The 57,671-nt window shown below is 58.9% G+C and carries 54 protein-coding genes, 1 tRNA gene and 1 pseudogene (1 of these 56 running past the window's edge); 2 read left to right on the top strand and 54 right to left on the bottom strand.

Features of this window, described 5'->3' with window-relative positions; all coding sequences use genetic code 11:
- The 15 genes and pseudogenes from BN903_RS17065 to BN903_RS01660 form a co-directional block, all read right to left on the bottom strand.
- Positions 1–810, bottom strand: a pseudogene (locus BN903_RS17065) (hypothetical protein); the annotation flags it as partial.
- Between the two features lie 96 nt (positions 811–906).
- Positions 907–1,425 (bottom strand): hypothetical protein, encoded by a 519-nt coding sequence (locus BN903_RS01600; RefSeq protein WP_048076036.1) that lies wholly within the window; start codon positions 1,423–1,425, stop codon positions 907–909.
- Positions 1,422–2,741: a DUF5305 family protein gene (locus BN903_RS01605; protein WP_154017986.1), complete on the bottom strand. Its 1,320-nt coding sequence runs from the start codon at positions 2,739–2,741 to the stop codon at positions 1,422–1,424. Before BN903_RS01605 ends, BN903_RS01600 begins: the two co-directional genes overlap by 4 nt.
- 66 nt (positions 2,742–2,807) lie before the next feature.
- A complete protein-coding gene (locus BN903_RS15140; RefSeq protein WP_052334888.1) occupies positions 2,808–3,854 on the bottom strand; it encodes a signal peptidase I in 1,047 nt (348 codons plus the stop codon).
- An 11-nt stretch (positions 3,855–3,865) separates the two neighbouring features.
- Entirely contained in the window at positions 3,866–4,525 is a 660-nt protein-coding gene (locus BN903_RS01615; protein WP_048076038.1) for a hypothetical protein, read from the bottom strand.
- Positions 4,526–4,787: 262 nt separating this feature from the next.
- The gene (locus tag BN903_RS01620; RefSeq protein ID WP_048076039.1) at positions 4,788–5,336 is read right to left on the bottom strand and encodes a hypothetical protein; all 549 of its coding nucleotides are present in this window, start codon (positions 5,334–5,336) and stop codon (positions 4,788–4,790) included.
- 219 nt (positions 5,337–5,555) lie between these two features.
- The gene (locus tag BN903_RS16265) at positions 5,556–7,463 is read right to left on the bottom strand and encodes a hypothetical protein (protein ID WP_154017987.1); all 1,908 of its coding nucleotides are present in this window, start codon (positions 7,461–7,463) and stop codon (positions 5,556–5,558) included.
- A 141-nt stretch (positions 7,464–7,604) separates the two neighbouring features.
- Positions 7,605–7,898 (bottom strand): PadR family transcriptional regulator, encoded by a 294-nt coding sequence (locus BN903_RS01630; RefSeq protein ID WP_048076041.1) that lies wholly within the window; start codon positions 7,896–7,898, stop codon positions 7,605–7,607.
- 403 nt (positions 7,899–8,301) lie between these two features.
- Positions 8,302–8,422, bottom strand: a tRNA-OTHER gene (locus BN903_RS16270).
- Positions 8,423–8,541: 119 nt separating this feature from the next.
- Entirely contained in the window at positions 8,542–9,048 is a 507-nt protein-coding gene (locus tag BN903_RS01635; RefSeq protein WP_048076042.1) for a hypothetical protein, read from the bottom strand.
- Positions 9,049–9,109: 61 nt separating this feature from the next.
- Positions 9,110–9,460, bottom strand: a complete 351-nt coding sequence (locus BN903_RS16275) for a hypothetical protein (RefSeq protein ID WP_154017988.1) — start codon at positions 9,458–9,460, stop codon at positions 9,110–9,112.
- A 66-nt stretch (positions 9,461–9,526) separates the two neighbouring features.
- Positions 9,527–9,787, bottom strand: coding sequence for a hypothetical protein (locus BN903_RS01645; RefSeq protein ID WP_048076044.1), 261 nt, complete (start codon positions 9,785–9,787; stop codon positions 9,527–9,529).
- Between the two features lie 345 nt (positions 9,788–10,132).
- Positions 10,133–11,407 carry an IS4 family transposase gene (locus BN903_RS01650; RefSeq protein ID WP_048076045.1) on the bottom strand — a complete coding sequence of 425 codons (1,275 nt, stop codon included), beginning with the start codon at positions 11,405–11,407 and terminating at the stop codon, positions 10,133–10,135.
- Positions 11,408–11,702: 295 nt separating this feature from the next.
- Positions 11,703–12,017, bottom strand: coding sequence for a hypothetical protein (locus tag BN903_RS16280; protein ID WP_154017989.1), 315 nt, complete (start codon positions 12,015–12,017; stop codon positions 11,703–11,705).
- Between the two features lie 84 nt (positions 12,018–12,101).
- Positions 12,102–12,563: a hypothetical protein gene (locus tag BN903_RS01660; protein WP_048076047.1), complete on the bottom strand. Its 462-nt coding sequence runs from the start codon at positions 12,561–12,563 to the stop codon at positions 12,102–12,104.
- A gap of 200 nt (positions 12,564–12,763) precedes the next feature.
- On the opposite strand from BN903_RS01660, the gene BN903_RS01665 reads away from it, so the two are divergent.
- Complete coding sequence (locus tag BN903_RS01665; RefSeq protein WP_154017990.1) at positions 12,764–13,165, top strand: hypothetical protein; 402 nt, start codon at positions 12,764–12,766, stop codon at positions 13,163–13,165.
- On the opposite strand, the gene BN903_RS17825 is transcribed toward BN903_RS01665, so the two are convergent.
- The 10 genes from BN903_RS17825 to BN903_RS16290 all read right to left on the bottom strand — a co-directional run bounded on the left by BN903_RS17825 (position 13,166) and on the right by BN903_RS16290 (position 19,611).
- Positions 13,166–14,941 (bottom strand): DEAD/DEAH box helicase, encoded by a 1,776-nt coding sequence (locus BN903_RS17825; protein WP_052334889.1) that lies wholly within the window; start codon positions 14,939–14,941, stop codon positions 13,166–13,168.
- A 62-nt stretch (positions 14,942–15,003) separates the two neighbouring features.
- Positions 15,004–15,501, bottom strand: a complete 498-nt coding sequence (locus tag BN903_RS01675; RefSeq protein ID WP_048076049.1) for a hypothetical protein — start codon at positions 15,499–15,501, stop codon at positions 15,004–15,006.
- A gap of 48 nt (positions 15,502–15,549) precedes the next feature.
- On the bottom strand, positions 15,550–16,458 hold the full coding sequence (locus tag BN903_RS01680) for a hypothetical protein (RefSeq protein ID WP_048076050.1): 909 nt from the start codon (positions 16,456–16,458) through the stop codon (positions 15,550–15,552).
- A gap of 175 nt (positions 16,459–16,633) precedes the next feature.
- The gene (locus BN903_RS01685) at positions 16,634–16,936 is read right to left on the bottom strand and encodes a hypothetical protein (RefSeq protein ID WP_048076051.1); all 303 of its coding nucleotides are present in this window, start codon (positions 16,934–16,936) and stop codon (positions 16,634–16,636) included.
- Complete coding sequence (locus tag BN903_RS01690) at positions 16,933–17,343, bottom strand: hypothetical protein (RefSeq protein ID WP_048076052.1); 411 nt, start codon at positions 17,341–17,343, stop codon at positions 16,933–16,935. Before BN903_RS01690 ends, BN903_RS01685 begins: the two co-directional genes overlap by 4 nt.
- Position 17,344: 1 nt before the next feature.
- Entirely contained in the window at positions 17,345–17,665 is a 321-nt protein-coding gene (locus BN903_RS01695; RefSeq protein WP_048076053.1) for a hypothetical protein, read from the bottom strand.
- Between the two features lie 100 nt (positions 17,666–17,765).
- Positions 17,766–18,335: a hypothetical protein gene (locus tag BN903_RS01700; protein WP_048076054.1), complete on the bottom strand. Its 570-nt coding sequence runs from the start codon at positions 18,333–18,335 to the stop codon at positions 17,766–17,768.
- A gap of 78 nt (positions 18,336–18,413) precedes the next feature.
- A complete protein-coding gene (locus tag BN903_RS01705; RefSeq protein WP_048076055.1) occupies positions 18,414–19,157 on the bottom strand; it encodes a hypothetical protein in 744 nt (247 codons plus the stop codon).
- A gap of 8 nt (positions 19,158–19,165) precedes the next feature.
- On the bottom strand, positions 19,166–19,462 hold the full coding sequence (locus BN903_RS01710; protein WP_048076056.1) for a hypothetical protein: 297 nt from the start codon (positions 19,460–19,462) through the stop codon (positions 19,166–19,168).
- The gene (locus BN903_RS16290; protein ID WP_154017992.1) at positions 19,459–19,611 is read right to left on the bottom strand and encodes a hypothetical protein; all 153 of its coding nucleotides are present in this window, start codon (positions 19,609–19,611) and stop codon (positions 19,459–19,461) included. The genes BN903_RS01710 and BN903_RS16290 overlap by 4 nt, the downstream gene beginning before the upstream one ends.
- Before the next feature lie 241 nt (positions 19,612–19,852).
- Here BN903_RS16290 and BN903_RS15425 point away from each other — a divergent pair, with 241 nt between their 5' ends.
- Positions 19,853–21,091, top strand: a complete 1,239-nt coding sequence (locus tag BN903_RS15425; protein ID WP_228840985.1) for a PQQ-binding-like beta-propeller repeat protein — start codon at positions 19,853–19,855, stop codon at positions 21,089–21,091.
- Between the two features lie 20 nt (positions 21,092–21,111).
- Here BN903_RS15425 and BN903_RS17070 read toward each other — a convergent pair whose 3' ends face one another.
- The 29 genes from BN903_RS17070 to BN903_RS16305 form a co-directional block, all read right to left on the bottom strand.
- Complete coding sequence (locus BN903_RS17070) at positions 21,112–21,273, bottom strand: hypothetical protein (protein ID WP_195155674.1); 162 nt, start codon at positions 21,271–21,273, stop codon at positions 21,112–21,114.
- A 607-nt stretch (positions 21,274–21,880) separates the two neighbouring features.
- Entirely contained in the window at positions 21,881–22,042 is a 162-nt protein-coding gene (locus BN903_RS16295) for a hypothetical protein (protein ID WP_154017993.1), read from the bottom strand.
- 336 nt (positions 22,043–22,378) lie between these two features.
- Positions 22,379–23,296 (bottom strand): hypothetical protein, encoded by a 918-nt coding sequence (locus tag BN903_RS01715; RefSeq protein WP_195155675.1) that lies wholly within the window; start codon positions 23,294–23,296, stop codon positions 22,379–22,381.
- A 5-nt stretch (positions 23,297–23,301) separates the two neighbouring features.
- Positions 23,302–23,787, bottom strand: coding sequence for a hypothetical protein (locus BN903_RS01720; protein WP_048076058.1), 486 nt, complete (start codon positions 23,785–23,787; stop codon positions 23,302–23,304).
- A gap of 6 nt (positions 23,788–23,793) precedes the next feature.
- A complete protein-coding gene (locus tag BN903_RS01725; protein ID WP_048076059.1) occupies positions 23,794–24,021 on the bottom strand; it encodes a hypothetical protein in 228 nt (75 codons plus the stop codon).
- Positions 24,022–24,347: 326 nt separating this feature from the next.
- On the bottom strand, positions 24,348–24,647 hold the full coding sequence (locus BN903_RS01730) for a hypothetical protein (RefSeq protein WP_048076060.1): 300 nt from the start codon (positions 24,645–24,647) through the stop codon (positions 24,348–24,350).
- Positions 24,648–24,724: 77 nt separating this feature from the next.
- Complete coding sequence (locus tag BN903_RS01735) at positions 24,725–24,982, bottom strand: hypothetical protein (RefSeq protein ID WP_048076061.1); 258 nt, start codon at positions 24,980–24,982, stop codon at positions 24,725–24,727.
- On the bottom strand, positions 24,979–25,602 hold the full coding sequence (locus tag BN903_RS01740) for a hypothetical protein (RefSeq protein ID WP_048076062.1): 624 nt from the start codon (positions 25,600–25,602) through the stop codon (positions 24,979–24,981). Before BN903_RS01740 ends, BN903_RS01735 begins: the two co-directional genes overlap by 4 nt.
- Positions 25,603–25,850: 248 nt before the next feature.
- On the bottom strand, positions 25,851–27,065 hold the full coding sequence (locus BN903_RS15145; protein ID WP_052334890.1) for a hypothetical protein: 1,215 nt from the start codon (positions 27,063–27,065) through the stop codon (positions 25,851–25,853).
- A gap of 2,229 nt (positions 27,066–29,294) precedes the next feature.
- A complete protein-coding gene (locus BN903_RS16300; RefSeq protein ID WP_154017994.1) occupies positions 29,295–29,456 on the bottom strand; it encodes a hypothetical protein in 162 nt (53 codons plus the stop codon).
- A 163-nt stretch (positions 29,457–29,619) separates the two neighbouring features.
- Complete coding sequence (locus tag BN903_RS01750) at positions 29,620–30,222, bottom strand: hypothetical protein (RefSeq protein WP_195155676.1); 603 nt, start codon at positions 30,220–30,222, stop codon at positions 29,620–29,622.
- A gap of 216 nt (positions 30,223–30,438) precedes the next feature.
- Positions 30,439–31,059, bottom strand: coding sequence for a hypothetical protein (locus BN903_RS01755; protein WP_154017995.1), 621 nt, complete (start codon positions 31,057–31,059; stop codon positions 30,439–30,441).
- Between the two features lie 248 nt (positions 31,060–31,307).
- Positions 31,308–32,288, bottom strand: a complete 981-nt coding sequence (locus BN903_RS01760; protein ID WP_048076065.1) for a hypothetical protein — start codon at positions 32,286–32,288, stop codon at positions 31,308–31,310.
- Positions 32,289–32,997: 709 nt separating this feature from the next.
- Positions 32,998–33,303: a hypothetical protein gene (locus BN903_RS01770; RefSeq protein ID WP_048076067.1), complete on the bottom strand. Its 306-nt coding sequence runs from the start codon at positions 33,301–33,303 to the stop codon at positions 32,998–33,000.
- Between the two features lie 225 nt (positions 33,304–33,528).
- Positions 33,529–34,041 carry a hypothetical protein gene (locus tag BN903_RS01775; protein WP_048076068.1) on the bottom strand — a complete coding sequence of 171 codons (513 nt, stop codon included), beginning with the start codon at positions 34,039–34,041 and terminating at the stop codon, positions 33,529–33,531.
- Positions 34,042–34,134: 93 nt separating this feature from the next.
- Positions 34,135–34,644, bottom strand: a complete 510-nt coding sequence (locus BN903_RS01780) for a hypothetical protein (protein ID WP_048076069.1) — start codon at positions 34,642–34,644, stop codon at positions 34,135–34,137.
- Positions 34,645–34,842: 198 nt separating this feature from the next.
- Positions 34,843–35,355, bottom strand: coding sequence for a hypothetical protein (locus tag BN903_RS01785; protein ID WP_048076070.1), 513 nt, complete (start codon positions 35,353–35,355; stop codon positions 34,843–34,845).
- Between the two features lie 676 nt (positions 35,356–36,031).
- Positions 36,032–36,388, bottom strand: a complete 357-nt coding sequence (locus BN903_RS01790; RefSeq protein ID WP_048076071.1) for a hypothetical protein — start codon at positions 36,386–36,388, stop codon at positions 36,032–36,034.
- 1,797 nt (positions 36,389–38,185) lie between these two features.
- Positions 38,186–41,929, bottom strand: a complete 3,744-nt coding sequence (locus BN903_RS01795; RefSeq protein WP_228840986.1) for an ATP-binding protein — start codon at positions 41,927–41,929, stop codon at positions 38,186–38,188.
- Positions 41,930–42,066: 137 nt separating this feature from the next.
- A complete protein-coding gene (locus BN903_RS01800; RefSeq protein WP_154017996.1) occupies positions 42,067–44,295 on the bottom strand; it encodes a hypothetical protein in 2,229 nt (742 codons plus the stop codon).
- Positions 44,279–44,521, bottom strand: coding sequence for a hypothetical protein (locus BN903_RS17075; protein WP_195155678.1), 243 nt, complete (start codon positions 44,519–44,521; stop codon positions 44,279–44,281). The genes BN903_RS01800 and BN903_RS17075 overlap by 17 nt, the downstream gene beginning before the upstream one ends.
- A gap of 212 nt (positions 44,522–44,733) precedes the next feature.
- Positions 44,734–45,117 (bottom strand): hypothetical protein, encoded by a 384-nt coding sequence (locus BN903_RS01810; protein ID WP_154017997.1) that lies wholly within the window; start codon positions 45,115–45,117, stop codon positions 44,734–44,736.
- A gap of 203 nt (positions 45,118–45,320) precedes the next feature.
- The gene (locus tag BN903_RS01815; RefSeq protein ID WP_154017998.1) at positions 45,321–45,743 is read right to left on the bottom strand and encodes a hypothetical protein; all 423 of its coding nucleotides are present in this window, start codon (positions 45,741–45,743) and stop codon (positions 45,321–45,323) included.
- A 181-nt stretch (positions 45,744–45,924) separates the two neighbouring features.
- Positions 45,925–48,330, bottom strand: coding sequence for a hypothetical protein (locus tag BN903_RS15150; protein WP_052334891.1), 2,406 nt, complete (start codon positions 48,328–48,330; stop codon positions 45,925–45,927).
- A 180-nt stretch (positions 48,331–48,510) separates the two neighbouring features.
- Positions 48,511–50,994, bottom strand: a complete 2,484-nt coding sequence (locus BN903_RS01825) for an ATP-dependent DNA helicase (protein ID WP_048076076.1) — start codon at positions 50,992–50,994, stop codon at positions 48,511–48,513.
- Positions 50,995–51,075: 81 nt separating this feature from the next.
- Complete coding sequence (locus BN903_RS01830) at positions 51,076–52,707, bottom strand: ATP-binding protein (RefSeq protein ID WP_052334892.1); 1,632 nt, start codon at positions 52,705–52,707, stop codon at positions 51,076–51,078.
- 280 nt (positions 52,708–52,987) lie between these two features.
- Positions 52,988–53,593: a hypothetical protein gene (locus BN903_RS01835; RefSeq protein WP_048076077.1), complete on the bottom strand. Its 606-nt coding sequence runs from the start codon at positions 53,591–53,593 to the stop codon at positions 52,988–52,990.
- A gap of 55 nt (positions 53,594–53,648) precedes the next feature.
- Positions 53,649–55,013: an ADP-ribosylglycohydrolase family protein gene (locus BN903_RS01840; protein WP_228840987.1), complete on the bottom strand. Its 1,365-nt coding sequence runs from the start codon at positions 55,011–55,013 to the stop codon at positions 53,649–53,651.
- Between the two features lie 101 nt (positions 55,014–55,114).
- Positions 55,115–57,671, bottom strand: the 3' end of a protein-coding gene (locus BN903_RS16305) for a hypothetical protein (protein WP_154017999.1). The gene runs 3,380 nt beyond the window's last position; 2,557 of the gene's 5,937 nt are visible here — the last part of the coding sequence; its start codon lies off the right edge, out of view; the stop codon is at positions 55,115–55,117.

Here is a 57,671-nt window from a genome sequence, read left to right on the forward strand (position 1 = left end):
GAGGAAGTCCGGGATGCTGTCCTCATGGAGACGCTCATGGTAACAGCACCAGCCGTCCATGCCGTTTTGGGAGAGGCCGAGTTCTTTGCCTGCGTCCGTGACGGTGATACTGTCGAAACTGTCTTGACTGGCACTGATGTCTGCGAGTGGGCTGATGTACTCCCACGATTCGCTGTCTGAGAAGCCGTGTTGGGTTTTTCCCAGGAGCGCGCCGCCTTCGTTCACAAACATGGCGATGTCGAATTGGCGATCGATGAGTGCGCGGTTCTCTGAACTCGTTAGGGCGGTGCCTCCATTGATTTGGTTATTGCTGCTCGGGATACCGATCATCGCGTAGTCGGTGAAGTCGACATTTCGGATGTTGTCGGCCCCAGAGATGAAGGTGACCTCTTCGTCGACCTGTGGGTCATTGCCCACGTCGCCCCGCCAGTATTTGACGACGTCGTCGCCGTTGTCAGCAGCTCCGAGAACGATGATCCCGTCGTTGCCGTTGGTGACGTTTTCAAGCATCGACGCGACCATCGAAGCGTGTTCCTCCGGTGGGCCGTGGTTGCTGTTGTTTGGTTCCTGCTCTGAGTCGAGTCCCATGAGAATCATCGGGCCGCCTTCCTGTTGACCGACGACGTCGAGAGTCTCGGTCTTCGTCTTGACAGGAGGGCCGATCGTCGTTGCGATTTGGTCGAAGAAGAAGAGGTATCTCGATTCCTCGATAGAGGCGTCCCATTCTTCCTGTTCTTCTCGGAAGAGCACCTCTTCGTCGCCGGTTACGGCCTTCGGGTTGCTCCTCATCCACGGTAGATCTTCCGCCATACGAATTCCGACTCAACACTCTGTTAAAGCCGTTTCTCTCGGGTGTGGTGTGTACTGAATTTGACAGAGGTGGGGCAGGTGATATCGCGTGGGAGGTCACGCGGTGGTGACGGTTGGGCCGTCGTTGGTGACTGAGAGCTTGAGATTCTTCCCGTCACCGACACCGTCTACTGTGAAGCTCGCGGTGGCGATGTCCTGAGACGCGGTTGGTTCTACGTCGACGTAGAGAGTCACCGCTTCGCCGCTGCTGAGGGTGGTTGTGGCTGTGGATCCATCGGGTGAAACGCTGGTCGCGAGCGTAGAGCGGAATGAGACGCTCTCAGCCACAGCTGGGTCGAGGGTAATGGTGTAGTCACCGGCCGTGGATTGGTGATTCGAGATCGTGGCGAACTCTTGGTTGGTCGTGTTCTCCTGGATCGAAGTCTGTGGAGAGATGCCGATGATGGCGTCTTGGCTGTCAGTTTGGACTAGGTTTACCTCCGACTGGCGGGTGATATCAGACGTTGTCATCGCTTCAGCCCCGATGAGCCCAAAGAGGAGAGCGCCGGTCAGGAGTGCGAATACGCTGATGTAGATGTGTGGGCTAGTCTTCGAGTCGGCCTGTCTCCGGTTCATTTCTTAATCCAGATCTCGTCGATGGCGTCCGCTGTGGGGTTCTTGGACTTTCCCGCTGGGATGACTGACGGGTCATCATGGCCGTTTGTGGGCGGGACTGCTTCCTCTTGAGGCACCTCGGCTGTGTCGGTGCTGCTGTCCTCCCAAATGAACACCCCGTCTTCCTCCCCGTTGTGAGCTTGGCTTCGGGACGTGGTAGATTCTAGTTCGGTGATATCGATGTTCTCTGCGACGAGAGGTGGTTCGGGGGGGCTGTAGATATACTCAGTGTCTCCGTCGACGAAGACGAACAGTTGCTGATCGTAGCAGTACACGGCACGGTCTCCCTTGTCGATCGCGAGGTTGATGATGTCTTTGAGAGACCCGACCGCGGATGTCGATCTGGCGTCCGAACTGTCGAACTTGTCGACGACCGTGATCCAGTTTTGGTTTTGGACTTCCTCGAGTCTCATTTCGAGTATCTCGGCGTCGTAATCGTCTCTGTGACGGTAGCAGTAGCCGGCACTCGCTCCGCTGATGAGAAAGAGGAAGGCCGATGTGATGTTCGTGAGACCGCCCTCAGAGTCTGTTGACTGGGAGAGCCCGCCGGTAGTGGTTGAGGTAGTGTCTGTGGAGGTCGGGATCGTGAAGACGGTATTTCCGAATACGATCTCCTGTTTGTGTTTCGCGGTGGCGGTGGCGATGACGGGCTCGTCGTCGCTGATCCGGGACTCTGAGCTCTCGTAGGAGTAGTCCGTTTCGATGATAGTGTAGACACTCAGGGACGCATCCTGCCCGAGTTCGTTGTCGTACTCCTGGATCTGTTCGTGGACATCATCGATATCGATCAGCGAGCGAATGGAGGCGGTCTCGCCTTCTTCGTAGTCATCGATGGTGGTCTCTTCAAGAGTCGAGGTCTCGGTCCAGAAGGCGGCTTCTTCGCCGTTGACCGTGGCTTCGTATTGGAGTAGCACCCGGTGTTTGGTGAGGGTCGTTTCGGTCCCAACAGCGGACGCTGTAAACCGTATGTCTCCGGCTGCGTCTATCGGATACGTGTTCGTATTGGTGAGTCGTTCTCCCTCGGTGTATGCGGAGGTGGACGTGTCGACCGTCGTCGAAACCTCCTGAGTTTGATCGACCAAGTGGTCGATTTCCGGGGGCTCTGGCTCTTCTTCAGCAAGGAGTGTTGCTGGGCTGTATGCACTGGCCGGGGTCACAAAGCCGGTGAGGACGATGAGACTTGTGAGGACGCAGATAAGGATGCTCACTGCGATGATGGCTCGTGCGTGGGCTGCGATCGCCCATTTACATTTGAGGTGATATGGATGCTCGCTCATGTCTCTAGTCGACTATCAAAGTGGTCACAGGAGCGGGTCATAAACCTGCTTGTCAGTTCTGTAGTGTCAGCGTCTGTTTTCATAGATGGTGGCCTTCTTCTGCCGGGTGATCCGGTGTGGATTGATGAATATGAAGGCGGACGCTGAGAGGATGAAAGCAATCACGCCGCTGCTTGCTAACGCTGCGAGAACTGGGTGGGTGTTCGCGAGCGTCTGTAAGGTCGATTGTGGGAGTGTGCTCGGGTACGCATAGAGGGTGATCTGAGCGATGTCCGCTGTTGGGCTTTTCCGGGGTGGGTTGCTGACGAAGACTGTTGTCTCCGGTCGTATTGGTGAGCTTTGGACTTCCTCTAGACGGAGATCGCCTTCTAAGTGAGCAGATTGGGTCATCCCGACGAGGGAGTCGCTGGTGAGAATCACCTCCTGGGTCGTTGAGTGGCCGATAGCAGCTGTTCGCTGGGTATCGTCTTCTGGGTTGACCGATTCGGATGAGATGATGGTTGCACCCTCGGTAACGGGAGTCCCCAGTATTGCGACCGGGAGTAGAAGCATCGTACAGATGGCGACGCCGATGACGATCTTCCGGTCTGATGAGCCCCGTTCAACGGGGACAGATAGGGAAGTCCGTTGGTTATCTCCGAAGATGGTGGGCGCGAAGCCGATGAGCGAAATTACAACCCACATCGAGATGACCGTGGTGGGGTTCGAGAGGATCGCACCGATGATTGGTACTGATACAGTTGTTGACCCTCCAAGCGTCATGACCGAACCGTAGATGTCGTCGTCACTAACCGGTTCGAACCCATCTTGCTGATCCGTGAGATCGTTAGCGTCGCCTTGGGTGATGTACTGACCGTCCTCGGTAGTGTCGACGATCCGGTGGAGGACGTTGCGGTTATGCTGTGACGTTTCGAACAGGATCGCATCACCGACTTCGACATCCCCGGCAGTCACAACGAGGAAGTCGTCTTGGGTGATTGTCGGGGTCATGCTGTCGCTGATGGGCGACGTGAAGACGACGGGCATGGTCCCAGCTGGGGCTACGAGGCTAAGTGTGGTTATGAGTAGGAATAGGAGCGCGAAACCGGTCAGCGCCGATTCTACACGTCCCATTGTAAGACCGTCTAGCTGAAGTCTTCGTTCGCCGATGACGAGATCTCGACGATTCCGGAGATATCCGTATCATCGGTTGACGTCTCGATGGCTAGGATCGCGTATGCGACCTGGCCGGGGTCAAGAACAACGACCTCACCAGTGTTGTCGACAGACTGGATTTCATCGCCTCCGTCGTTGCGAAGGGTTACTTCGCTGAGGGAGGGGTCTTCTTCGATGGTGTCGTCGGTTGTGAACTCAGCTTCGAACCAGAGTTCGTTTCCGTCGTCGAAGTCGATGTTTTGGAGCTCGTAGGTGTTGGTACCGTCATCAAGCGCAACAAGTTCTTCGTTGACCGGGGCGGCGTCATCGTTTGGGTCGGTATCTTCATAGACGGTGATGTCGATTCCGGTATTCCCCGGAAGGGACGCCGTGGTCTCCATGACGATCAGGTCCGAGCTGACTGCGGTGATCGCTCCAGCAGAAGACCCGAGTTCGTTCCCGTTGATGTCGAAGAGGCTCACGCCTACACCGGCGGTCTCGGGCTCGACGTAGGACGTGAGGGCGTACTCACGCTGTTCTGTGAGGTTGTTTGTCATCCGGAATGCGTACACGTTTGTTGGGTCGGTCCCATCACCGAAGACGAACGATCCGTCCGGAGTTGTGTACTTATCGTCTGTTTCGCCGGTCACAACTAATTGCGACCCGCGAATGTCGGTGCCTCCTGCTGGACCCGGCTCAAGCCGCAGGGCTGCGCTTGCGCTGTCATCCGCTTCGACACGGACATCGACAGTGCGCGTCGCCGTTGCAGACGTATACGCGACGGACCCGACGGTAACGGTTCCGAGAGCGCCTGCTGAGCCGAGTAAGAAATTTCGTCGGTTCATTTCATCCTATATTTTGTGAGGGTGTGGCGGGTGATTAGTAGTGACTCTAGACCAGTTCCGAGTTGGATTACGCGGAGGCCGAGATCGTCACGTCGCCAGTGACGTTGGAGTCGTCGGGTCCGGTATGGATCTCGATGACACCGTAGACAGTCTGGCCCGAGGTAAGGGCCATGCCCGTGAGATCGGTCTCGCCGTTGACCTGGCCGAGTTCTGCTCCCGTGTCGTCGAACAGCTTGATGACGAAGTCGACGTCGGTCGACGCGAGGTTCGCGATCGAGATGTCGAAGGTGCGCTCGGAGGTGAGCTGGTTGGTCATCGTGAAGGCGTTGTTCGTCGAGGGGCTCGAGGCGTCGCCGAAGGTGAACTCACCGTTCGGGGTGAGGAAGGCGTCGCCGCCGCCGTTGTGCTCCGAGATGCCGTTGATTGCGAGTTGTCCGTCTTCCGTGATCGTCGTGCCGTCGTTGGACTGGAACCGGAGGGCCGCGTCGGCCGAGTCGTCCGTGACAACCTGGACGTCCAGGTTGCGCTCGACGGTCGCCTGCGTGAACGCAAGCGAGCCGACTGTTCCCGCGGTGATAGCGCCGCCAGCACCAATAACGAAGTTGCGTCGGTTCATAGTTGGTTGTTTTCTCGTGGTTCTAAACCACGTACTACCCACTCCACAGACAGGGGATATAAACATTTTCCTCAAATACTGAAAATTCGACCTATGTGTCAAAGTATTGTATGGCAAAGGGCCACTTAGTTATCTAAACGTACAGTTTTGGATATTCATGGGGTGGGGCGTGAAACACGGTTAGGCCATTCCAGCCGCGATCGGAAAAGGAGTGGTAGATTAAACAGCGAGTTGTGCGATTAGGAAGACTACCAAGCAGCAAATTACAACTCCTATGACTACGGGAAGAGACGGTAAAGAGATCCCCGAGAGTAGCCCTCCGGATTTTTCGACAACAGCCTGTCCAGCGGCCGTTTTGCTTTGTTCGGTGGGTGTGTCTGCCGCATCAGTTGTGTTGCCGACGGTGACGGATCCGTTGATAGCATCATGCTGAGTGGTTGTTTCGTATGTGACTGTGCCGTTTGCTGGGGTGGTTATATTGAGTTCACTTGACACCGACCCACCAGCAGGAATAGATAGGTTCTGGGTCTTTTCAACAGTGCCATTCACTCGGTGCGTGATGTTCGCGATCCCTTGCTTATGGCCGATGTTCTCGATCACTGGTGATAGTGTGTGCTGGCTGCCTGCTTCCGAGGTCTGGTTTCTTGCTGGGGCCGGGGAGATCTGGAAGACGCTTGCTGGGAGGCTGCTGGAGTTGTAGATTTTTTCGTCGTCCTCGGTTCGCACGATGAGTGAGTGCCATGGGTGATATTCAGGGTCCGTATGGTAGCCGAAAGTGACCGTTTTCGTACTACGGTTGGCGAGTGTGACCTGTTTTTCTGCTATGGTGGTTTCTTTGCCAGTATGATTGTGGGTGGCGATCAGCTGGACAGTCTGATTCTTTTTCGTTGTGCCGAAGTTCTCGAGAGTCGCTGTGGCATTTGTTGATTCGTACTCAGTAACGTTCTCAGGAGTGACGATCTGGTTAACGCCAAGTATTGGTTTTTGGACCGGGATCTCAAACGTTATGTTGGTATTATTTGGACCAACAACTGTCGCCCGGACCGAGGGGGTGTCGTCTTCAGTGGTTTCGTAGCTGAACGTGGTACTGTCACTGCTCTCGGGGCGCAATGTTATCAGTTTTGTATCGACAACAGTCCCATTGATTACCAGATCGGTTGCGTACGTGTCCTCAGAAGTCCCCCCTGTTCGAGCAACCTCGAAGGGGACTGAGATTGTTTCTCCTGCTGCCACAGCCAGACTGGTCTTTGGAACGTCAAGCCGGAACCGAGGCTTCGCGACCTCGACGGTAGTGACCTGCTTAGCGTCCGGTGTTTTCACTGCTAATTCTATTTCCGGCGCGTCACCGGGTCGGGTTCGATACCGCAATTTGACTTTGTCACTCTCGCCGGGTTCTAATCGGAGGAGCTTGGAGTTGTACTCCCGATCGTCAACGACCAGCCCAATTCTCTTTTGCTCGGTTACGTGACCAACATTTCTGATCTTCGCGGTTACATTTAGAATGCTTCCTTCGCCCACTTGCCCAGTGCTAAGGATTTCAGCGGCGAATTTGGATTCGGTGAACGCACCCCGATCGACTCCGATGTTTTCTCCATCGCTAGTGACAATGTTATTTCCACTGGCAGTTTCAATATTGCTTCCGTTAGCGATGAGTTTCTCGACAGTTCCGTTTTCATACCGGGCTCGGACGATGGGCGACTCTTCGAATACCCTGACTACCCCTTCACCGTCTACGACAATTCTATGTCCGCTGCTCGAACGGATGGTGTTTCCACTGATCTCGAGTGGTTCGCTTTTTTCGAGGCCATTGACGGTGTATTCTCTGATCAGTCGGCCTTGTGGTTCACCATATGAGACGTGTTGTCCACTAACTATGTTGCCGTCTTCGTTCACAACGACTGCCTTGCTGTTGACCGCACTATCTGAATTGCTCAGTGGTGGGTGGCTGGGCGTGTCTGAGCTGATAGCGGTGGTCGCCTCTGTGGTCTCTGGTGAGAACTGTGCTGCTGCCAGAGCTGGACTGACGGTTCCTACTAAAACGCTGGAGGTGACTAGGATGATGAGTGAGAGGGTGAAGAGACGGTGTGTGGGGGACCTAGGCTTGTTTGTGGCTTGTGTGGGTGGCATCTGTGATCACTGGGATAAACTCCTACGGGCAGGAGCTATCTTATTTGAAATCCCTATGTCAACGTTCAAATCTAACTCACAAATAGTTGCCGCTGCCCCTATCGAATTCCTTTCACCGTGTTGGATGGTATCTGCGTCCGTCTAAGGGGTGGGATTCTCCCCTTGGTTCAGATAGTTGTCAGCCCATTCTTGTCGGGCCTCAATTTCTCGCTGGCCCCGTCGGGTGAGCGAATACATATTGGTCCGTTTGTCCTTCTCGGACTTTTCGATAAGTCCTTTCTCGACGAGGGTGTCCAGGTTGGGGTACAGCCGACCGTGGTGGATGTCTTTTTCATAGTAGTCCTCAAGCTCCTCCTTGATAGCCAGTCCGTGAGGCTCCTCGAGGCCAGCAGTCACGTACAACAGATCGCGTTGAAAGCCAGTGAGGTCATACATAATGTTACAGAGCGAATGTTAGTCGGATGACTGATAAAATTTTTGAAATAGTAAAGATGGTATTCAATCTCTGAGGCGGTCTAAGGGTTATTGGGCTGTTATTAGGCAGTAGGGGGCACCGGGCAGTTGAGGGCACCGGGCAACGGGGGGCACCGGGCAGTTGAGGGCACCGGAGTTGAGGCATACTAGGCAGTTGAGGGCACCGGGCAGTAGGGGGCACCGGAATTCAGACGGTACCGGCTGTTGAGGGCACCCGAGCTTGGACCGTCTGGGCAGTAGGGGGCACCGGGCAGTTGAGGGCACCTAAACAGAGATGGTCTAAATATCCAAATCCGGTCGCACTGCGCTCTCTTGGTTGGTATTCCCCGCCGCTTGGTCGTGTGGCCTGAGCGAAGACCGGTTACAGGGTCGCTGGGACTTGAACCCAGAACCGCTCGGGGCGCGGCGCACGTCCGTACGCACGAGCCAAGTGGAGCACGAGCCGTACTGCCCCCCGAGTGCTCTGCCGTTTGAGCTACGACCCCGCGGCGTGGCTTGCTTACAGGCACATCTTCTCTGCCATCTATGAAAAGAGTTTCCGCTTCTGTTATTCAGATATCTTGATGGGGCTTAGACGCTTTCTCGTCCCCATCGGCGAACGGAGCTACTCGAAGTTATGCCGTGAAATGTCCTGATGGAACGCTAGTTCGGTGACGAACTGGGCCTCTCGCGGGGGAGATTCCGCATCCAGGAAACCAGTCGCTTCGAGACCGATTTCGACAGCATCGAACATGTCGTCTGGGGTGTCGTACTCCAGAGTCTCGAAGAGTTCGGGACAATTGAAGCAGGTAGCGAAGATGAGTTCGCGGTGACTTCGGATCTGTGCCCAGTTCGGAGACGGACTAAGCGGATGTCGCTCTTCGAACTGTGCGTTCGTGAGACAGACTATTGCGTAGATGCCCGTGGTCACTTTCGTAGCCTGTTCGGCCTGTTCAGTTGGAGAGGTTGGCTCGGTCCATACCTGAAAGCCGAGACAGTACAGCACTGCGTCGATCGCGCCTTCTGGGTATTGTTGTGATTGCGTCTCCAGAACTTCTGGAGTCGGTAAGTCGGCTTGACGCCGATCCGTGTCGTTGGTGTCGATGATCTCGCCGCTATCAGTGGTTGTCATGCTTTGTCACCCGGATTGGGTGTAGAATTCAGGGGCGGTTCGCTCGACGTCGCGAGTGGCGCTATTTCCGGTCTTCACCGCAGGGACCGCAGGCGAGTTTGAGCGGGTGGTCTTTCCGGACGGTCTTGATGAACGACTTGGCCGCGGCCGTCGCCGGCTTCAGCCGCTTCTGGTTCGCCTCCGAAGCGTGAGTCGACAACTGAAGATCCGCTTGGACGCCGCCACGGTGGGCGTACTCGATTTCGATGAGTCGAGTGTTTCGAGTCATCCGCCAGATCTCAAGCAGGATTTCCTCTCCCTGCTGGGGTGTGAGATCGATGTCTTGGGTTCGGAAGGTATCCAGCCGGAGAGGTACCTCAGGCTGTGCGTCGGCTGTCCCAGATGCTGGGCGCGATCGGTTTGATGTTCCCATAGTGGTGTGGCTGCTGGACCGGGCTGTAGATTCGGTATTCGCGGACATGGTATTTGAGTGTACGGGTCAGGCCGGAGTCGCTGTCTTCGAGGTGCTACTACCACAGTTCGGGCAGCAGTCCGGGCATTCTGCGTAGACGATCGCGATATGACCCTCTGGAATGGACCGGTCGAGGTGTTCGCCGACGCCCACAGCATCGTCGAGGACGAGCTCTTCGTCAGCGACGATCGTGTTTCCGAAGCAGGCGTCGACAGTGCCGTCTTCGTCGATTTTGGTCTCGATGTCGGTTCCACAAGACGCGCAGCCGGTGGTGATGGATGTTGGCATTTTTCTGAATTCCTCTATCTCACTCGGGAGATAGAAAACCACCAGCTCGCTGGTGGTAGACGGTTGATTTTCGGAGGGGCGACTCCAGATGTTGTTGGTCGACGCCGGCCGTCAGGCCATTGCGGGTTGCGCGGCGGACATGATTGCCTGATCTGGACCGGAACACCAGTGGCAGTCGCCGTCGTCGCGCTCTGGGTCGTATCGGTGACCACAGTCAGTACAGGATTCGAGGTGGCTATCGCGAACGCGGATGTTCTCGGCGTAGATGACGGTGACAAGTCGATCATTTCGCGAGAGGATGATGATCCCGCTGGGCTCGTGTAGTCGAGCGTCATCCGTCTTTAGTTAAGCCTCACACCTCGGTTGTGTAGCGGTAGCGAGTGTCTCTTGTAAGATCGGTCGCTGCTTGTGGATCTTTTGAGCGTCTTCTATTAGTCGTTCGAGCAGCGGCGGTGGTGAGTAGCCGAGGTACTCACCGAGTTCGTGGAGAATGAGCTGGGCGTGCGACCGGAAGGTCGCCGCCCAGCGCTCTGTCGGAAAGACAAGCTCATCATCCGCCTGCTCGGTGACGAGATCCAACAGATCACGGCTCACAAGCAGCGAGAGCAACGCTGCGTACAGTAAGATCCTCACCACGTGTTCGTCGCTCGTGTCAAACTCATCCAGTTCGTACTGCGTCTTCAGCTCGCGGAACAGCAACTCAACTTCCCACCGACAGCGGTAGATCTCCGCTAAATCTGCCGGAAAGAACTCCTCTCTCGCCAAATTCGTCATGTACAGGTGGTGGTCGTCGGCGTCCTCGTCGCGGACGCCGACGACGCGAAATTGCTTCGTATCCAGCGATCGTGTCCCGTTGTACGGCCCTCGTTTGAACTCTACTTCGACCTCTACATCGATGTACTTCCGGTCGAGATCGTCGAGAACATCTCGGAGCTGCTTGCCCTCTAAGGGAATGGCGCGGCCGCGCCATTCCCGTAATTCTGCCGTAATCACCGGATTTGCGTTCTGCTTCATCCGACTCACGAAGTAACCGTCGTTCTCGTCGATCAGCGCAAACCGGCGGTACTTGAAATAGGCGAGATCGAACAACACGAGCCGGTTCTCAAGCCACGGCCCTGTTTTGAACAGGGTGCTGTCGTGCGTTTTTTCATTAGCAGTATCGAGCCGTTCAATCGTCTGCTCTGTGGCATTGTGGAGCAGGTGGAGCTTCGCTCCAGCCTGCTCCTCATGGCGGGCTTCGAACTGGTCTGAGAGAAATTCGTGTAACCGCAACACCGTTCCATCAGCGATCATCACATCTCTAAATCGGTCGACATCAGCGTCAGAAGCGTTAGGAACAGCGACCTCGTCGAGCGCGGTCTCGACGAGGTCGCGGAAGTACTTCGCAAGCGTCGGAGTCAACCGCTGATAGAATCCACTTGGAGAGATCGTCTCATCGGCAGTAGAGTTGTAACAGCGTCTAAATCCGGCGAGTGTTCGGCTTTCGCCTGCGGCGAAGCCGAACACGAATGCCCAGACGAAGGCAGGGATCTGGAGCTTGCGGTCGCGTTCAACCACGCCGAGTTCCTCGGCGTGCTCTTCGAGGAACTCAGAAGGAAACAGTGTAGTGAGCCGACGCATAATTCGAGTTGAGGAGTCGTCGTTGTACACAGACACGACTTCCTCATTCCTTCCGAAAGATGCCTCGATAAGCCGCCGCTGTCACGCGGTTTCTCGCTTAACTAAAGACGGATGAGTCGAGCGTTATCGTAGTGATAGTCGGGTGCGCCGATCGGGACGCTGAGTCGCCATGCAGTTTGGATATCGATATCTCGGTTCGGGTTCCGACTCCACCACTGGAGCTGAACATGGTTCGATGCTTGGGGTGCGTGAGGTACGTCCATAAGAGGAGAGAATGGTGTAGATGGCGTAGTGGTTACAGCGTGCTATCGGTGAACAGGTGGAGATGCCCCTCAGAGACGGGATCGACGCCGAGGAGGTACTCCGGGTTCGTCAGTGGCTCACCGTCGGTGTCAACCAGTTGGATGTTGAATACGGTCTCCAGGTCGACGTCGGCGAGTGGTGGTGTCTCGCCGGGGTGGGCTCCAACGTGGAGCGCCAAGGTGCCGTTGTCGGTGTGAGCGGCGGCCAGCGGTGCTTCACGAGCGGGTCGCCGCCCGTGGTGCGATTCGGTCAGGGAGACGCTTCTGACAGCGCGAGCGTCGGTTTTGCTGAGTGGGTATTGGCTCATGTCTGGATGGGTCTGCGCGCGGCTCTGTGGGTTCTGTATCGGCTCGCAGCAATCGGACGAGGTGGGCCGGCCCCTCCTCGCTGGTTATAGACTCGGTGCGGTGGTCGGCGTGGCGGGCTCGGCCGCCTGGGGCTGCTCGACCGGCGACGGGACCGTCGTGGCCCGGAGGCGCTGGCTGAGGAGCGTGATCGCATCGCCGAGGGTCTCGGTCGTGTTGAGAACGTCGCGACCGCTGGACGGAGACTGGCGACGGGTGACCGCCACTTCTCCGTTCGGGTCGAACGTGTCGGTCGGTTCGAGCCGGTACTCGGTCGGGAGTTGATTGTGGGTGATCGTCGCGACCTGGTTGAGACTGCCCGAACGCCCCTGCGTGATCTCGAACGTGACGTCCCAGCCACCTTCGAACTGGTGGGCGATCTCGCTCGGAGTGATCACGTCACGGAGCGTGGTTCGCTCTTCGACATCGTCGAGCGATTCGGACGAGTCTCCAAGGCTACGGATGGGTTTGACTACGGTGCTGACGGCTGCTAGTGCGATTTCGAACATTAGTATCTTTACCTCTCATTTCAAACGGAGAATACAAATTCTCCTGCGACGTGTGGTGGTTCATCACTGAATAGAGCGTCGGACGAAGGGGATATAAGCGGTTTTCCAGATTCGGATAGATGTTCAGATTGGAAAGTTGCTAAGATTGGACATTAGAATTGACCGAAAGACCCAAGAGCCAGATCCGAGTGAGTACAGGTATGCGACCCCCCGAAAAGCGTACGCTGGCGGTTCGTCTGCTGCTTTTCGTGGGGATGGCCTGTGTCGGCGTGGGGGCGTTCGCTGGGGGCGCAGCAGCTACCTCGGGCGTTGTCCTCTCAGGTGCCGACTTGGCGTTTGCCGCTCGGGTGGATTCGTACGGGACAGTCCTCGATGATCTGATGGGCAACCTCTTCGAGATCGTCCATGTGACGGTGTTCTACGTCGGACTGAGTGCCCTAATGATCGGAGTGGTGCTCAGCTTTCTTGGCTCGCGCCGGGGTGACCGTTCGCTTCTGGGTTATGCGATTGGGACCGGTGGCGGATTCTTGTTGCTGTTGTACTACGGCTACGATATTCTGTTCGGGCTGCTCCGCTGGACGTTCAAGGTCGGGACTTGGTAGTTAGGCCGCGTTCGGCGTCGGCAGCTGTGCGACCCAGTCCGGGGCGGCGACGTTCGCGTCACCGTTGTAGCGGATGCCGGAAGCGTTCTGGACGGCGTTCCGGAAGGTGTTGAACTCGTTGCCTGGCATGTAGCCGTCTAGTTCGATCTCGACGGCCCCATCCTCACGGACGGAGAACGAACACGGATCCGTGAAGACGCCCTTGTCCTCGAGATACGCTTCCACCGTCTCGATCCGTTCATCGATCCCGCCGGTCGGCCCATACGCCCCGTAGTATTGGTCGAGGATATCGACGCGCTCCTCGAAGTGGTCGGCGAGGTACTTGCCTTGGTCGCGAACGTCGGCGATGACGGCGTGGTCACCGTTGCTCGGGCGAAGCGCACGGCCGGCGCGCTGGATGCGCTCGATTTCGGATTTTCCGCCCTCTGCGTGGACGATCGCGCTGATCTCGGGGATGTCCACGCCCTCCTTCAGGAGTGTGCTGATCAGGATGTCGATTTCGCCGGCTTGGAACTGGTCGAACGCCTCCTGGCGGACGTCGTTGATGTCGCTCCCGTGGAGGAACACGGCGTTGTACTCGCTGATAGCGTCGAGGTTGTCGATCGCGGCGTCTTTCTCGGCACGGGCCTGGGTGTCGTCGCCGTCGCCGATGATGTCCTCGCGAACGTCGGCCGCGGTCGTCGACGCATCGAGAGCGTACTCGAGCAGTTTGCCTTGGTTGATCCGGTCGACGCTAACATGGACAGTATAGCCCTCGTCGGCGAGGTCGGCGGCGGTCGCGGCGACCGTGCTGTTTCGGACGGGCGCGAGTTCACGGCAGCGACGAACCACGTCGTGATAGTCTTCGCCCGGCTTTGCCGTCCGCTGGCCCTCGGCGTCGACGAACCGGAACTCCGGTTTCGCGAGATGCCCGTCGTCGATGAGCTGTTCAGCGTCGATAACGCTGATGCACTCACCGACCGCAGCTTCGATTTCGAGTTCCTCGCCGGGCGTCGCACGCCACGGGGTGGCCGATAGGCCGATCCGGTACTCGGTGTCGAACTCGAGGCCGACTTGTTGCATTTTCTTCGCGCCGGAGGTTGTGTGACACTCGTCGAAAATAGCGATGCCGTAGTGGCCGTCAAGGTCGCTGATGTCGTTCGACAGGAGACTCTGGATCGTCGCAACCGTGACCGGGCCTTCCGACCACTCGCCGTCGCCGATGACCCCCGGCTCGACGCCGAGGACGGATTCGATCTGGTCGGCCCATTGGTACAGGAGGTTCGTGGTGTGGACGAAGACGATCGCCTGCTGTTCGACGTTGTGGATGACGTTGAGCGCGACGACGGTCTTGCCGCCGCCCGTCGGGATGGAGATAACGCCCATCTGCTTGTCGAGACTCGCTTCGACGGCCTCCTGCTGGTACGCACGGAGCGAGTGCGGGAAGTTCCACTCGGTCGCGATTGACGCCCCAGAGCGGTCGCCTTCGATGGTCGTCTCGACGGTGTAGCCTTCCGCCTCCAAGAACTGAACGGCCCGGCCGAGCAGGCCAATCGGAGCACCGCTGTGCTCGCTGTTGTAGATGTGGTGAAAGCCGTCCCACGATCCGTTCTTGTAGCGGTCGGTGTACTGCGCGTTCGGGTCGCGCCACGCGAGTTCATCTTCGAGGAGCTTGTCGACGACCGTGCTGGCGTTTTGGACAAAAAACCAAGTGTACCCCTCGGGGACGACGATGTCGATGTGGCTGGCGTCTGCGGTCGTATCTGCGGTCGTTGCGGTTGGGTCTTGTGTACTCATTTTATCTCTCCCTTCGCCCCCATCGGGGGCTATAAAATCTCCCGCGGGACGCTCTGGTCGTTCTAGGCGGCGTCGACGAACTGTCCGTCCTCGTCGGCGAGCTCGACACCAGCCAGCGGCTCGCCGCAGACACACTGGACGGGGGCCTCCGGAGGGCTTCGCATCTGCGAGGGGTGGTTATCGTCGGTCTCGTCAGTGATGAACACCGCACGGCCACACTCGTATCTCGCGATCGCGACCGGGTCCTCATGGTAGTCGATCTCGACTCGCTTCTGGGCCTGCTGGCGGTGTTTCTCGCGCAGGGATGGTCGCTCGTCGTCACAGTCCTCACAGAGGAGTCGGTGTGGGACATCCGGCTGCTGGAGCGCGAGACAGTCAGGGGCGATCAGAGCTCGTCGCGCAACGGTCTCGTTCTGGACGTCGCAGTTATCGCACTCGGGCGTCCGATGCCGCTCGTCTGCGCTCGGCATCGCGGCGTGTGCCTGTTCGTTCCGGATCGCATCTGCGACCGGATCACCAATATCGCCGGGACTGAGGCCGTCTCCGTGTGGACTTCTCATTGGATATCTCCCTCTACTTCAGTCGGGGCGTACAAACTCTCCTCGCGGTCAGGCCGTCTCGGCGGTCGGAGACGCGGTCCCGTCGGTGGCGCTCGCGTGTGTGGGCGTCGAGGTGGACTGCGGGAATGAGAGGTGCTGGCGGCCAGCCTCGGTTAGCCACTGGTGGATCTCGCGTTTTTGCCTGTCGGAGAGGCGGGTGTAGACGACCTGCTTCTGGAATCGCGGATCGAACACGGCCGCTTGGACCCAGCTGAGTCCGTCGTTGCCAGATCCGTCGATGGTCTCGTCGATGACCATCCCCTCACAGCCGGTGGGGTACTTGATCCACTTGTTCGAGCCGTTGGCGTGATCGACGATGTGTTCGTGGGGGTTCACGCCGTCGCCGAGGATGAGCGCGTGCTTCGCGGTCGGAATATCGAACCAGTCGTTGGTGATCTGTTCGAACCGCTTGCTCTCGGCTTTCTGGTTGGCTCGACAGAAGCGGTCAGCCTCAAGATGGCGGACGACATCGGGGGTGATCCGAGCTCGGTCCTCGTAGTCGCTCAGGTCGAGGTCGTCAATGGAGTCGCGTGAGAGCTTGTTGAGACCGGCGAGGTACTCGCCGACCACCGGGTCGTCGCCGACAACGGACGGGATGTGAAATCCGTCTCCAGACTCCCCAGCGTCGTCGAGGTGGCGGCGGAACGAAACGTGGTTGTAGCTCACCTCAACGTAGGCAGGAGTGATCTCGTCGATGGCGGTCGCGATACAGGCGGGGCCGGCGACGACCACATGTTTGATCTTCTCGCCAGCGATGCGAAGCCGGCGGTCGACCGGCGCAGCCGCGTTACAGATGTGCTTTGCGAGCTGTTCTGGGTCGGAGATACAGCGGGGGTTCGCGAGGATGCCGGTGGGGATGACCGCGAGCGTGAACATCGGGTCCACGTGGGGGGTGACTCGTTGGGCTGGCTCGGCCATTCAGTTTCGAAGTGAGGACTGGGTTTCAAGGCTGGCTGGGGCGGCTCGGTCGGTGGACTGGGTGGGTTTCGAATCCATTTTTGAGAATATCCCTCGCTCCCAGACGGGGGTTAAAAACCCCCTCTGGAGCTTCACGCGGGAGTGGTGTGGGCGTGCCGGCGCAGCCTCGGGGGCATTACTCGTCGGGATCGAGTTCGAACGCGAGGTTGCCGTCCTCGTGGTCGAAATCCTCCCCGTTGCCTGAGTGGTGAATGCGGATCTTGGGGGCTGTTGTCCGCATGATGTGCTTTGCGTCGATCGCGACGATGTTCTCGGTCCTGATGACGAGGCGGTTGGTCTCGACAGTGTCATCGTTGGTGATCCGACTCGCGTACGCCCAGTCTTTCTCGAAGTGCCGGACCACGTGTTGGACGTCGAGTGTTTCGCCGTTGGTTGTGTGGATGGTGACGCCGTTGGCCTCTGCGGGCTCGTTGCTCATGCGAAGTCACCCAGCGATCGGTTTTGTTTCTCGCGGACTCGCTGCTCGAACGCTTCTGGTGCGTCGATGTCCTCCTCCTCGTCGTAGAAGGTCAACAGCCAGACGGTCTGTTCTCGCAGTTCGCTTCGCTTGGGGCCAGTATCGACGCGGTGGACTTCCGTCCCGTCGAGTTTGAATGCGAAGGTATCCTTCTGACCGGGGGTGGGCTTTGAGGAGCGAACTAGTTTCGCGCCATCTTCGTGAACCCACGTGGTGTGGAACTTGCCGTGGTCATCGATATCCCAGCCACCGGGGACTGGGTATCGAAGGTTGGCTTTCGACCACGTTTCAACATCGTCCCACTCGGGGTGGTCGGGTGGATCTGGCATCTCGGGTGGACTGTCGCGATCGATGTCTCGGTCGGGCATGTTAGCTGAACAACTCCAGTCGGTGCTCTAAGTCCTCGAGGGCAGTTTCCAGTTCCTCAGCGAGCTCCTCGTCGGTGAATCGCAATTCCAACTGCCAGAGCATCAGCCGGGCGTCGACGAGTTCCTGGAGGAGCTCGTCTCGCTCTTGTTGTTCGTTGAGGGCTCGATTGATCGCTGCCGAAAACTCCGAGAACTCTTCGGCGGCCTTGTTAAGCTGCGAATCCACACTCCAGGCCATATCGGCTCGCATCCTCAGATTCGACTCGGTGAGCGTGGCGTCCCACCGTTCAGCTTCAGACTTATCTTCTTGTGATTCCGTCATGGGGCCTGGCTACGCACCTGCATTATTGTGGCAGTCGAAGCGCGCCGATATAACGCTACTGGGGGCCTACTACTGTACCCCATATAGGGTATCGAGCAAACTAACACTCGACTTCACCAGCGGCGGAGGTGAGCGGGGGCGTGGTCTCGGTGTAGGCCGACTGGTCGATCATGCCTGTGAACATCGGGAGTTGGAAATTGTAGTTGTATAGAAGGTCGAATGCGGCAAACGGGTTGACGCCGTCTTCGAGAAGACCACTGCGGCTCAGACGGACGCCAGCCGCGAGAGAGATGATCTCGTAATCGTTGATCTGGCCGGCGAGTTCAACGCCGAACTCGTTACCGTTGGTCGGGTCGGTGAGGATAGAAGCGTGAACGAGGCCGTCGATCGTCGCCGATCTGTTTCCGATGTCGAGAGCGTGGCCGCTACCGGCGAAACAGCCCGTCAGGGGCTCGGTGGTCGCTTCAGCGGACAGTTCGGAGTGGTTGTCGAGAGTGTCGTTGGTGCTCGCGAGCATCTCTTCTTCGCTAGCGTTGAGTTCGTCGCTGTAGTTGGCGGCGGACGCAGGGGTGGCGGTCATCGCGAGGCCGATCGTCGCGAGAAGCGCAATCGCGACAATAATCGGAACGTAGCGACTCACACGGACGAGGCTTATCTTGCTCTGGGTCATGGTTCACCTACTACCTCCGACGAGGTCTATAAATACCTCCCGGCCACCTCTAAACAGAGGTGTGCGACGCTTAGACGGTTATTCGCAGTTGGGGTAGAGTAGCATGACCGTCTCGCCTTTGAGTTCCTCGGCCCACGGGCAGAGAGGCTTGTCGTCGTAGTATTTGCTTCCGGTGAGAGTGATCCATTTGACTCCCTCACACGGGGTCTGGTGGACGTCGGGATCGAGCGGGAGGTCGGTGTCGCTCTTTGAGCTGGTGACATGGTCGAAGTAGTCGAACTCGTCGAACGTGAAGGCGAGTTCCGCTTCGATGGCGGCCCAGATGTCGTCGAGGCTGTCCCACGTCTCGGTCATCGTCCGGTCGAGGAGATGGCCAGACGGGTCGTAGTTCCACTTACGGACCTCCTCGATGAGGTCGTTGCGGCCGTAGAACCACACGGAGTCTACCCAGTAGGAGAACTCCTCGAAGTTGTGGAACGCAACGAGCGGGCGCGCTTTTACCCAGTCGGAGAGGGTGCGGTAATCCCGCTCGGGGATGGTCTCAAGGTCGTACTTGGTCACCGGGTGGGAGTCGCCCGGTGGGAGCGCGCCGTCGTCCTGCGGGAACCAGTCGGGGAAGCCCCGGTTGATCTGCGGTCGTTTGAGCGGGAGGAACTGGCCGTCGAGTTGGAGTTTCCGACAGCTCATCCCGGTTTGCTTCTGGACGGAAAATCCGGAACTGTCGGGTAACAGGATGCCGAACTCGTCGGGGAGGTACCCGATCTCGAGGGTACGATTTGCTGGGGTGGGTGTGTCGGCGTCGGCGCGGTGGGTGGCGTCCATGGATGAGTTCACTGGTGGTGGGACAGCATCGGCGTCGGGCGGATGGGTACGTATCGGAGGTAGAACATCGCGGAGATAATCAATGCTCCGCCACCCACCGCTGTCGTCGCGAGCATCGCGACGGCGACGCTGACGAAGGCCACTGTTGCGAAGAACAGGAACACCTTCCCGAGCCAGACGATGGCGTCGGCGGCTGCTCGAACGGCGATCCGGCAGATGGGTCGGAGCTGGATGTCGGTGAACGCACTCTGTGTCGACATCGGTGGGAGAGTGTCGGTGTTGCCAGCCTTCGGCGGGGTGCTCATCGCCACGACCTCACGTGCGGCGTGGAGGGAGATGCGCCGGCTTCGAGCCACCCGAGGACCGCCAGAATGGTCAGTAGGATGGCGGCGGCGATGGCGGGCGGTGCTGTCGTCGCGACGATCGTCAGGAAATCTGGTGGGGTGATGGGCATTATCGAATTCCTCTACCTCAAATGGGGTATATAAACCCTCTTTCAGGCTATAGCGGTGCCTACTAGTCTGTTAAGTTGTCCAGAACTCGTTGTGAAATGGATCGTTGGGGCTGTCACCAATACAGGCGTCATGGTCGGGATGGGACAGTTGGATGGCGAACAGACTTGGACAGATTCGATGCCAGCTACCCGAAGACACCTTATGAGATACTGATATATAGGGTCGCAGATAATGGAGGGTATGCGTAGGAGAACATCTCTAACGCGGAGAAAGATGATCTGTACAATGGGCACGGTTGGTGCCGCGGGCGCATTTGCGGGATGTGTAGGGAGGGATTCCCAGTCTGCTGGTTCGTTAGTTGATGACAGCACCACGCAGTGGCCAACGTTTCGGAGAAATCGGTTTAACACCGGGTATGTAGACCGGCTTATAAACATACAACGTGAGAGCGACTGGACGTTCGAAACAGAGGGTGACATTTGGGGAAGTCCAGTAGCTGACAGTGAACGGGTGTATTGCCCGTCGTACGATGGGTATATTTACGCAATCGACGCGCAATCTGGCGATCTAGACTGGAAAGTAGATACGGGTGCGATAATAGACGGCTCACCGGGTGTGGGTGAAAATATAGTCTGCTGTGGCACTCACGGCGGGGAGTTCCTTGGATTGAATAAATCAAACGGCGAGGTCGAATGGAGATACACAATCGGCGGCATAATCAGGGGCTCTCCGGCGATCGTCGACGGAACCGTGTACCTCGGAACTCACTGTCAAAAGCTGGCCTGCGAATATAACCATTCAGATGAAGACTGGCCGGAGATCGGAGAGGTGGTGGCTCTCGATTTAGAGATGGGAGAAAAACTGTGGGGCTACGAAACAGGCGCAGGTGTTGTTAGCACACCATCGGTTAGTGAGTCAACAGTGTACATCGGCAGCACAAATAAGAATGTAATTGCTATTGATCGGGACACTGGCGATAAAGTTTGGGAGTATGCCGCAAACGACTGGGTGTGGGCAAGCCCTGTTTTGGTCAATGGGTCGCTATATATCGCAGATATGTCTGGTACGGTCTTCAAAGTAGATGCAGCCACAGGCGAAACAATATGGGAAAAGGACACAGCGAGCAGGTATTTCACCAGTTCTCCGGCAGTCGATGCTGACACCGTATATATTGGAGCAGTTGGTCCATCGGGTGTCATCGCACTGGCACGGTCTGATGGAAGGAAAAAGTGGAGAGCAACTACTGGCGCAGTCGAATCTGGAAGTTCGCCACTCATATCGCAAGATAAGATCATCGTAGGCAAACACACACAGGACGACTCCACTCCAGGTGGACTTTCAGCCATCTCGAAGGAAGGGGAGGTCCTGTGGGAGATCGAATCAGAAGGGTTGGGGGTGGGGAGTAGCCCAATCGTAGCGAATGACTCGCTGTTGTACGCAACCGTAGGCGGGAAAATAGCGTCTCACGCTATCGACTAACAGAAGAAAACTCTGGGGCGCTACCGCCCGATCAGACCCGCCTGCTCTTCGATAGCGGCCAAAAGTAGCCCGTAGAAGACTACAGCGACGGAGATCGACATCAAGATCCCACTCGCAAGGGCGTGGGGTTGTGAAAATTGTAGCGTGTCCTGCGTGTGGACGACGGTCACCGCCCCCGCCATACCGACGATAGACGCCAGTAGAGAGTGGTAGATGAACCATGTTCGGGGCGGTTACTTGATCATGGCCTCGCTCTCGCTCATGGGGAGTCAGCTCCTGTACTGCGGTAGTTCGTGGGTAATAGTTGCTCGTGTTTCATGTGTTTCGGCGGCCGTCTGGTTGCCTACTCAAGTGTTGAGAAGCCTGAGATGATAAAGGTGGTTGCGGGGGTGGACCAGTTCGTAGGAGGGTGTAAGCGGCTGATCTTTGGTCGTTCCGTAGGCAGCGAGGGGCACCGGGCAGTTGAGGGCACCGGGCAACGGGGGGCACCGGCATCGCCCACACTACGCACTGCGTTCCTGGCTCGCTCTGCGAGTCTGGCTGGCTACGGGCTGTTGAGGGCACCGGGCAGGAGAGGGCACCGGAGCCCCTCGTATCTCGGTTGTTGCGGGCACCAAAACTCAAGCGACGCTGGTTGTTGAGGGCACCCGGTTGTTGAGGGCACCCGAGCCCCAACTGGCAGTCGCATCGCGCTCCTCGCTGTCGGTGTTGATCTGCGGCTCCGTATGGCCGTGTGGCCCGAACGCGCGGTCGTGGCAACAGCGACTCGCTGTTGGGCTGGGCCTGGCACTACCGGATCGACGGCCCCGGTGCGTGAAGGCCGCCGCCTTGGAGCAGTGTCGAGTCCGGGTCCTCCGGGTCGTAGCAGACGAAAATGTCCGTCTCCGTCGTACAGAGCTCTGTCGTCGGATCGGGATCGTGGATCCCGATTACTGGTGGTTGTTCTCCCATGCTAGGCTCCTCTCGTGAGTGGTGGAATGTTCATCTTGACCTCCTCGCCGCCCCTCGGAGGGTAGAAACTCTCTGAGGTGCTCAGGCGGGGCTGTCGGGGTGGGCTGTACCGGTAGCGGGGCTGTGTCCGCTACAGAGCACCCGTTCGGGTGGGCGATCGTCGCCGAGAAGAACACTGGAAAAACGGTGTGGGGGAACATGTGAGGCAGTGGCATGAAAAACACTGGAAAAACGGTGTGTGGTGGGTGTCGTTGGTGGGTCGTATCGACCCGATGAATGGCGGAGGGGTGATCCCCTCCAGGGATGGGTTGGAGAGACTGGTGCCGAGTGGAGCGTTCAGTCCGCCTGCGCCGGGGAGACCTCGCTGGCCTCCGCCGCCACAGCCGCGTCCGGCTCCGGTTCCGTCTCCGGGGCCGCCTGCGGCTCCAGTCCGGGGTACTCCAGGTCGTCGGCCGACAGCCGGGCACGCAGGTCCGCCACCTGCCCGTCCGTCAGGTCCTCGACCTCGACGTCGCTGCGCGAGCTCTCCACGAGGTAGCGCGCCCAGTCGAGGATCTGATCGCCCTCCTTGTTGGCCGAGAGGTCGATGTAATCGCCGCTGAGTTCCGTCGCGAATTTGACCCACGGGTTCGTGCCGCGAGCCGTCGTGATCGCCTCCATCCCCCGGTCGGTGCCGTCGTGGAGGAAGACGGCGTGCGTCGCCGTCGTCACGGTGTCGAAGTAGTCGTTGTACACACGCTCGTCCGTCTTTCCACGGGCCTTGGCCTTCGCGCGGTTGATCCGCGACTGCTCGAGGAGACTGTAGTCGATATCGTTGCGATCATCGCGATCGCTCAGGTCGAACGCACTCGCGTCGACGCCGTGCTCCGCAGCCATCAGCTGGCCGACCGGGACATCGTCGTCCATCATCACGCCCTCCACGGAGTAGTTGTCGCCGTCCTCCGCGGGGTCGTCGAGGAACATTCTCCAATCCATGCTGTAATATTCCACGCTCGGGAGGACATCGGCGTCGAATCGCTCTTCGAGGAGCTGCGAGAGCGCGTAGTTCTCGCGAACCACGACGTTGTCGACACGCTGGTCGGCCATCGCCGCGATCTTCTTGATGCCTTCCTCAGCGCGGTCCGCGAGCGCCTCCATGTCTCGGACGTACCGGTCGTTGCCCGTCAGCCCGAGTGCCGCGACGAAGACGTTGAGGTCGTCGTTGGTGTTCGTACTGGCCATGCTACCGCCGTTCTGGGATGCTTCTGTCGACATTGTAATCACTGGAATTGTTTGACCGAAACTGCAACCGTATCTGCCGTTTGGGGATTCGCACCGAGACAATCTGTCTGGACTGCCTCGATTTCTTCTCCCCCTACCCCAAATTGGGTATATAAATTCCCCAACCCACGCACCTGGACAGACAGTGCGCGGCGGCGCTCGCTGTCATCCTCACCGTGGATGACAACACGAACACCGTTGAGTGAAGAGAATTCGAGTTCCCCTTCGCCCATCCCCGAGGAATACAAACCTCGCTGGGACGGACTGCTGGACAGGGGCCAGGCGGGACACTCACGCTCAACTCGCCGCGAGTCGAGACTGGAATCTCCCCCGAGTGCCTGCTTTCGAATCATCTCCTGTACCTCCATCGAGGAGTAAAAACTCCCCAGCGGGGCGTCGAGCTGGCCGTCCAGCCTGTCGGAGACACGCAGTGGTGTCTTGTCAATCGCATCGACCGTTCCCGTTCGAATTGCTTGACAAGACATGTTCTGTTACTCGCTCCGCCCGGAGACGTCGCGGATCGACGCGGAGATGCCCACGTCGGGGATCTCGGTTTCTTGGACGGCCACGCTCGCGTCGAAGTCGTTGCCGAAGGTCTCGTTGAGCGTCCCGAGGGCCTCGCCGTCGGGACCGGACACGACGACTTCGAAGGTGCCGTGGTCGGCGCTTTCTCGCGCGGCTTGCGCTGCTTCTGGCTGGTCGTGGTACGGCCTACACATTTTGTATCTCTCTCCGCTTCAACCGGAGGGTAGAAACTCTCTGCGGGGCGTCCCCCTCTTCTGTGAGCTCTGATTCGCCCGGTCCCCACAGACAGGTCCCCGGCGCAGCCGAGACGCTCGGGCGGTGTTGAGAGAGCGTCGAGGAGGGGAGGAGGGGAGGGAGGTGGTGCGTTGCGGTTCGACCCTCCGGGCGTCGGGGGAGGGCAGACGAAAAAAACGAACAGCCGGGTGTCACCCGAGCAGCGAGACGAAGATCGCGGTGGTGACGAGCGCACTGGACAGGAAGCAGCCGGCGGCGATCGGGTAGCCGACGTGTTTCTCCATGGTCACTCCTCCGTGGCGTCGACGACGTCGACCCGGACGTTCTGCGGGAGTGCCTTCCGCGTGGTGTCCCAGTCGGGCCGGTCGATGACGACGTGGCCGTACGGGTGTGGGCTCTTGGCGGCCGGAACACGCTCGACGATTTCGACTTCGAGGTCCTCGTCGAACGCGGTGTAGACGGGTCGGAACGTCGACCGGGGCTCGTCTGTGCGCTCGCCGATCGGCTCGACGGTGGTGTCGGTTGGAGTGTCCACGGGGGTTGCGTACGCTTTGGTCGTCTCTTTCGGTGGTTTGGTCCATCCCATATCAGAATTCACTCTACCCCCATCGGTGGATAAAAACTCGCTCTGGAGCGAGTGTATTCAGGCCGGTGGGCGTCGATTCACTCGTCCTCCTCGCGGTAGTCGTCGATCGACAGATCGTAGGCGCGGTGGGCACGGTCGCCTGCGCTACCGAAGTGGCCACGAAGCTGCGCGAACGTGTGGAAGCCGTTCGCCGTACAGCCTTCGACGGGACAGCTGTCTGGAACAGCGACGTGGTCGGTCTCGTACTTCGAGCGGTTGCGCGCGGCGAGTTCGGACGGGCTCGGAACATCGCCAAGGCCGGGTACGCTGATCGTCTCCTCGGTGAAGTCGCTCATCGTCCGTGCTGGTTCTGGAGCGTTCGCTTGGCGTCTTGGACGGCCTCGTCGATGTCCTCATCGGAGAGGCTGTGCTGGAACGCTTCCTTCATGACGGTCCGGCGAATCGCTTCCTGGGCGGAGTCGGTTCCGAACTGCTCGTCGGCCACCTTCTGGGCGTCGACGCCCTCGAGTGCGATCGCGGTGAGCGGGACGATGACCTGCTTGATGCTCGTCCAGTCGGTGGTGTCGATTTCGGTGCCGACGAACTCGTCCTGCCAATAATCCTCGCGAATATCGGCTTCCGAGAGGTGTCGGTCGGACGTCGCCATGTTGAGGTCGGCGAGCTCGTCGGGGTCGCCGAACCACGTGGGAAAGCGTCCGGAGAGGGCTGCGGTCGCGACGTTGACGGCTTCGAGTTCGGACATCGATCCGGGCTCGGACGTCTCGCCGTTCACGATAGCGCGGTTCTCGATGGCGGCTCCGAGATACGAGAGCAGTCGGTCGACCTTGCACCGACAGCCACGGTGTTCGAAATCGACGAGCTGGTCGAAAATGTCGTAGTCGACGATCCCGACCAGTCGTTCGGGAGTGATCGCCTCGAAGTCGGTTCGATCAAGAGTGGGAGAGTGAGCATTCATGTTTCCTTCTACCTCAACCGAGGGATAGAAACTCTCTGCGCGTCGCTGATCGGTCTTGATGCAGTCGCCATTTCGGAGCGGGGACCGCGCCCGCCCGCTACCGCAGGCAGGCACGGTGGAACGTGTCCCCGAAGGGGACGCATCGCCCCGTCGCTGTCCGGATCGTGACCGAACGGAGGGAGCGGTCACCTCCGTTCGGGATTCAGCGCGCTCGCACCGCAGCAAAAAAAGACGACGATGGCCCGGTGTTACTCCTCGCGACCCGCGTCGAACTCCTCGTCGGAGATTCGGCCCATCAGCCAGTCGTTCGTCGCTTCGATCCGCTCGGATGAGATCTTGTGCTCGCCGGCTTTCGACCCGTCGGCGTCCATCTCCATCAACCACTGGTGGCTCTTTGCTTCCATGCTCCACGCGGGCGGTGACGGCGGCTCACCGGACATCTTGCGACGAGTGCCCGGCCCATCGCCGTGTTCGAGATGCCGGATTTCGGCTTCTGCGTCCACCGCAATCGATGTTTCCCACTCCCCGTTTCGCTGGTAGGCGTTGACCTTTCCGCGCTCGATACGCACTCGGTCGCCCTCTTTGAGCGTCGGCTTGCGACCGGACTTCTGCCAGATGACCACTTTTACCGTGTCGTCGTTGTCGTCCGAGAGCAGCCCGACCTGCCGCTGGCCCGTTCCACGCGGGGACCAGAGCACGTCAACCGTCGCTTCGATTGTCGTCTGGTACTGATGGAATGGATCGATGGACGCAATCGGCTGTTTCACGTCCGGGAACTGCTCGATGCTCTCTTTGAGCCCGATCGTCGCATTCGTGATATGCTGTCCCTCCGCGAGTCGCACGGCGAGACAGCGCGCTATCGACGCGCGTCCCATGTACGTCTCGTGTCCGAAATGCTCGGCCAACCGCTGGGCCGACTTGTTGACCGCCGCGACCTCCGACTGCTCGAGTTCGCCCCACGGGTCGGGCTTCGTCTCGACCTCGGGTGCCTCCTCGCTCGTCGTCCGCGCGTAGTGCGTGTCAGCCATGACCTCGACTCTGCACCGCTCGGCCCGATCGGCGATGACTTCGCCTTTCGCCGCCGCCTGTTCGCGAACGCGCTCGAACCGCTCTGCGAGGTGCGTCGAACGCTTGTCGGCCTCGGCTTCGCCCTTGATCCGCTCTTCGACCGCTAACGTGTACGATTCACGGTCCATCTCCGGGTCATCGAAGCCCCGAGGCGCACGCCGCGACTCACGCCGACTGACCTGCCCTTCGATGCCCATGTCAGTCGTCTTCAACCCGCCCGCCGCCTCGTTCGCGTCACCGAGCGCAACCGTCATCACGTCCGCGCCGACCGTGATCCCGCCCGTCCCGCCGAAGGACTGTCGACCAGTCTCTTCATTCGACCACACGCCCTGCATGTTCACGTCGTTGTCACTGATGCCGTACGAACCCGTCTCGCCGATGTCGATGTCACGCATTTGTATTCAACTCCAAACCCAACGAGGCCTCTGTGAGAGCCCCATCACCCCGACCGGGTGATATAAACTCTCTGGCGTATCAGCGAGCAGCCCGTGTGGAACAAAACCCACACAACCGCCGCCGACAGCCGGCACGACCCCTTCTGGGTTCACCCTCACTATGATTTTCAACACCCCTCAACAGTTGGAAGCAACCGGGCGGCGTCCGGCACTGCGAGGAGCTCAGGCACGGTCGATTCCGAGGGAAGGGTCCCGCTCGGAGAGCGGGAAGGGTCCGGAAGGAATCGGGTGTGCCTGCGCCCGCAGCTGTCGGAACAGCGGGGGTCGCGCTAGTGGTCGGCGCGACCCTCGCTGTGTTCTGGTCGGGCCGAGCGGTGTGGAGAGGCCCGGACAGAACCGTGAGGGATTGGCCGGTGAAGTGGCCGATACCGCTGGACGGGACCCGCGAGGACCTACCGGATCCGAGCGGGTGGGTCCGGCGGTATCGAGGACCACTTCACCGCCACAAGTTGGAAGCGTACAGGTGGGTGCCCCGTTGAATCGGTCGGAGACGGTGGAAGGGACCCGCCGAAGGCGGGTAGGGTCCGGCGTGATCCGGCCGATATCAACGAGGGCACGCGCCTGAACGAACCGACAAGTGGTCTCCCCAACCCGCCCGGTTGACCGCCGACAAGTGGGGGGTGTGGTTAGCACTTATCCGGTCCTTCCGGCACGGCGAGGAGTGCTGTCGCGGGCGATTTCAATCGGAAGGGACCCGCTCGAAGAGCGGGAAGGAGTCCGGCAGGAATCGTCCGCGACAGCGCCCGCAGCTTGCCGGAGCAGTGGTGGTCGCGCCTGTGTGATAGCGCGACCGCCACTGGGTTCTGTGGCGGGCCGAACGGTGGGGAGAGGCCCGGCGCAGAACCGCGAGCGGTTAAGTGCTAAGAAAATTGTGCTGTTTCCGCGGACTCCGGCGGCCGGTCCCCACCGCCGGAGCGGTTCCCGGTACGTGGCCTGGCAGCCGCCGCCGTCGAACCGCGTCACCCGTCAGATGCGCCCGATGAACAACGTGAACCTGGCGCGCACGGTCGATTTCGATGGAAGGGACCCGCCGAAGGCGGGTAGGGTCCGTCGAGATCGTGAGCCGTGCGCGGTGGGATGAACGCGGATGAATCGGGCGGATATGGTCGGGATTCCGCGCGAGCCGTCGGCTGCGAGCGGGCACTCTCCAGCGCGAGCGTGGTCGCTGAGCCGGTCGATTTCTGTGAGAAATCGTGATCCGGCTCAGGGCCGCTCGCGGTTCGGAGAGTGGCCAGCGAGTACGACCGACGGCGAGAACGGCCGCCGAGCCGGTCGAATTGCGGGAGAAGGGACCCGCGCGCGGTTTGCGCGGGTAGTTGTCTGCCGGATTCGGCCCGGCCCGGCTCGGCGAGCCGTTCCGACGACGCGGAATGCGAGCGCGCAGCGAGCAAGCGGTTCGGTGGGGGCGGCAAGCCAGGGCGCGTTCTCGGAACCGTTTCGACTCGGCGGCACTGCCAGTCGACGCGCCGTCATCCGGTGGACGGGACCCGCCCGGAGGGGCGGGTGGGTCCGCCGGATGTCGGTGGGTCGAGTAGGCAGGGCGGCGAGTGCGCGGCGCGCGCCACTGCACGCGCCAGCGCAGAAATCGAGGAAGCGAGGAAACCTGGTGATAGCATCACCCGATGTGAACAAAGGCCGCCGCAGACGGGTTACGAGCGGTGTCGCGACGCGGCTGAGGTCGGTGGAAGGGACCCGCGAGCGGCTTGCGCTCGCGGGTAGGGTCCGGCGGCGTCAGTCGGGTCGGGGCCGCGCAGTTCCCGGCTGTGGTGGTCGCAGTGAACATCGGCTCTCGGGGGGTGGGCACTGAGCCGTGCGCGTCCGGCGAAAGCTACGCGATTCGCCGGAGGCGTGCGGGTTCAGTAGCCCACCGCGCGTAGAGCAGCGTCCCGGAGATCAGCCGCCGTAAACGACGTGCGCCTGAATCACCCACGTGCGGCGCGGTGAGAGTGACCGACTATCTCCGATCGTCGTGTCGCTCTGGATCCAGCTGTCGCGTGCGAGGAACGCGCGTGCTGGTGGCTCGCGGTTGTGGGTGGGACTGAAAGGGGCTCGCCCTGTCGCGTTTACGTGGTCGCCTCGACCGGCCCCTATCCGGGCCGACCGGTGTGGAGAGGCGCGGATATGCCGTCGAGCGGCCGCGACAGGGCGAGGGGCTTTCGAGGTGGGCTCTTAGGACTCACCGTAGAAGTCGTCGGCGTCGACGCGGGTCTCGCTGCCTGGTCCGTGGACGATCACCACCTCCTCACCGAGACGGTAGACCTCGTCGGCAGGAGTGATGTCGTTCGGTCCGTCTGGCGGATGGTTGTACTCGGGGGTGTCGGTGTCGTTCATCTGATCCTCCACCTAACTCGGGAGACAAAAACGGCCGGTGGTCGCGGTCAGGCGCAGCCCGAGCGACTGGCTGAGAGCGAGGGAGGGGGAGGCCGACGCAACTACGTCCGTCGGTCTCCGGCCTCGGTGGGAGGGGCGTGAAAAGAAGAGTAGAGGAGGTCGGCTAGGCCATCGACCACAACGAGGTGGCGTTGGGACGGAGATCGAGGAAGGGGATCGTCTTCGGGACCGAGCCGAAGTTGATCTGCGTGAGGACCAGTCCGGTGGCGGCGTCTCGCATGTCGAGTTTCGACGCGAACGCGGCGGTGTGGGTGTAGATCGGCGTCCGCGGGGCGTGGGCGGGAACCTCGTGACGGTCGTGGTCCTCGGCGTCGATCGCGGCGACGACGGCGGGGACATCGTCGGGGCGGACCAAAATGCCGTAGAACACGCCGCCGTGGTCGGTGTGGACGGAGCGGACGTCGACGCCGCCGAAGGATCCCTCGGCATCGCCTGTGGTTTGGAGCTCTGCGGGGAGGTCCTCACGGGTGACGCGCGGCGATTCGAACGAGAACGCCTCGACGGAGTCGTCGACGACGGTCGCGTGCTGGGCAATTTCCTCGACGCCGATCCCGACTTCGGGGCCGTCGTCGCTGGCCTTGTGGCGCGAGGCTGCGAGATACCTCGCGTCGAGCTCGCTCTCTTCGGAGACGGTGTGTGTCTCGCCTTCGATTCGGACATTGTATGCGGTGGTGGACATCGATATGAAGTCTCTTGATTGTGACATTTTCTCGAATCCTCTGCCTCAAACGGGAATTAGAAACGCTCTGTGGGTGTGTTTTCCGGTAGAAGGAATCGTGCGATCCCGGTGAGTAGATCATGGACTGGCGTCGCAAGAACACTGGAAAAACGGTGTGGGGGGTCTCGTGAAGTGGTGGCACGAAAAACACTGGAAAAACGGTGTGGGGCAAGGGGGAAGAACACTTACAACCTGGTGTGGGGCCTACTCGTCGTCGGCGTACTCGTCGAGGACCTCGTCGGCGTGTTCGTATTCGTGGCGCGTCCGGGGGGAGTTGTACCGCCGGATGCACTCGAGCATCGGTGTCGAGATCGCGTGCCAGTCTTCCGCCGAAGCGTGGTCGGTGACGTACTCGACGAGGTCGTCTTTACTGAAGTCGCGCGAGGATGTCTTGATCGAGTCGACGGCGACGAGAACGTCGTTGTCCGGTGCGTTGAGGATGTGCCCGTAGCCGGCGGCGTGCGGATGCGGATACCCACGGAGGATCCGCATGTCGGCGTCGACTTCATCCTGGAACGCCCGGTGGTGTTTCGGGACGATCTTGAGGATCCGGCCCTGTTTCTCGTCGTGATACATTGCCCGCCCGAAGTCGTCGATGCCGACGAGCCACGTATTGTAGTGGGTGGTTTCGCCGGTCATGTGGTGGGTCTTCGTGCGTCGGAGGGAAGCATCCCACTTCTTTAGCGAGAACGGTGTGTAACAGCTTCGGCAAATACGGCCGACCTCGGGGAGGGAGATCGCGTCACGATCGGCAGAGTGGCCGCATTCGTGGGTGCTCTCGGTCGGCGTCTGCTCTTGGGTCTGGGGTCGTGAACTTTCAGTCATATCTCTCGGTCCAAGCGAGATGTGAAAACTGCTCCGCGGGGCGCGAACCTGCTGTGGGGGGCGGTGACCAGGAGTGCGGAGAGGCGCAGCCCGAGCGGGCGGTGTGGAGAGCGAGGGAGGGGGAGGCGCGAGCGATTGGCGGCGAGCGAGCGGCTCCGGCCTCGGCGGGAGGGGCGCACAAAAGAGAAAGAAGAGAAGAGAGGGGCAGACACACACAACAACGACGACGAAAGGGAGCTCGCCTCGCCTCAGTCGTCAGCCGGGTTGCCGGCGACCGCAGCGGCCTCGGCCGCGACCGGGCGACTGTCGTCCTGGGGCGTCTCCGGCTCGACCGGTTCCGCCGGCTGTTCGACGCCCAGCCCGACGTTCTCGAGGTCCTCGTCCGAGAGGCGCTCGCGCAGGTCCGCCTCCTGCTCGTCGGTCAGGTCCTCGACCTCGATGCCGCCCTCGCGGTTGCTCTCGAGGAGCGCGCGCGTCCAGTCGAGCACACCGCCGACGCCGCCGCTGGGTCGGACAGAGCGGATCTCGCCCGGTGCCTTCGACGCGAACTTGACCCAGTCGTTCTGGCCGCGAACGTCGCCAGCCGCATGGGTGTAGCTGTCCGTGCCGTCCTCGATGATGATGACGTGCTCGGCCGTCGCGAGACTGTCGAAGTAGTCCGAGAGGAGCCGCTCGGTGGCTTTCGCCTTCGACTTCGCCTTCGCCCGCCCGATACGCGCGCTGCCGCCGAACTCGCGCTCGCTCTCGTCGAGGCTGTTCTCGTTTTCGAGCAGCTCGAGAACCTCGTAGTTGATGAGGTTCCGGTCGTCACGGTCCGAGAGGTCGAACGCCTCGATCTCGTCAGCCGTCATGTCGTGGACCTGCGCGACTGCCGCCACGATGGGCTTGTCACCGTCCTGGGCGACGCCCTCCACGGAGTAGCCGCTGCCGCTCTCGGCAGGGTCGTCGAGGAACATCCGGAAGTCGAGCGAGTAGCTGTCGACATCGGGGCCGTCCGAACCGAACATCTCGCCGACCGCCTCAGCGATCTCGTAGCTTCCGCGGACGACGACCTCGTCCATGGACTGGCCGAGGTTGCCAGCGAGACCGTTCACAGCCGAACAGATCTCGTCCGCCATCGCATCCATGTCCGCGATGTATCGCGGGTTCCCGGCGATGCCGGTGGGGATGACGAGGACAGTGTTGTTGGAGTCGGTACTACCGGTCTGGGGAGTGCTGGTTGCGCTCATTGGATTCACCTAAATCGAGGGATGGGTCATCGGAACGAACGAGAGCATGTCTTCGTTCGTGCCTCCCCCTTCATCGCCCCTCACCCCACTCGGGGTATATAAACAACCCTGCGGTCGCTTCGAGGAGCTTGGGATGGACTCCGAGTTCCCACCCAGCACGCTTTCCGTGGTGGTCTGGTCGGAGTGTGTCTTCTCGAACATCCCTCTACCCTCATCGGGGATTATAAAATCTCCCGGCGTGGGCCTGCTGTGTGGGATACACGACGGAAGTCCCTGTCCAACTACCTCCGTGGGCTGGTCAGTGGTACTCCCGTATGCTACTGTTCGAGTCATCCCTCACTTCACTCGGGTCATATAAACCTCCCCAGCGGTGCTGTCCTTGGTGTCGCATCAGTCGGTCGCTTGCTCGCTCACGGATCGGTGGCTGTCCCCCGGCGCAGCCCGAGGAGCCACCGCACCGCAGGGAGGGGGAGGGGGCCAAGGCAGTAAGAGCGGAAAACCGGCGCGCGGGTTGCGCCGGGGAAACGTTCTTGACTGCCTGTGCGGAGGCCCCCTCCGGCCTCGGTGGGAGGACGGTCCGGTCGCGGAGATGGAGTGATGCTGAGTCTGGCCGAAGGCGCTCAGCGCCAGCTCGTCTGGCGCGACCCGGCGCGCGAGCAACGCGCGGATGGTCGTCGGTCGGCCGCAAGGGCGACCGTGGCCGGGACGGTCACGCCGGGGCGTCGACCCGCGACCCGTAGTGGTCCATCAGCCGCCGAACGTACTCGGCGGCAGCCCCGGTGGTCTCGAACGTGTCGCACGCGACACAGACGAGGAAGTCGTCCTGGTGGACGGTGACGTGGACGTCGCCGTCGCCGGGGGTGTAGATGGTGAGCGTCGTCGGCTCGTTGACGGCGTGCTCGAGACACGCCCAGACGGTCGCGGCGTTCGGGACGTGCGCTATCGCGCTGGCTGGGATGCCCCGCTTGCGGAGCTCCCAGTCGCGACCGGCGGTGTCGAAAGAGGCGGGGTCCATCTTATCGAGTCCGGAGTGGGGTCGCCGTTCCGATGGGTGCGCCCATGTTGGCCGCGCGGCGCTTCAGGTCCTCGATGCTGTCGTCGTCTGAGTTGGTGTGTTCGTTCATCATCGGCCTCTACCCAAATCGGGGGACAGAAACTCTCGCCGGGGGCGTCGATCTCCTTCCGCGCTCGCGTCTTGTCAATCGTTACAACGTCCGGGCGAACCAGTTGACAAGACCGGCTACAGGTCTGCCAGCGATTCGAACTCGGCGTCGACGTCGGTGTGCCACTCGATCGACGGCCGCCGGGAGCCGTCGTGTTTGTGCATCCGGACAACCGACCGGGACTGGTCGCCCGTCGCCGACGCGAGCTGTGCGCCGGCCCAGCGGATCATGGCTTCATCGGTCGGGGACGAAGCGAGTGAACGGAGGTGGCCCATGAGGTGTCGGGCGGTGTCCGCGGAGAGATCGTCGACGGCGAGCTCGACAGGCCACGCCGAGCCGTGGCCGGGTTGGTGGTTGCGACTGCGAAGGACGGTCGCGTCGAATTCGTTGAAGACCGAGGCCATCCGCGTCAGGGCCGCCGGGGAGTGCTCTTCGATGAACAGCGAGAGCGCCTGACAGAAGAACGTCGATGTTCGCTCGTCGATGCCGTCGAACCAGATGGTGATCGCGTTGTGCTCATCGAGGTCGGCGTCGTACACAGTCGGCGTCTCGACGAACGGGGTGTCGGTGGGGGATAACTGACTACTCATGATCTCTCTCACTCGCCATCGAGAGGTAGAAACTCCTCGCGGGGCGCTCGGTGGTTGGGTGGCTCCTGCGGAACCCACAGAGGGCGGACGCTGTTAGGAGTCGAACTCCTGAAGGATCGCTTTGCGAGTGGTCGCGTTGTCGAGGCGGAACACCTGGACATGGAGACCGGCTTCGCGGGCCTGGTCGATCATGTCCGCGGTCCCGTTGGAGTCGCCGTCCCAGAACGCGACGAGTGCGTCGGCGTACTCGGCCATCTCGCCGTTGCGGCGGGGGCCGGCCCGAGCGTCATACTTGTCGTACTGGCCTTCGCGGACGACGGCGTCCGGGTGGTCGATGTCGTTCCAGTCGGGGGTGAACTGGACGACGTCGACATCCGAGCGGTAGCTGGCCCACGTCTCGCCCCACTGGTCGGGCGAGGAGTCGTTGCCGCCGCTGACCAGTTCGTCGATCGCGCGGCGGTCGATGCCGGCGGCGTAGAACGCACGGGCGACGACGGCCCGCTGTTCGGTCTCGGTCAGCGACAGCTGCTCGGAGAGGTCGCGGGAGCCGGCAACGATCACTGCGGGGTGGGCCTGTGCTGATGACGCCGTCCGGTCGGACATGCTACTACTCACAGTTCACTCGGAGGGTAGAAACTCTTCGGGTGGTACGCGGCGACCACACCCCTCTATCGAAATGAAATCTGACCCCCCGTTATCGACTTGTAACTGGACCCCTCTATCGATGTGTTCGGTGGCGACCCCCGTGTTCGATGTGTAACCGGACCCCCTCGGAGCGACTGGGGGGTGACCCGGCGGGCGCTACACTTCGACGGCGTTCCAGTCTGCGTCGGTGTCGGCGTGCCACTCCATCGTGCTGCCGAGGTCGTCGGCGGTCTCGGCCACGCGGACGATCGACCGGGGCTGGTCGGCGGTTGCCTTCTCGAGGACGGAGCGGAACTCGGCGATGCCCATGAGCGAGCTGCCCATCTTCCGGCCGGCGGTGACCATCCGGTGGGCCAACTCGGAGTCGACGCCTTCGATCTCGACTTCGACGGGCCACCGACAGTCGGGGGGTGTCTCGTCCACCGGCTGGATGCCCACCGTCTTCTCCACCGGGCTTTCGGTGACATCGGTGAAGATCCCGAGGACCTGGAGGAACGGATCAGCGTCGTTGGTCTCAAGCGTTCGCGAGAGTTGCTCGGCGAAGGTGCTTGCCGTCCGGATGTCAACGCACTCGATGTAGATGGCGACCACGTTCTCGGAGTTGAGGCTGTGCGTTCCGTAGTCGGTGGTTGTCCGAACGTCGACGGTGTCTTCTTGCGGTGTACTCATTCAGTTCTCCTCTACCCCCGTCGGGAGCTACAAACCCCCGCCCCTACTCGTGACCTCCACGTCGGGACCGGACAAACAGTCTGCGGCCCTGGTGGATGAAAGGGCGAGGGTCACTCCTGTTCGCTGAGTCGACCCCTATCCCGGTCGCGGTTTGACCGGGATATGTTGCTCAGCGGGCAGGAGGGGACCGAGGGCTTTCTACGGCTCCTTCATCACCCCGCTACCGATACTCCGTACAGGTACCCATACCCTGCTTGCGCTGACGGCTCCCCCACGGGTGAGTGACTGATGGCACACCCCCTCACTGAGACGTTCCCCTATGGGGGCCGCGGCAGTACCACCGCTGTCTCGAGTAAGGGGCCGTCTGTTCAACTGCCTAGTGGGGCGTCTCCGTCGCGGTTGATCGCCGTCTGCTGATCGGGCTCCCCCCTATCCGGGCTGGTGTCGTTGTGTCGGTCGTCGGTGTTCGCGAGGCTGGCTCCCATCGCAGGCGGTCTGAAGAAGCGTCGTCGGGGGTGGCCCACGCAGTGCTGGATGGCTTCGTGCTGATACTCACAAAGAGTGCGTTGTTGTTGTGTCCCCGTCCGGTACTACTCGCCTCGGTCGGAGGTGGCCTCCCAGCTGTTCGTCTCGATCCGGTGTTGCCTGTCGCTGTCTGCTCGACGTCGCCGGGCGTTCAGTTGTCGTCGGCTTCGTTGTCGTCGTGGTACCAGCCGTCGTCGCCGAAGTAGGGGTGCGGTGTGACGAGGTCAACGCCGGTCGTCCCCTCGGGCAGCGGCATGTTCCCGATCTCCTCGCTGCGCTCTTCGAGCTCGTCGCTGAATATCCCATCTGTATTGAGACCCAATTCGATGAGCATCCGTTCTACCTTGATGTCGATCTGTTCCATCTTGATACGCTGGTAGCGATTGTTCACTCCCTCCCGAAGGAGAAGTTCATGTGCTCGCGTCTTGGGGATGTCGTGGTGCTCTGCGATCTTGTCGATGAGGTCCGCTAGTTCATCGGCTACGTACCCAGAGATTTTCGTCGGCATCGTAACTCTCCGTTCATCGGGTGCCCTCTTAAGTCGTCCCCTCAGACCAATCCCCACATCCGTTCTGCCGGCCTCGGCTACTCCCCGCCGATGTGCCACCACCTGGCTCCGTCCTGTTGTCTCCTGCCCGCGGCAACCGGGGAGATGATCATCGCCTCTTCACCCTCACCCTCTACACCACTCTCAGTGGTTACCCCCGCTTGCCCCCATGCGCTGGAAACCTCCTTGCTGTAACTGCCTATCCGGTGCTGTCGATCGCCGCGTCGGTCTGTCCCACCGCGTGGCTGGTCGTCGACGCCGGTCCCCACACCGAGAGTTGATGGGTGGCCTGCTGCTTCTGGTCGACGTCGATCGCTGTCTCTGTCTGGTTGTGCCAGCCGGGGGTCGTCTTCGCTCGCTGTCTGGTGTCGGTCTGTCCGTGTGGGCCACCCCCTGTCTCGCACTCCTACGCGCCCCCTCTCAGGCTGTTTCCTCTGCGCCCAGAATCCAGTATCTGATTTCTGATATAGTTCTCCTGTCTCCCTCATCGATCGCTCACATCTCCTCTCTCCTCTCGGCCCCGCCCCGAACTATCGCTACGCGGTCAACCTTCTGGTCGGATTGCCTTCTAGGCCCCTAACACTGTGAATTCGCGGAACCTAAACACAGGGGAGGAGAGATATATTAGAGCATCTCTAAAGCCCTCTCAGCCGCTTAGAACCTAAACACGGGGATTATGGGGGAGGGTTAGTTAATGAACAAAGCCCCCTATGGGCTTCCCGTCTTGTCATTATCGGGTGTGTCAACAATAACTCAGTTTTCATTACAAATCATCCCCACCCGGCTGCCGTCTTGTCATTAATAGCCGTGATTTTGGATTCAGCGACGTTCATTACAAAAAGCCTGTATCTGCCTCCCGTCTTGTCATTATGAGATTAATGAAATTACATGTCTAACCCGCCTACGTCTGGTCATTAACTCTTGATGTCGGAAGTGTCACAGAGGGATTGCGCGCGCCCCACTGTTTCATTACAATACATCCAGATCCGACCGCCGTCGGGTCATTAACGATTTCATGAATGCTAGCCCGTTTCTGGGTGCCGTCTTGTCATTAGCTCTTTACTGAGATCGGGTCGCTTACTCGGCTGCCCGAGAAATCTCTTAATGATGTACCCCCCAATATCGCCCTCCGTTGTGTCATTATAGGATTAATGAAGTGGTCGGGGTTTGGCGGCTCCGTCTTGTCATTAATTGAGTTCGGAACCGAGTTATTGTCTTATTTGTTATACATGGTCGGCTTGCGTTTGTGTATCTGGGTGTTGGGATTGGCTCTTGATGGGTTATCCCTCGGGTAGTCGATGTCCGCACGGAATACAATCTGGGGTGTTTTCTCTTGGTTGGTTTCTGCTCTTCTCTCCCAACTGTGAGTCCGACGTAACTGTAGTGAGCGTAACCGCTCTGTTCGTCGACGAGAACAGTTCTATCGCTTCAGATTCTGCTCCACACGGCTATAGTTTGTCGCTAGATTCTGCTTTGATTCTCGCTAGATTCTGCTTAGATTGTCGCTAGATGTGGGTTTGATGGACCTCCTCAGAGAAGATTTCATGCGTGGTGACATGCTGATTCCTCTTGTTCTTCTTACCGGGGTTCCAATTAATATGCTACTGAGCGATGATATTGCCACTGTTGACTGTATCTGCTTGCTACAATACTGCCTACTAACTAAGCGATCTGCTATCCTTGGATGGGGCTTCAGTTTCTATTCACATGGGCGTTGGCTTCTAGGGTGCCAGAAAGTATGTAGAGAGAATATGGCCGCTAGTTCTCGTCCAGATCAGTCCTGAGCTTGTTGATGCTGAAGATCTCCTTGGCACACTCCGCATCTAGTTCTTCGTTGATCTTATCGAGATTAGTGCTTCGAGTTGCCTCGATGTAGCCGATTTGGTCGGTGAGTGACGAGAGGAGCTGGCGCATTCCATCTACGTCTTTGACGACCCAGATGGCGTCTCCTCGCTGTTTCTTGAGCTTGATCGAGTCGTCTACGACGTGCCGCCGTTTGTCTGGTGACGTCTCAACCTCAACGATTTTGATGCGATCGTCGAGAGAGTCGTCGGTCGGCTTGGCGTAGAGGTCGTACTTCTTCTCTTCGTCGTCCGGGCTGTAGTACATGTGCGTCTCGTAGCCGAGCGCGTCGTAGTGTGCCTGGATGAGCTTGACGCCGACACGATGCTCCGGGCTCTCCCGCCCGTACTCACCGCCGTCTCGTGGCGCGAGATTGCGGTCCACGACGACGTTTGCTTCGTCTGTCGGCCAGTAGTACGCCTGCCTGTTTCCGAGCGTGAACTTCTCGAGGTATCCCCAGTCGCAGAGGTCTGCTGCTGTCTCGCTGTAGGGAAGTTCCTTCATCGAGTCCTTGATGTGGTAGCCGTTTACCCCATCGGTGAGCGCGTCGTAGACCATCCGCAGGAACATCTCGTGTTCGTCTGTGAACTCCTCGGTGTCCGCTGGGGAGGTGTCATCATCGTTGTCGTCGCCGTCATCGTCTTCATCTGCGCGTGCTTTTACGCCGCTGTCCATGTCAATCGCCTCGTGTTCGCGGTTGACGCAGTGGCGATACCGACTTCGTTCACGCACAGAATCCGCGAGCGAGTTGACGTTGAACGGTCCTGCGTTGTGTCCTGGCGGGATGGGGAGCGGTCGGAGTGTGAGTATCTCTGGCTTCTGCTTGTGGAAGCCCGTCGACGGCAGCTGGACGATCCACTCGCCGCGCCGAAGCCCGGAGATGCGGTCTTTGATCTCATCATTTTCGAGGTCCTCGTGGAACAGCGACTCTGCGAGGAGGTCGTCGGTCGCGACGTTGCCGATGATCTTCGTGTTGATGTTGTTGAGGATCTCTTTGTACGCCCGCCGATTGTCGTTTGGATTGTCTCCGAGTACCTGCTCAGGGTACTGCATGATGAGCCCCAGCGAGAGATTGAATTCCCGCCCTTTCGGGAGGAGTTCTCGGTAGACGATCTCGTTGCGAGCGATATTTGCGGATTCCTCGATGATGACGTTCGTGATGTATTCGTCGTCGTCCGGCGTCCAGATGGACTGCGCCGATGTCCACAGGTGCGAGAGGAACAACACAGTGAACACTTCGCTGCTGGCTCCACGAAGGCTTCCCGTGTCGATGAGAACGACTTTGTTTGAGTTGAGGATGCTCTTCATATCGAGCATCGGTATCTCCTTGCTGTACCAGTTTGTCTCGTCGTTCCAGTATTTATCCTCGATCGTGTACGACAGCATATCCCAGATGAAGTCGCGTTCCTTCAGCTTCCGGATCCGATTGAGGACTGCGTCCGTCGTGTTCATGAACTGCCGTGCGTCCTTCTCGAGGTGCGATTCGAGGATAGATGTGACCTGCGTGTCGGCCGTTCGCGGGATTGCTTCGAGGACTTTGTCGTAGTCCTTGTCGAGGTCTTCGACCTGCTTGCCGTACTTCTGGAACTCCTGTGCGGCCTGCATGAGCTCACCGATAGAGAAGTAGTCCTTCCCGTGGTCTTTGTCGAATAGCGCCTTGATCAGGTTGGTGAGGATCTCGTTCGCGACGAACGCCTGTTCGACCGTCTTCTTTCCCAGAACGAAGCGCAATATCTGGAAGTAGTGGTCGATGATATCCTGTTTGGCCGTCTCGCGAGTCCGCCCCGCTCCCTCTGTGAGCGGCCGGAGATCGAAGAACGGCATCCCCGGAACCATGCCGTCCGCCTCGGGGATCTGGATATATTCGACGTCGTCGACGTTGCCGAACAGCGTGCGATGACACCGCAGGTAGTTCTCACACATCTCGCCGTCCTTGGGGTCGATGAGGATTGTTGGCCCCTCGAGGTCGTTGTGTGTGGTCAGCATGTCGTTGATCGTTGCGACCGTCTTCCCGCTCCCAGTCGTCGCAGCTCGGATGTAGTGTTGGGTGAGATGGTCCGCAGATAATGACAGCGCGTCTCGTTGCGAGAGGTGGTTCCACCACTCGTTTTTCGTCTCGATGGTACTGATATCGTCGGGCTTGTCGCTATGGTCACGGAGCGCCGTGACGGCATGTCCGATCGTCATCCCCTTCGAGAACTCCTTGAACACCTCCTCGTTCGGTGAGGTGAGCGGCGACTGAGCCGTAGGCATCCCGCCGGTCCCACCGCGACTTGCTTTCGGGAGCGAGTCGATCGACGGGACCGTGATGAAGTTTGAGAGCTCGTCGATGTTACAGACGAGCAGCGGTTTTCGTCGCGTCCAGGACTCCAGCCCGTTCGGGTAGGTGATCCCGTGGTTGAGCATCCGCTCGTACTCGGCCTCGTTTGTACCGAGGTAGTTCCCCTCAATCGAGTAGAATTTCCCGCTGATCTGGTTGAGCGCATCTTGGAGATTACGGGCTGTCTCCGGGTTCGATGCTGCGGCTCGTAGTGAGACGTTGTACGTGTGTGAGGGATCTTTCAGGTCGATCTGCCCCATCCGGCCAGTCCCTGAGCGGTATCCGCCGGTCTGTGAGTCGTGGATTGACCCACCGATTTCATTCGGTGTGTCACTCCGGTGTCGCTCCTGTTTTTCTTCGTCAGAGACGCCAAGGGCACCGTCTATGAGGGTTCGGAGAAAGAGTCCGCCAGTCGTGTGGACGCCCTGCTTGAGGTTTCCTTTCTGCCGTTCTGCTTTCGGTGACCAGTCTGCGCGTGGCTCGAAGACACTCTGAAAGACGACCGCGCCATCCGACTGGATGATCGTCTCGAGGAGGTTTGAGAGTGGTGAGCGTTCGATTGCTTCGTTGTCGTATGACGAGAGTGTCGTCATCCAATCGCGCCGCTTCTCTTCGACACCCTCCCAGCGGACCATCTCGGGGACGTCCTCGAAGATGTTTGTGATGTCGAACTGTTTGCGCCCGAACTCGAAGTTTTCTGGATACTGCGATCGCGTCGTGCTCTCAAGCCGGTCACACGTAACGTCGCCACGCTCACCAGGCCCGATAAAGAACTTGAACTGCGCTTCGTCCTCGGGCTTGTAGATGATGAACTCGAAGTTCGATACTGGCTCGATCCCAGCGATGTGGAGCTCCATGTCGAGCGGGAGCTTCCGCCCGTTCCCGTAGCGGTGGAGGCCGTACAGTTCGCGTTTGACGGTCTCTGAGTTCACTTCCTCACGGACGGGCGTGATCTGGATGTACTCCTGTTCAGATTCGATTTCCTCAATAAAGTTTTCAGCCTCACCGTCGCTGAGCGTTCCACTGAGAGACGGATCAGATGCTGATTCGTAGTCCGCAGGGATGGTGATCGGCTCTTCGTCTTCATCCTCTACTTCCCCATCTATCGCGGCCTCGAAGATATCGAAGTCGCCGTCAACCACCTCAGGTGTCGGCGTCTCGTCGTCTTCGACCGATGGTTCGCTTGTCTCTTCAGCTGGTGCTGGCGAGGCACTGTCCGTAGTGTCGTCGGCAGTCTCATCGAAGAGGGTCGGCGGCTGTTCCTCGGATGGTTCGTCTGGGCCGGGCGGTTCTCCTGGCGAAGGAGTATCGCCTTCCCGGTGATTGTCGTCTTGGCTCACCGTGAAATGTACGACACAACCAGATTAGTTATGTCTTGTGCCCCCTGTCTTCTCCTTCTCCGGATGTGAATTCACAGAGACTGGATTCTTAGAAATTAGCAGAGTTCGGTACCCTCATACCGTAGTGGCTACCGGAGCTAATCTCGGTACTTCATCCACCACACGAGGAACAATCCGAGAACGATCCAGTTGATGAAGACGAGGAGGTTGGAGATCATCGCGTGGAGGTATCCGATCGGCATCCTCACGATGTTGAGGGCGACTTTGCCTGTCCAGACCTTTGTTGATGACTCGCCGTAGTGTGTGTCGAAGTCTTCTCGGAGAGGGTCGCCCTCGAAGCGCACGTCGACCGTTGAGACGTTTTCACTTACCATCTGGGTGAATTCCCCATCGGAGTTTGTGGTGGTCCTGTGGACAGATTCACCGTCGATGATGATCTCACGGTTGGGGACGGGATCATCCGTTTCTGAATGCTTGAAGGTGCCAGTGACCTCGTACGTGGTTGTGTTGAGATCGCTAATGATCCGCGTCGGTTCAACAGTGATTCGGTGGACCTCACCGATGGGGACGTCATTTCCGAATACGTCGGTTGCGGTAATCTCGATGTCCTCTAACTCGCTGACCGGCTGTGACAACTGTGAGCCGACAGTCCTGTAGAGTTGAACATCGCCCCCTGTGTCGATAACGTTCTCCCCGAGATTGATCCCTTCGTAGATCTGGGCTTGATCTTGCATGGTGGGTTTCACTCCGAGGGTGTTGGAAGCTGATGTTCTGTACCCCGCGGCGTCCATGTAGTCCCGGTGGAGATTCGGCGTCTCGTTATGTTTGACAGACGTCCGGACCCACTGCGCTGAACCGTCACGTCGGTACTCGACACGATCGTAGAGTGACTGGGAGAGGAAAATCCACGGACTGTGGATCTTGTACTGGTCTTGGTGGGCATGTTCCTTACAGAGGAGTGTGCCACGCTCGATACACTCTTCATTGGCTTTCAGTTCGATGCTTCCGAGCGGGTTTTCTTCCGGTCGCTGGTCGCCAATGATGTCGAAGTAGATTTCGTCACGGAAAGCATTCTCAACGAGGTAGGCATCAATCGTGAGGTCCGTTGCGTCTGCGGCCTCGATGGTGTAGTAGCTCGGGTCGTGGAAGGCACTTGCTGCGGACACCTTCTTTGTTTTTTCCCACGAGTTACCGGGGCAAGTGCTATTGACACCGTATGTGAGTTCTAGGCCAACGAGAACGTCAGAGTAGAGCCCAAGGCGACCACTCTGTGGGTTGTCGATCGTGAGGATGTTCTGGTCGTTTTCAGTAACGTAGTATTCGTTGTCGTTCTGAAGAGACATCACTGAACTGCTCTCGATGATCTCCCACTCCTCATACTTGGTGTCCGTCCCTGTGAGGGTCTCGTTACCACTGATGTACGAGCACTGTTCGCTACTGCTGTAATCTTCTGGGGTGGTGGTTCGGTAGTCATACACCGTTGTGATATTGACTTGATCCGGATTCACCAGCCAGTAGTCGTCGTAGAGCGCGCCTTCATCCATCCGGGCGACGTCGGCGTAGTGGTCGTGGATGACCTCGACTTCATCTTGCCAGTAACCCTCTGCTGTGCCACCTTGGACATCATACCGGGCAGAATTGTTCCCGTACCCTGCTGCCGGGACGATGCTTAGGTTGGTGCTCGTGTTGATGAATGTGCTCCTTACAACATCTTGGTTGAGTTCAGTATAGTCCGTGAACTCGCCTTCATAGACTTCCGCACTGCTGGGATTTAGAACGGTTACTCCTTGGAGGGTGTCGCCCTCTTTCTCGTAGATGAACTCGGCGTTGCGGACCGGAATGGTCCCTCCCCGGCCCTCGATTTCGGCAAAGAGGAGGTTGTCGTCGCTCGTCATGATCGATTCGTTGACGGGGCGACTCTGCCCGATGTGGACTAAATCAGTGACTTCCGCTTCGTCATACGACATCCAAGTGTCGTCGGTGGTGACTTGATACTCTGTGTAGAGCGCCTCCCGGAACCCATCTGTGAGCTGGGCAAATTCCGTGGTTTGGTCGACGGTATAGGTCCGTTCGTCGAGCCTGAGGAGTGGCCGATCTACTTTGTACGTTCTTAGATCGACAGATTGGGATGTGACTGAAAAGATATCATCGTTGTTCCCTGTTGAGTTCACATCAATGTCGTTTGAAGCGAGGATGCGGTACGTACCCACGTCGTCTACAGGTGGGTTTTGTGTGGCAGTTTCGATCGGTGGATACTCGCCGTAGTCGCTTTCTTGTCCGTCACTGATGAGGATCGCCCCACTCCCGATCACGAGGAGAAGTGCTAGTCCGATAACAGCCGAGGTTCGTTTATTGGGTAAGAACATGGTACAGAAGATTCCAGAAGGCACTGTAGTTGGCCCCGATAATTGAGAACAGAACACCGATGCCGAATAGGCGGAATCCCCACGATCGACGTTGGGTCCGTTTCTTGTTCATCTGCCATGCCATGAACCCAAGGAGGATGAGGGTCAATCCAAGGATCCAGAATACGCGATCGAGTCCTTCGAAGTGCTCGAACGCGGACCAGAGCATATCGAAGTCGAATTGCATCAGGGGTCCGGAAGCTGATGTCGAAGCGTACTCACTCGGAACGCTGGCCAAAGATGACATGGTATGGCGGAGCTGGGTTGTCACAAGAGAGGAGAACGTTGGTCCATCCTCTAAGATGAACTCTGCTAATCGGGGGCTCATTAGTTCGTGCTACCCGCTATGCGGGCAGGTGTCTAAAATATAGGGGGTGGATTCGTTGTTCGCGCCGAAATTTACGAACTGCCGGAGCCGCCCTCTGCGACCCACTTCAGGAGACTCACGAACGCCGTGAAGCCGAAGTAGAACACGATCATGGCGAGACCACCGACGAGCAGCCAGACTCCGGTCTGGGCGCGCTCACTGCTACGGCGGGCGGTGAACCAGAGAGTGGCTCCCGCGAAGACAGTCACGAAGCCGGCGTACTGAAGTGTTGTGTGGGCAACCTCGAAGAGATTGTCCAGCATGTTGGTGTATCCGTCCATCCCAGCTTCACAGGAGGAGGGGTCCGAGGGGCTACAGTCGTTTGCGACCACGCTCGCCGCGCCGATCCCACCCGCGGTGAGAACGAACGACAGAGCTAACATCGATAGTACAGCTCGTGAGATTGCTTGGCTCATGCGTCGAATTCTACAAAACAAGGTACTAATATTAATCTGCCGGTGGTTTTTGCTAAGTTTTCAACTCTAACAACATTATTCCTTGTCAGTTCACCAGTTTGAATATTGGAACGCCCTTACCTTGTTTCATGGCGAAGCTGTCGCTAGCCGAGTAGCGTTCAATAAATGAAGTGATGGACTATACGACTGGGCGGAAGTTCCGTTTAGGAACTACCGGAACCGCCTTCCGCGACCCACTTCAGGAGGCTCACGAACGCCGTGAAGCCGAAGTAGAACACGATCATGGCGAGACCACCGATGAGCAGCCAGACGCCGGTCTGGGCGCGGTCACTGCTACGCCGAGCAGTGAACCAAAGGGTGGCTCCCGCGAAGACAGTCACGAATCCAGCGTACTGAAGCGTCGTGTGGGCAACCTCGAAGAGGTTGTCCAGCATCGACGTATAGCCGCTCATTTCGTTCGATTCGCAGTCGTCGAAGTTCTCGACGACATTGTCGTAGTCGTCGACGTTGACGTCCTCACAGTTCGTCGTGTTTGCGACGGCCGATCCAACACCGAGCCCCATGCCCGTTGCGACGAACGAGACGAGGAGCATTGACAGTACAGCACGCTTAATTTTTTGGCTCATGCGTACAGTATGACGGACCCAGGGTATTGATATATAATTATCGGTCAAATGTGTGTGAAACTTTCAAAATATAGAATATAATCCTCTGTCAGTTCAAATTCGAAAACAAAGATGGTTGTTAGTTCAATTTGCTGAACTGGGGTTGTCGGCCTGAAATGGACTGCCGTATAAAAAGAGAGGCTTAGAAAAGGTCCGACCAGAACGACCGAGACGGGCTGGTTTCGTTGGGATCGTCAGTGGGCTCGGCGGGCGCTTGAGGTTCCGCAGGAACCAGGTCGGTGCTGGTGGTCTCTGTTTCATGCGCGGGGACGTCCTGAGGTGGCTGGCGTTCCCACCTCACACGTTCTTGCGCTTCGAGCCGCTCGACGAACTCTTCGTCAAGGATGTCCTCCATGGGGATTTCATCGTCGCTCAGCCCCTCTGCGATCTCGTCGAACACAGGGTGGTTTTTCGCTTTACACATCACGAAGAGAACCTGCTGAAGCGTCTCCAACTGGTGTTCGCGTTTGTCGACGATGCGTTCGTAGTGCTCCAGCTCACGGTAAACGCGGGAGACTTTGTTCTCCTGCATCTGGATCTCGTTTTCGAGTTGGGTCTGGTACTCGCTCAGTTCCTCTTCCATCTTCCCGAAGTCCTGCTCGAGGACCTCAACCCTCCGCCCGAGTTCGGAGGGGATCGTCTCGTTTCCGCTGACGGAGTCGCTTCCGTCTTTGATCTCCTCTTTCTCGCCTTCGTCGTCTTCTACTTCGCTGTCGTCGCTTTCCGCGTCTTCTTCACCCACATCATCCGAATCACTGCTCCCCTCTTCAGATTCGGAACTGGTGGTTTCGGAGCTGGTGTCTGAATCATCGTTGTCTTCTTCAGACTTCTTCTGTTCGACGTGGTCTGCCTCTAATGCTTCAACTGCGGCCCTGCCCTCTTCTGGATCGAGTTCGTCTTCTGTGGCAGTATCGTCGCTTTCTGTCTCGGTATCGCTATCCGAGGGTTCCTCTTTATCTGGGAACATGCTCCCTTCCGACTCAGATGGTCGGTTGAATCCATCATCGGGGTCGGATGAGACGTCTACGGTCACCGTGTTGGACGACGGATCATCGTCGGTGGTGTCGTCATCCTGATCCTCGTCGGCGGTCGGTTCGTCGTCCGTATCCGCTATTTCAGCGGGCTCTTCTGTTGGATCAGCCGTAAAACGGTCTGAATCCGGTTCTGTCTTGCTAGGGGAGAAGTCTGAGACTGAAGAGTTCCGCTCGTCACGAGTTCGGCGGTTTCTCTCAGTCCGGGTGTTTCCCCTGCGTCGACGGGTGTCGTCTGGGGTTGGGTCCGTTACCTCCTGATCGGATTCCTCACCAGAGCTAGCCTGACTGTTGGATTTGAATGCACCTGGCCCGCCTCGGTCGGTACTCCGACTTCGACGTCCGTCGCCGGCCGTGCTTACAGTATCAGATCCGGCTTCGTCGTCGGTTGCCTTTTTTTGGGGAGTCGGTTGGGCGTCGTTCTGGGTGTCCTTGTCCTGCTCTGCGTTGTCGTCATCGTCATCGGATCGGGTCTGTACTTCGTCATGGCGATCGTCGTCGTAGTGGGTGTCCACACGGATGATCGCCTTCTCGATGGTCCGCTCACCGTAGGTGGTCCCGTCCGAGTAATGCTCCTCGTTCCACTTCTCACGCATGAGGCCGGATGCTCGGAAGATCCGATCGATGAGGACAGGATCGCCGCTACACCAGAATGCGAGCTTGTTACAGAACACCATGTCTGCTTCAGATTGGCTGTAGCCCGTCTTGTTGTGATCATCTGAGAAGCTGAAGAACTCCTCCCAGTGTCCACGCCAGAGGAGCGTGAACCCGTAGCCGTTGTCTGCCTTCTTCGCATCGGTCAGCAGTTCCTGTTCGTATGCGGTGAGGCCCTCTGTCGTTGGATCGACTAAAAACGGGATGTCGACATTTCTGTCGTACCCGAGGTTCGCTAAGTTGGGCCGTTCTCCACTTGGGGGAGTGATCTGTATGTTCCCGTTGCTGTCGTCGTCTTCGTCATCCTCGTCTTCTCCGTCCAAGAGATACTCGGTGTAGACGTTGGTGAGGCCCTCCTGGTTGCTGTTAAGTGTTGCCCCCTCATTTTCATCGAGAGGCTGCCCATCCGATGAGACGACGTTGCCGGTGACGGTGAAGTAACGACCGTCTTCGTAGATTTCGATGTTTCCCTTTCGGCGGCGATCGCCGGGGATTTCGCCTTCGAGAATGATGTGAGCGCCCGTGCCCGACGGGCTGATCTCGATGAACCCTCCCATTTCGTCCATGACTTCGAGTGCCCAGTCTTCCCACTCGCCGGTTTCCGCATCGCGACACTTGTCGAGGTCGATCCCAACTAGGTTGTCATCTTCGGTAAAGACGAACCCGATACCATCGTGATCGCTCTTTTTCGCCCACACCTGGGTGAATCCGGCCCAGGTCGATGGGTCGTCAGTCTGTGCGTACCCACCGTTGGGGTCCTTGGGGAGTTTCGTTTCTTTTCCGTCTCGCATCCCGGTGTCCCAACAGATCCACTGATCGTGGTCCTTGAGTTCACTCGGGATATTGGTGACTTGAATGTCCATTGTTGACTTCGAATTGGCGCGTGTATCTACTCTCGCACCCACGGGTCATATTCTTAACCCCCATGTGGGTCTTCACTCTCACCGCTACCACACCTCTCTCACTACAAGATGAGAGATAAAAAACAAACCAGTTCGGCACTTAACAGGCGATTCTCTCTGGGGTAGGCGATCACTCCACCGTCAGTGTTGAGACCAGAAGTGCTGGAGTTCCCGGCCGAGCTCTGGTGGGGAGATCGGTCTGAATTCATCTGTCGCGTGTTCTGGGAAGTGCTCGCGAACACTGGTGAACGTCCGGCTATTCGCGTACCGCTCGTCGATGAGGACACGGACGCCGACGTCCTCGACGCCGCGGATGACTCGGCCGAGTGCCTGTCTCGTCTTCCGAACCGCGGGGACGGTAAAGGCGTAATCGAACCCGTTGTTATTGAACCGTTCATCGTACGCCGATTGGATGGCCTGAGAGAGGTTCGTTGACGTGTTGGTGATCGGAACGCCACAGACGACTGCTGCGTTGAGCTTGTCGCCATCGAAGTCGACGCCCTCTGTGAGCGTCCCACGGAGGCTTGTCGCGAGGACTTTGGGCTCGCCTTCGAAGAACGCCTGCTTGAGCTCCTCAGTCGCCGCATCCGAGCTGCTGGTGTCGGTTAGAACCGGTTTGGTGACGTTCGGGTTGCCGTCTAACATCCTGCTTGCCCACATCGCCTCGAGGTAGCTTGGCATGAACACGATCACGTTCCCCGGCGTCGTGTTCACGACCGAGGTGATTGTTTTTCCGTACGTAGTTCGCAGTTCCGGGTGTTCGTCGGGTGGCCACCGATTTGAGTAGGTGAACTTCTGAGCGTCGACGGCGAACGATGCTCTGTTCTCCTGTGGGAAGCCGAGATCGAACGCGACCTTGCCGACGTTTCGCTGTCTGTCTGTGGAAGGCGGCTGTGTACTCCCTCCATCGGCCCCGACAGAACCGATATCAGGGATATGGACGGTGTTCTCGTCTCCTTCTGGAACGTTGGCGCTGGCGATCGCCTTGGTGACGAGACTGCTTGTGGGCTGGGTTCCTTCTCTGAGTTTCTTCACTCCAGTGACTTCCTCGTAGATGTCGAGGGGCGAGAGCGTGGCCGACATGAGGATTGCTCCACCGAAGGCATCGAGAGTCGCGGCGATCTCGTTTTGGGGGATCGCATTGTTGATCTGGACCTGTGCGTAGTAGCCAGTTCGCCACGGGCGGGCAGAGTCGGCAGTCGAGCGGGTCCCCTTCCGTGGGATTAGCTTGATCTCCCGGAAGTATTCGGAGTCACCGCCTGTCCACCATCGGTTGAGAAGTTCGTAAACGTCGCTGATGGCAAACGTTCCGTCTGGGCTCTTCTCGTCAACTTCGCGGGAGATGACGTCGCGGGCAACGCTCACTGCTCGGGCGGCGAGGAGGGTCTTCTCCCAGATGTCCTCGTAGTCGTTGTCTTCCACCCATTTTCGGATGCTGTCCGGGCCGGGGTTCTGTGGGTTTTGTAGCGCGATCGAGAGTTCGTCGCGGTTCTTCCTCCGGCACTTATCCTTCCAGTTCGTCCCGAGTTCATCTCGAAGCCCCTGTATCGTGTTCTTGTGGAATTCGTCTTGGATTCGCTCAACGAATTTGGAGGCAGTTAGCAGATCGGGAGCGGTCAGACCCGTGTTTCCGATGACGGCATCTGCGAGCTGGCATTTCCGAGGGTGGCCCTTCCCGGTGATCCAGCGTTGGACGAGGGTAATGTCGTCAGCGGCTTTGGAGAACGTGGAGTAATTGACGCTGTACGACAACTGGTCTCGGACCTGGTGGACGAGTTCGTGAGCTTCGTCGCAAATGAGCAGGGTGGTGTCGTCGATGATGCCTCCGGTGAATCCAGCCACCGTCTTCGGGTTGAATGCGTGCTGGTAATTTCCGAATAGAGCCATGCCTTCGTCGTGGAGTCGGCGCATTTCGACGTGTGGGCAGGTTCCCGCGCGTGCCGCGGTCTTGAGTGTCTCTTCGCCTGTCGTCACATCGAAGATGGAGAGTGGAAACGAATCTTTGACCGAATTCGTGATGTGCTTAGCGTAGAATGGACAGTATTCCTTCCCGGCGACGGTCGGGATCGACGGTTGGACGCCCGCATTCGCTCCGTCGAACGTGAGCGTGTCCTCAACGGATGGCTCCCGTTGAGCATACGAGAATAGGCCAAAGGCGGCGTTGGCTTCTCGACTGTTATTCTGTCGCGCCGCTTTCGCCATCAAACTCCGCGTGTTATCCCGCAACTCGATACATCGGTGGTAGATGTCTTCCTTCTCAATCTCGCCAGCCTGGACATACGGACACAGATCGGCCTTACCGACGAGAGTTAGGCCGGGGATGTTGTTGTCCGTCTTCCTGTTGATCGTCCGCAGGTCTGATTCGAAGGCGCTCAGTTGCTGCTTCTTCGACGTGATGACGAGTACGCGATCGTATTTCGTCTGAGGGTCTTTGACGAGGCTGATCCCCGCAGTGAGCGCGATGAGGGTCTTCCCGGTCCCACACGGACCCTCAAGAAGGAATACGCCCCCGTCGCGAACGGTGTCGATGCTTTGGTTGATACCTTCTCGTTGGTTCGGATATGGCTCGAAGGGGAAGATATCCTCCCAGATTTCGCTGTCGTCGGATCGCTGGCTCTCGGTCATGGGGCGATTGATTACCTAGTACGTCGGAGGAGAGTTACTTAAATCCGTCCCGCAAAACAGGGCTGAAGATTGCTGAGCCGGTTATTCTTTGTCGGACTTCATATCCCTGTAAGCCCGCTTGATGTCGTCGAATTTGAGCTTCTGAGCCTTCCGGTCAACTGCCTTGAATTTGGCTTGGTTGATGAGGGCGTTCAGGTCTGCCCCACTCCACCCGCCGGTCTTCGACGCGACGCTCTGGGCTTGGTCTTGGGTGATCTCGTGGGGCACTTCCGCGAGCTTGATCTTGATGATCTCGAGTCGGGTGTCGGACTCAGGAAGTCCGATCTCGAAGTCCTCGTCAATGCGCCCTGGACGGAGGATCGCGTCATCCATCGACTCCTTGAGATTCGTCGTCAGGAGGATGATGTAGTCCTTGTCCTCCTTCGTGAGCGCCGAGAGGAACATATTGGTGATCTTCTTGTCCTCTGCGTGCGAATTGAGGCTGTCGTCACGGCTCCCCAGAAGCTGCTCGGCCTCGTCGATGAACACGACGCCGCCGAGTTCTTGGGCCTCCTCGAAGAGCCGCTGGATGATCTGCGGCGACTTGTTGATGAACTCGTGGGTGAGGTCCGCTTGGGTCAGCTCGACGAACGGCCGGTTGAGTTCGTTCGCTAGCGCACGGGCAAACAGCGTCTTCCCCGTCCCCGGCGGGCCATAGAAGAGGAGCCCGCGCGAGGGCTCGATTCCGAAGCGGTCGTAACTGGGGTTGTTCCCCCGGAGTGGGCTGACCACCTGTTCGCGGAGCGCGTCCTTGACTTCGGGATACCCACCGATATCCTCGAAGCGCATCTCGGGCGGCTCCTCCCACGGGAATTGGTACTGAGTCACGGCCTCATCATCCGTTTCCTCGGCGGGCGTATCGCTCTCGTCGTCCTGTTCCTCGTCCGTGGCCGCCTCCTCGTCCGCTTCCTCGTCGTCACTATGGTCGACTGGCGTTACGGACCACTCAGGAGTGGTGTCCTCCTGAGACCCGTCGTGCTGGTCGGTGTCCGGGGCATCTCGAAACGGGTGGTCGTCTGCCGATGCTCGGAGATCGGCGGGCGTCACGTCCGACGCCGTGTTGGTAGGCGAGCTGTGGCTGCCCGCATCTTCCTGCTCACTGGCCTTCTCGTCAAAGGGTGAGTTCATGATCAGCGTGTAGTCCATGAAGCCCATCCAGTGGAGGAACCGCTCAAAGCGGCTGTCATCGTCTCGGCGGTAGCCAAACTTCGAGACCGAAGACTGCGACCGCTCGTGGTACAGGCCACTCAGAACCGCGAAATACCGGGGCAGGTAGCCTGTCGAGGTGGTGATCCGGGTCGTACCACAGCCGGCGAGCGCCGTCGCGACGAACAGCGTGGCCGCATCTGCGGAACTACTGGCCCATTCAGGCGGCGTCGTACCAGCGATCACACCTGCGGTTAGGAGAATCACTCCGGTGGCGAGACTGGCAACGATCCCGCTGTGGAATGGACGCCAGTGCTTGTAGTTCAGATGGAGCCCGAGGCTGATCAGGCCCAAGAGGAGGATGAAGGCGGTAGAGGTCTCCATCACAAGGAGGATGAGTGCTGGGAGACCGAGGAATGTGAATCCCATCGGTGCGTCAGCATAGTCTTGGTGAGCGGGATCGACTTGGAGTAGCCACCGCCAGGAGAGCCACGCGAAGAGCAGCCCCGCGAGAATGTAGTAAATCATCAGAGACTCCCCCACAGAGCGTGACGCTTCTCAGACTCCGCCAACGGACCGAGGCGGGCGTACACCGGCTGAGGGGCGCGTTTGTGGTTCATTGTTCCGTTCTAGATGGTTCTTAATGGTACTGATATATAAAGTCGTGTCCTGTACTCAGAGTGGCACAAAACACCCGTCCCGCTGTGAACTCCACTTCTAAATTATACAAACAGTCTCAAATCGGCGCTTTGCGTTGGTGGCGTTGGGGCGGACTCTTCGGGGCGAGTGGGGTGAGGTCGTGTCGGTGCTAGCTCTCGGAGTTGTCGTTCTGTTCAACCGCCTCGAGCGCGACCTCGTGGGCGACTCCATACTGTTCTGCGAGGAGCTCTGCGAGTTCGTCGCTGGTGGGGTTCTCCGTGATCTGCGATTTGGCGTATTCACGCACGGCTGTTACGGCATTCTGTAGATATACGACAGTCTGTTCCTGAGAGAGTCCATCGGGAAGGTAATACTCGGCTGTATCCTGAAATGGTGAGCCGAAGAGAGAGCCCACGTTGTCGTCGATGGTAACGGACCCTTGCTCAGACAGTTGTTCATCGAGCTTCTGCGGTTCGATCACGAGCCGGCTTCCCCTCCCAGCAGTGTATTCGCCTAAGGCGGCCATGTCCTGTGGTGAGTCTCCCGCCTGACCGAGTAGGTGCGCGATTGTGCGGGGGGCTGGCGGTATCCAGCCTTCTGTAGTGAGGATACCTTTGAGCTGGTACTGGCGATCGCCGGAGGGGAGATTGAGTTCTTCCCGGCTGAACGTGAAAATCCCAACCGAGCCTTCTGGAAGTGCTACGGAGTTCGGAAGCCCGACTTGTGATAGAACCGTCGAGCGTTCATCTGTGTCGTTCGAATTGTGTGTTGTCATGGTCGTACTTTGGTGGTTGTCGTCTTAAACAGTCCGCCAACTAGCCCGATCGGTGTTACTCCAGTTGGCCGTCGTTCTCTGCGAGGGTCTGCGCCTCCATCGCTATAGAGTCGCTACAGGTGATCCCCTCGGGGGCAACCTGACCGAGTTCGAGCAGCGACGGGATGATCCGCTCTCGGTAGGCATCGAGATCGAGCCGGATGTTCTCCTCCCACCGGGACGGGAAGCTGTTGTTCGGCTTGTGGGCGTATTCCGTGAGCCGCTTGCCGTCGCCGAAGCGGGCTCCGACAATCGCGCCGGTTACAGCACCGACAGTGTCGGCGTCGTCACCACGGTTCACGGCCTCGATGAGGGCGTCTCCGGGATGTTCCGCGTTGAGTCCGATGTATAGAGCCGTCTCGAGCGTGTCAAGCACGTAGCCGCCGTTGCTCAGTTCCTCCGGATCCGCATTGGGGAGGTTCTCGAGGAGCTCGACCAGTTCGTCCGGGGCATCCGACGAGAGTTCGTCGAGTGCGACCCCGAGCGGGTCGCTACGTCCGCGGATGATGCTCGCAAGGACGAGGTTGAGAGCGGCACAACCGTGGGTACACCGCGGATCTGCGTGGGTGATCTCTGAGGATTGCCGGCTCACCTCTTGGAGCGTGTCGAGGTCGTCAGGGTAGGCGATCGCGAGCGGGGCACACCGCATGATACTCCCGTTACCTGCTGAACGGTACTCGCCACGTTCTTCAACCGTTTGGTGGCCTGCCTCCCGCGGGTCGACGCCCATCCGGAGCTTGTCGATAGAACTCAACGTCGTACTACCGATATCGAACGGCATGGATTCGAACCACGCAACGATCTGGTCTGCGTAATCGTCCATATCGAAGCCGTTGTTCCGAAGCAGGCTGGCAACGAGATACAGAGCGAGATTCGTGTCGTCAGTGATCGTCCCCGCCGGTTGGTGGTGAGAGCCATCGCCAAGGAAGTCGGTTACGCGGCCGTACTTCTGTTGGATCTGATCCTCCGACATGAACTCGACCGGACGCCCCAGAGCGTCTCCGTACGCCTGTCCGATGATGATGCCTTTCGCTCGGTCGAGAGGCGTGATCAACTCACGAGTGGTGGGCTCTCGTCCGATCGTCCCTTCCGTGGATGCCTCAAGGCCCCACGTCGCTCGGATCTGATCTGCTTGGACGGACATCTTCCCGCTGGATTTGTGTTTCTGAAGTGGCGTTCTGAGTTCGGCATCTGCCACTTCCTGGTACGCTCTCACCAGCTCGAAGTCTGAGTGGAACGGGTGGAGTTCCTCGAAGTGGCCACTCGTAGGCTTCGGCCGATTTACCGCAGAGTAGTTGACAGAGGGATAATTCCCGCCGGGGTTAACGTCGGAGTCCCGGTGTGGCGGGGTAGTAATATCCATGCTTTTGATTCGTCGCATGTACTGTCTTAGGCTGGTAATCGCATTTATACCTTTGTCCCGGAGTTCAACAACCATCACCCACAACGGGTGCTACAAAACAAAACTTCTGTAGAATCCCCTTAGAGGATTTCAGAGCCGTCGTCTCCACCGTCGTGTTCCTCGGAGCCGCCGACTTCACCAACATCCGCTTCCGACTCGTTGAGGACCTCGTTCACACTGTGTTCAGTGATTCCGGGGCTGGGGACAGCATCTTCGTTCTCGTGGACGTACTCGCCCCAGTTGTGAAGTCGCTCTGCGCCTTCTTGCGTCTCCAGCCCGGTCGTCTCGTCGGCCGCCATGTTCCGAACCGTGAAATCAACCAAGTCGTGATCGTCCTCTGACGCCTCTTCCGGGTTCTCCATGGTCTCTTTCAACCGCTCGCCCGCGTTGGAGTCATCGTAGCCTTCCTCACTCGTGAATCGGATGTCCTCCATCGGAATCGACTCTTTGCCTTGGACGAGGATCTCGCCTTCGTCTTGATTGTTAAACTCGGTAAAGTCGTGTTCTGTGGGCTCGTAACCGAGGCCGTCGACGGCGAGGACGTCCTCTTCGCTTGCGTCTGCTCGCGTAACGACAGGCGAATTTTCCATCGACGAAAAGCCCTGTGCGACCCCTTCTTTGGTCGAATAGGCCATCGACTGTTGGTGTTCTGGGACCTCGACTTCGTCTGCTTCCGGGTGGTCGATCAGGCGTGCGGCGATGTCGTTACCTCTGTAGCCCATCCCGCGGTGGACATGGGCCTCTCCATCTTCATCTGCTAGGTTCTCCTCGACGAACTTGTTTGACGCCTCCATGAAGTCGCGGTGGACTTCCACTTCACCCTCAGTAGGCTCGTAGTCGACGTCGTCGTCTCGGACCGGGTGATCGGTTCCGAGGGCTTCATTCCCGACGATCTCCTGTTTGGTCACGTCTTCACTATTGAACTTCGAAGACCGCTTTCGCATCTGGAAGCGGGTGTAGAGGTTTTCAACGTCTTCGTCACCGTGTTCGGCTTTTAGACTCTCGAAAAGCTCCTCTCGTTCGCCCACCTCAAGCATATACTCCTCACCTTCTTCGGCCTGTTTGGTTGAGAGATTCTCGTAGTCCACATCGGCGTCGATGCCGTGTTCTGTTTCCAGTTCCGGGCTGTGGGTTTCTGTGTGGTTGTTCCCCAAGCTGTCATGGGACGGTTCGTCGACGCTGGTGTGCCCGTGGCCGTCCGTGCTGACGATGTCTTCACCAGCGACGGCCTCAATATTGCTCCGGATCACTTCGGTCCGGTTGTGCTCACTGCCGGAGACCTCGTCTTCGAGTTCTTCGACTGGCCCGAGGACATCATCAACCCCGCCGCTTTCATCGAGCTCGGTCGCAGTCTCGATCGCGCTGTCGGTAATCTCTTTTTCGTACTCCCATTTGTCGGTGTGGAAGTCGTCGTTGACTTCTCCGATGTGGGTTCCCGTGTCCGCGCCGGCTGCGGCGTTGATCTCCATCTCTGCGCTATCGGAGACGTCGCCGATATCGTCAGCAGTCCGATCGAAGTCCATCACGTGGAGGCCGCCCTCTTCATCGACGTGGACGTTGTCGGGGCTGGTGTCGAAGTTTCCTGCCAGCAATTGCGAGCCCATCAGGTCATCGAACTCCTCTCTGTCGACGTTCTCTAGGGCGCTATCTGGGGCGTCCTCGACGGCCCACGTTTCCGTTTCTGCGCCGCCAACCTCCTGCTGGATGACTTCGTTCTCCCCCGCGTTGTACGCAACGTTGGGTGTTTCGTGGCCCATCTCCTGCGTGTACTGATGGCCGATCAGGGACTGCGTTTTCAGCTGTTCAGCCTTCTCTTCACCGTTCGCTTCTCCGAGTGCGTCGTAATCAGTGATGTAGAGATCCTCTCCCGAGTCTTTGAGAGTCTCTTTCCGCATCGCACCAGCATCCACACTGAGGCCTTCGCCGAGCCCTTCGTCTTCTTCACCAGATTCGTCGACGTGATCCCTCCAGTTGTGAGCGTCGTGGCTCCATTCGTCGCTATCTGAGACGCCAACGATCGGTTCTCCCTCCGCCTCCGGGGATTCAGAACCTCCCGACGACGCGGACTCATTACCCTCTGCCTCGAAGTGCCCGAAGTCCCCCCCAGCGGTGGGGGTGGGGGCAGCCTCGCTCGAATGAATTTCGCTACCACCCCCGTGTTCAAAAGGGTCGGAGTCACCTCCTTCCTCTTCCGTTTCTGAACCACCACCTTCCTCCGTGAGTTCCTCAGAGGAACTACTTTCAGTTCCTTCACTCGTCTGGCTACCTTCACTAACGAATACGTTTTCATCTTCAACTATCTCTGACCCGTCGGATTCAGTTTCGGAGCTGAAGTCGAACGGGGTGTTGACGTGTTCAGTGGCCATCGACTGACCTTCTGAAGAGTGAGACTCGTGGTCGGTTTCTGGTTCGCTTGAGTTCTCGGTAGCGGCGTGTTCCGCGGCCGCATCGCTCTCGTGACCCGAGGGCTCACTGTGTGAGTTGTTTGGCTCACTGCCGCCGTCATCGTTGGAGGAGCCATTGTCGGGCGACGAGTGGTTGATCTCTTCTGTGGTGTGAAGCTTTGAGGTGGATTCGTTATGCGGGACTAATTGCATGTACTCGTCGTCGGGATCGACTTCTTCCCCCTGTTCGTAG

The sequence above is a fragment of the Halorubrum sp. AJ67 genome (assembly GCF_000513435.1).

Bases quoted from the DNA above. Each gene is read 5' to 3' on its own strand.
- BN903_RS01720 (WP_048076058.1), bottom strand. From the start codon at position 23,787: ATGTCTTGTCAAGCAATTCGAACGGGAACGGTCGATGCGATTGACAAG.
- BN903_RS01630 (WP_048076041.1), bottom strand. From the start codon at position 7,898: ATGTATGACCTCACTGGCTTTCAACGCGATCTGTTGTACGTGACTGCT.
- BN903_RS01785 (WP_048076070.1), bottom strand. From the start codon at position 35,355: ATGAGTACACCGCAAGAAGACACCGTCGACGTTCGGACAACCACCGAC.
- BN903_RS01790 (WP_048076071.1), bottom strand. From the start codon at position 36,388: ATGCCGACGAAAATCTCTGGGTACGTAGCCGATGAACTAGCGGACCTC.
- BN903_RS01700 (WP_048076054.1), bottom strand. From the start codon at position 18,335: ATGACCCAGAGCAAGATAAGCCTCGTCCGTGTGAGTCGCTACGTTCCG.
- BN903_RS01600 (WP_048076036.1), bottom strand. From the start codon at position 1,425: ATGAACCGGAGACAGGCCGACTCGAAGACTAGCCCACACATCTACATC.
- BN903_RS01800 (WP_154017996.1), bottom strand. From the start codon at position 44,295: ATGTTCTTACCCAATAAACGAACCTCGGCTGTTATCGGACTAGCACTT.
- BN903_RS01705 (WP_048076055.1), bottom strand. From the start codon at position 19,157: ATGGACGCCACCCACCGCGCCGACGCCGACACACCCACCCCAGCAAAT.
- BN903_RS01665 (WP_154017990.1), top strand. From the start codon at position 12,764: ATGCGACCCCCCGAAAAGCGTACGCTGGCGGTTCGTCTGCTGCTTTTC.
- BN903_RS01660 (WP_048076047.1), bottom strand. From the start codon at position 12,563: ATGTTCGAAATCGCACTAGCAGCCGTCAGCACCGTAGTCAAACCCATC.
- BN903_RS16265 (WP_154017987.1), bottom strand. From the start codon at position 7,463: ATGCCACCCACACAAGCCACAAACAAGCCTAGGTCCCCCACACACCGT.
- BN903_RS16280 (WP_154017989.1), bottom strand. From the start codon at position 12,017: ATGAGCCAATACCCACTCAGCAAAACCGACGCTCGCGCTGTCAGAAGC.
- BN903_RS01840 (WP_228840987.1), bottom strand. From the start codon at position 55,013: ATGCGACGAATCAAAAGCATGGATATTACTACCCCGCCACACCGGGAC.
- BN903_RS01620 (WP_048076039.1), bottom strand. From the start codon at position 5,336: ATGAACCGACGCAACTTCGTTATTGGTGCTGGCGGCGCTATCACCGCG.
- BN903_RS01685 (WP_048076051.1), bottom strand. From the start codon at position 16,936: ATGAGCAACGAGCCCGCAGAGGCCAACGGCGTCACCATCCACACAACC.
- BN903_RS01690 (WP_048076052.1), bottom strand. From the start codon at position 17,343: ATGCCCGACCGAGACATCGATCGCGACAGTCCACCCGAGATGCCAGAT.
- BN903_RS01760 (WP_048076065.1), bottom strand. From the start codon at position 32,288: ATGAGCGCAACCAGCACTCCCCAGACCGGTAGTACCGACTCCAACAAC.
- BN903_RS01775 (WP_048076068.1), bottom strand. From the start codon at position 34,041: ATGAGTAGTCAGTTATCCCCCACCGACACCCCGTTCGTCGAGACGCCG.
- BN903_RS01710 (WP_048076056.1), bottom strand. From the start codon at position 19,462: ATGAGCACCCCGCCGAAGGCTGGCAACACCGACACTCTCCCACCGATG.
- BN903_RS01830 (WP_052334892.1), bottom strand. From the start codon at position 52,707: ATGATTTACTACATTCTCGCGGGGCTGCTCTTCGCGTGGCTCTCCTGG.
- BN903_RS17075 (WP_195155678.1), bottom strand. From the start codon at position 44,521: ATGCAATTCGACTTCGATATGCTCTGGTCCGCGTTCGAGCACTTCGAA.
- BN903_RS16300 (WP_154017994.1), bottom strand. From the start codon at position 29,456: ATGAACGACACCGACACCCCCGAGTACAACCATCCGCCAGACGGACCG.
- BN903_RS01680 (WP_048076050.1), bottom strand. From the start codon at position 16,458: ATGGCCGAGCCAGCCCAACGAGTCACCCCCCACGTGGACCCGATGTTC.
- BN903_RS16290 (WP_154017992.1), bottom strand. From the start codon at position 19,611: ATGCCCATCACCCCACCAGATTTCCTGACGATCGTCGCGACGACAGCA.
- BN903_RS01815 (WP_154017998.1), bottom strand. From the start codon at position 45,743: ATGAGCCAAAAAATTAAGCGTGCTGTACTGTCAATGCTCCTCGTCTCG.
- BN903_RS16295 (WP_154017993.1), bottom strand. From the start codon at position 22,042: ATGGGAGAACAACCACCAGTAATCGGGATCCACGATCCCGATCCGACG.
- BN903_RS17825 (WP_052334889.1), bottom strand. From the start codon at position 14,941: ATGAGTACACAAGACCCAACCGCAACGACCGCAGATACGACCGCAGAC.
- BN903_RS01825 (WP_048076076.1), bottom strand. From the start codon at position 50,994: ATGACCGAGAGCCAGCGATCCGACGACAGCGAAATCTGGGAGGATATC.
- BN903_RS01735 (WP_048076061.1), bottom strand. From the start codon at position 24,982: ATGAGCGACTTCACCGAGGAGACGATCAGCGTACCCGGCCTTGGCGAT.
- BN903_RS01740 (WP_048076062.1), bottom strand. From the start codon at position 25,602: ATGAATGCTCACTCTCCCACTCTTGATCGAACCGACTTCGAGGCGATC.
- BN903_RS17070 (WP_195155674.1), bottom strand. From the start codon at position 21,273: ATGGCGGGGGCGGTGACCGTCGTCCACACGCAGGACACGCTACAATTT.
- BN903_RS01730 (WP_048076060.1), bottom strand. From the start codon at position 24,647: ATGGGATGGACCAAACCACCGAAAGAGACGACCAAAGCGTACGCAACC.
- BN903_RS01650 (WP_048076045.1), bottom strand. From the start codon at position 11,407: ATGCGTCGGCTCACTACACTGTTTCCTTCTGAGTTCCTCGAAGAGCAC.
- BN903_RS01715 (WP_195155675.1), bottom strand. From the start codon at position 23,296: ATGTCGACAGAAGCATCCCAGAACGGCGGTAGCATGGCCAGTACGAAC.
- BN903_RS01675 (WP_048076049.1), bottom strand. From the start codon at position 15,501: ATGAGAAGTCCACACGGAGACGGCCTCAGTCCCGGCGATATTGGTGAT.
- BN903_RS01750 (WP_195155676.1), bottom strand. From the start codon at position 30,222: ATGTCACAATCAAGAGACTTCATATCGATGTCCACCACCGCATACAAT.
- BN903_RS01755 (WP_154017995.1), bottom strand. From the start codon at position 31,059: ATGACTGAAAGTTCACGACCCCAGACCCAAGAGCAGACGCCGACCGAG.
- BN903_RS01835 (WP_048076077.1), bottom strand. From the start codon at position 53,593: ATGACAACACACAATTCGAACGACACAGATGAACGCTCGACGGTTCTA.
- BN903_RS15140 (WP_052334888.1), bottom strand. From the start codon at position 3,854: ATGGGACGTGTAGAATCGGCGCTGACCGGTTTCGCGCTCCTATTCCTA.
- BN903_RS01605 (WP_154017986.1), bottom strand. From the start codon at position 2,741: ATGAGCGAGCATCCATATCACCTCAAATGTAAATGGGCGATCGCAGCC.
- BN903_RS01770 (WP_048076067.1), bottom strand. From the start codon at position 33,303: ATGGACCCCGCCTCTTTCGACACCGCCGGTCGCGACTGGGAGCTCCGC.
- BN903_RS16275 (WP_154017988.1), bottom strand. From the start codon at position 9,460: ATGGGAACATCAAACCGATCGCGCCCAGCATCTGGGACAGCCGACGCA.
- BN903_RS01810 (WP_154017997.1), bottom strand. From the start codon at position 45,117: ATGAGCCAAGCAATCTCACGAGCTGTACTATCGATGTTAGCTCTGTCG.
- BN903_RS01725 (WP_048076059.1), bottom strand. From the start codon at position 24,021: ATGTGTAGGCCGTACCACGACCAGCCAGAAGCAGCGCAAGCCGCGCGA.
- BN903_RS01780 (WP_048076069.1), bottom strand. From the start codon at position 34,644: ATGTCCGACCGGACGGCGTCATCAGCACAGGCCCACCCCGCAGTGATC.
- BN903_RS15145 (WP_052334890.1), bottom strand. From the start codon at position 27,065: ATGCGTGACATCGACATCGGCGAGACGGGTTCGTACGGCATCAGTGAC.
- BN903_RS15425 (WP_228840985.1), top strand. From the start codon at position 19,853: ATGCGTAGGAGAACATCTCTAACGCGGAGAAAGATGATCTGTACAATG.
- BN903_RS01695 (WP_048076053.1), bottom strand. From the start codon at position 17,665: ATGACGGAATCACAAGAAGATAAGTCTGAAGCTGAACGGTGGGACGCC.
- BN903_RS01645 (WP_048076044.1), bottom strand. From the start codon at position 9,787: ATGCCAACATCCATCACCACCGGCTGCGCGTCTTGTGGAACCGACATC.
- BN903_RS01635 (WP_048076042.1), bottom strand. From the start codon at position 9,048: ATGACAACCACTGATAGCGGCGAGATCATCGACACCAACGACACGGAT.
- BN903_RS15150 (WP_052334891.1), bottom strand. From the start codon at position 48,330: ATGGACATTCAAGTCACCAATATCCCGAGTGAACTCAAGGACCACGAT.